Source organism: Aeribacillus sp. FSL W8-0870 (assembly GCF_037963755.1).
Taxonomy (GTDB): Bacteria; Bacillota; Bacilli; order Bacillales; family Aeribacillaceae; genus Aeribacillus; species Aeribacillus composti.
Genome location: NZ_CP150165.1, coordinates 2,272,989 through 2,330,659, shown reverse-complemented (window position 1 = coordinate 2,330,659; position 57,671 = coordinate 2,272,989). Strand labels below are relative to the sequence as shown.

At 41.6% G+C, this 57,671-nt stretch carries 53 protein-coding genes, 7 pseudogenes and 1 CRISPR repeat array (2 of these 61 cut by a window edge); of the genes and pseudogenes, 42 read left to right on the top strand and 18 right to left on the bottom strand.

The genetic code is table 11. The features are described from left to right. Both hflX and NSU02_RS11250 read left to right on the top strand, forming a co-directional pair. Window positions 1-805: the 3' portion of a GTPase HflX gene (gene hflX / locus NSU02_RS11255; RefSeq protein ID WP_063386752.1), read on the top strand. Its footprint begins 401 nt before the window's first position; the window shows 805 of its 1,206 coding nt (coding positions 402-1,206); the start codon falls outside the window, past its left edge; the stop codon is at window positions 803-805. 14 nt (window positions 806-819) lie between these two features. Further along, window positions 820-2,088, top strand: a complete 1,269-nt coding sequence (locus tag NSU02_RS11250; RefSeq protein WP_063386742.1) for a methionine gamma-lyase family protein — start codon at window positions 820-822, stop codon at window positions 2,086-2,088. 7 nt (window positions 2,089-2,095) lie between these two features. Here NSU02_RS11250 and NSU02_RS11245 read toward each other — a convergent pair. Then, window positions 2,096-2,200: pseudogene (locus tag NSU02_RS11245) on the bottom strand (helix-turn-helix domain-containing protein); the annotation flags it as partial. 99 nt (window positions 2,201-2,299) lie between these two features. On the opposite strand from NSU02_RS11245, the gene NSU02_RS11240 reads away from it, so the two are divergent. From NSU02_RS11240 to NSU02_RS11230, 3 genes and pseudogenes are all read left to right on the top strand, one after another. Beyond that, a complete protein-coding gene (locus tag NSU02_RS11240) occupies window positions 2,300-2,707 on the top strand; it encodes a MerR family transcriptional regulator (protein WP_063386743.1) in 408 nt (135 codons plus the stop codon). Between the two features lie 48 nt (window positions 2,708-2,755). Further along, the gene (gene glnA, locus NSU02_RS11235) at window positions 2,756-4,090 is read left to right on the top strand and encodes a type I glutamate--ammonia ligase (RefSeq protein ID WP_063386744.1); all 1,335 of its coding nucleotides are present in this window, start codon (window positions 2,756-2,758) and stop codon (window positions 4,088-4,090) included. Window positions 4,091-4,252: 162 nt separating this feature from the next. Continuing rightward, a pseudogene (locus tag NSU02_RS11230) lies at window positions 4,253-4,614 on the top strand (IS3 family transposase); the annotation flags it as partial. 377 nt (window positions 4,615-4,991) lie between these two features. Beyond that, window positions 4,992-5,220: direct repeats of the CRISPR family, unit length 31 nt; unit sequence GTTTTTATCTTAACTATGAGGAATTGAAACA. Window positions 5,221-5,382: 162 nt separating this feature from the next. Here NSU02_RS11230 and NSU02_RS11225 read toward each other — a convergent pair. Beyond that, complete coding sequence (locus tag NSU02_RS11225; protein ID WP_339192920.1) at window positions 5,383-6,456, bottom strand: IS110 family transposase; 1,074 nt, start codon at window positions 6,454-6,456, stop codon at window positions 5,383-5,385. Between the two features lie 724 nt (window positions 6,457-7,180). Between NSU02_RS11225 and NSU02_RS11220 the strand changes: the two are divergent. From NSU02_RS11220 to NSU02_RS11195, 6 genes and pseudogenes are all read left to right on the top strand, one after another. Beyond that, window positions 7,181-7,318 (top strand): annotated as a pseudogene (locus NSU02_RS11220) (transposase); the annotation flags it as partial. 394 nt (window positions 7,319-7,712) lie between these two features. After that, window positions 7,713-8,432: a hypothetical protein gene (locus NSU02_RS11215; RefSeq protein ID WP_339192919.1), complete on the top strand. Its 720-nt coding sequence runs from the start codon at window positions 7,713-7,715 to the stop codon at window positions 8,430-8,432. A gap of 204 nt (window positions 8,433-8,636) precedes the next feature. Next, on the top strand, window positions 8,637-9,140 hold the full coding sequence (locus NSU02_RS11210; RefSeq protein ID WP_339192918.1) for an N-acetyltransferase family protein: 504 nt from the start codon (window positions 8,637-8,639) through the stop codon (window positions 9,138-9,140). Between the two features lie 104 nt (window positions 9,141-9,244). Next, window positions 9,245-9,868 carry a DJ-1/PfpI family protein gene (locus NSU02_RS11205; RefSeq protein WP_339192917.1) on the top strand — a complete coding sequence of 208 codons (624 nt, stop codon included), beginning with the start codon at window positions 9,245-9,247 and terminating at the stop codon, window positions 9,866-9,868. A 150-nt stretch (window positions 9,869-10,018) separates the two neighbouring features. After that, the gene (locus NSU02_RS11200; protein WP_339192916.1) at window positions 10,019-10,366 is read left to right on the top strand and encodes a short-chain dehydrogenase; all 348 of its coding nucleotides are present in this window, start codon (window positions 10,019-10,021) and stop codon (window positions 10,364-10,366) included. 52 nt (window positions 10,367-10,418) lie between these two features. Continuing rightward, window positions 10,419-10,745: a YnfA family protein gene (locus NSU02_RS11195; RefSeq protein ID WP_339192913.1), complete on the top strand. Its 327-nt coding sequence runs from the start codon at window positions 10,419-10,421 to the stop codon at window positions 10,743-10,745. A gap of 299 nt (window positions 10,746-11,044) precedes the next feature. On the opposite strand, the gene NSU02_RS11190 is transcribed toward NSU02_RS11195, so the two are convergent. Beyond that, window positions 11,045-11,716: a type 1 glutamine amidotransferase domain-containing protein gene (locus NSU02_RS11190; protein ID WP_339192912.1), complete on the bottom strand. Its 672-nt coding sequence runs from the start codon at window positions 11,714-11,716 to the stop codon at window positions 11,045-11,047. Window positions 11,717-11,831: 115 nt separating this feature from the next. Here NSU02_RS11190 and NSU02_RS11185 point away from each other — a divergent pair, with 115 nt between their 5' ends. Further along, window positions 11,832-12,710, top strand: a complete 879-nt coding sequence (locus NSU02_RS11185) for a LysR family transcriptional regulator (protein ID WP_339192910.1) — start codon at window positions 11,832-11,834, stop codon at window positions 12,708-12,710. An 85-nt stretch (window positions 12,711-12,795) separates the two neighbouring features. Beyond that, window positions 12,796-13,143 (top strand): VOC family protein, encoded by a 348-nt coding sequence (locus tag NSU02_RS11180; protein ID WP_339192909.1) that lies wholly within the window; start codon window positions 12,796-12,798, stop codon window positions 13,141-13,143. 72 nt (window positions 13,144-13,215) lie between these two features. Here NSU02_RS11180 and NSU02_RS11175 read toward each other — a convergent pair whose 3' ends face one another. Next, a complete protein-coding gene (locus tag NSU02_RS11175; RefSeq protein WP_339192908.1) occupies window positions 13,216-13,791 on the bottom strand; it encodes a PadR family transcriptional regulator in 576 nt (191 codons plus the stop codon). Between the two features lie 82 nt (window positions 13,792-13,873). Further along, a complete protein-coding gene (locus NSU02_RS11170; protein WP_339192907.1) occupies window positions 13,874-15,091 on the bottom strand; it encodes an NAD(P)/FAD-dependent oxidoreductase in 1,218 nt (405 codons plus the stop codon). A gap of 302 nt (window positions 15,092-15,393) precedes the next feature. Here NSU02_RS11170 and NSU02_RS11165 point away from each other — a divergent pair, with 302 nt between their 5' ends. The 4 genes from NSU02_RS11165 to ltrA all read left to right on the top strand — a co-directional run bounded on the left by NSU02_RS11165 (window position 15,394) and on the right by ltrA (window position 19,776). After that, window positions 15,394-15,951, top strand: a complete 558-nt coding sequence (locus tag NSU02_RS11165) for a cupin domain-containing protein (protein ID WP_339192906.1) — start codon at window positions 15,394-15,396, stop codon at window positions 15,949-15,951. Window positions 15,952-16,096: 145 nt separating this feature from the next. Beyond that, entirely contained in the window at window positions 16,097-16,450 is a 354-nt protein-coding gene (locus tag NSU02_RS11160) for a VOC family protein (protein WP_339192905.1), read from the top strand. 574 nt (window positions 16,451-17,024) lie between these two features. Continuing rightward, window positions 17,025-17,888, top strand: coding sequence for a 23S ribosomal RNA methyltransferase Erm (gene erm / locus NSU02_RS11155; protein WP_339192904.1), 864 nt, complete (start codon window positions 17,025-17,027; stop codon window positions 17,886-17,888). A 628-nt stretch (window positions 17,889-18,516) separates the two neighbouring features. Further along, window positions 18,517-19,776 (top strand): group II intron reverse transcriptase/maturase, encoded by a 1,260-nt coding sequence (gene ltrA, locus NSU02_RS11150; protein ID WP_339195682.1) that lies wholly within the window; start codon window positions 18,517-18,519, stop codon window positions 19,774-19,776. Window positions 19,777-20,691: 915 nt separating this feature from the next. Here the strand turns inward: ltrA and NSU02_RS11145 are convergent. The 8 genes from NSU02_RS11145 to NSU02_RS11110 form a co-directional block, all read right to left on the bottom strand. After that, entirely contained in the window at window positions 20,692-20,880 is a 189-nt protein-coding gene (locus NSU02_RS11145) for a hypothetical protein (RefSeq protein ID WP_263115623.1), read from the bottom strand. Window positions 20,881-21,000: 120 nt separating this feature from the next. Beyond that, on the bottom strand, window positions 21,001-21,696 hold the full coding sequence (locus NSU02_RS11140; RefSeq protein WP_094245972.1) for an ABC transporter ATP-binding protein: 696 nt from the start codon (window positions 21,694-21,696) through the stop codon (window positions 21,001-21,003). A 2-nt stretch (window positions 21,697-21,698) separates the two neighbouring features. After that, window positions 21,699-22,784 (bottom strand): hypothetical protein, encoded by a 1,086-nt coding sequence (locus NSU02_RS11135; RefSeq protein WP_339192903.1) that lies wholly within the window; start codon window positions 22,782-22,784, stop codon window positions 21,699-21,701. Continuing rightward, entirely contained in the window at window positions 22,777-23,793 is a 1,017-nt protein-coding gene (locus NSU02_RS11130) for an FtsX-like permease family protein (RefSeq protein ID WP_339192902.1), read from the bottom strand. Before NSU02_RS11130 ends, NSU02_RS11135 begins: the two co-directional genes overlap by 8 nt. 70 nt (window positions 23,794-23,863) lie before the next feature. Next, window positions 23,864-24,256, bottom strand: a complete 393-nt coding sequence (locus NSU02_RS11125; RefSeq protein WP_094245969.1) for a hypothetical protein — start codon at window positions 24,254-24,256, stop codon at window positions 23,864-23,866. A gap of 808 nt (window positions 24,257-25,064) precedes the next feature. After that, the gene (locus NSU02_RS11120) at window positions 25,065-25,895 is read right to left on the bottom strand and encodes an ABC transporter ATP-binding protein (protein ID WP_339192900.1); all 831 of its coding nucleotides are present in this window, start codon (window positions 25,893-25,895) and stop codon (window positions 25,065-25,067) included. Between the two features lie 4 nt (window positions 25,896-25,899). Beyond that, window positions 25,900-26,706 carry a cobalt ECF transporter T component CbiQ gene (gene cbiQ / locus NSU02_RS11115; RefSeq protein ID WP_339192899.1) on the bottom strand — a complete coding sequence of 269 codons (807 nt, stop codon included), beginning with the start codon at window positions 26,704-26,706 and terminating at the stop codon, window positions 25,900-25,902. A gap of 62 nt (window positions 26,707-26,768) precedes the next feature. Continuing rightward, the gene (locus tag NSU02_RS11110; protein ID WP_339195773.1) at window positions 26,769-27,815 is read right to left on the bottom strand and encodes an energy-coupling factor ABC transporter permease; all 1,047 of its coding nucleotides are present in this window, start codon (window positions 27,813-27,815) and stop codon (window positions 26,769-26,771) included. 1,177 nt (window positions 27,816-28,992) lie between these two features. On the opposite strand from NSU02_RS11110, the gene NSU02_RS11105 reads away from it, so the two are divergent. From NSU02_RS11105 to NSU02_RS11005, 21 genes are all read left to right on the top strand, one after another. Continuing rightward, entirely contained in the window at window positions 28,993-30,024 is a 1,032-nt protein-coding gene (locus NSU02_RS11105) for a TRAP transporter substrate-binding protein (RefSeq protein WP_339195771.1), read from the top strand. 34 nt (window positions 30,025-30,058) lie between these two features. Next, window positions 30,059-30,643, top strand: a complete 585-nt coding sequence (locus NSU02_RS11100; protein WP_339192898.1) for a TRAP transporter small permease — start codon at window positions 30,059-30,061, stop codon at window positions 30,641-30,643. Then, the gene (locus tag NSU02_RS11095; protein WP_339192897.1) at window positions 30,644-31,927 is read left to right on the top strand and encodes a TRAP transporter large permease subunit; all 1,284 of its coding nucleotides are present in this window, start codon (window positions 30,644-30,646) and stop codon (window positions 31,925-31,927) included. It abuts the gene before it with no gap. 189 nt (window positions 31,928-32,116) lie between these two features. Then, window positions 32,117-33,169 carry a TRAP transporter substrate-binding protein gene (locus NSU02_RS11090; protein WP_339192896.1) on the top strand — a complete coding sequence of 351 codons (1,053 nt, stop codon included), beginning with the start codon at window positions 32,117-32,119 and terminating at the stop codon, window positions 33,167-33,169. Between the two features lie 195 nt (window positions 33,170-33,364). Next, window positions 33,365-34,621: a lactate racemase domain-containing protein gene (locus NSU02_RS11085; RefSeq protein WP_339192895.1), complete on the top strand. Its 1,257-nt coding sequence runs from the start codon at window positions 33,365-33,367 to the stop codon at window positions 34,619-34,621. Between the two features lie 34 nt (window positions 34,622-34,655). Next, window positions 34,656-36,857 carry a dihydroxy-acid dehydratase gene (locus NSU02_RS11080; RefSeq protein WP_339195768.1) on the top strand — a complete coding sequence of 734 codons (2,202 nt, stop codon included), beginning with the start codon at window positions 34,656-34,658 and terminating at the stop codon, window positions 36,855-36,857. A 141-nt stretch (window positions 36,858-36,998) separates the two neighbouring features. Then, window positions 36,999-37,757 carry an IclR family transcriptional regulator gene (locus tag NSU02_RS11075; protein WP_111646585.1) on the top strand — a complete coding sequence of 253 codons (759 nt, stop codon included), beginning with the start codon at window positions 36,999-37,001 and terminating at the stop codon, window positions 37,755-37,757. A gap of 81 nt (window positions 37,758-37,838) precedes the next feature. Then, a complete protein-coding gene (locus NSU02_RS11070) occupies window positions 37,839-38,738 on the top strand; it encodes a fumarylacetoacetate hydrolase family protein (protein WP_339192894.1) in 900 nt (299 codons plus the stop codon). An 84-nt stretch (window positions 38,739-38,822) separates the two neighbouring features. After that, complete coding sequence (gucD, locus tag NSU02_RS11065; protein WP_339192893.1) at window positions 38,823-40,289, top strand: alpha-ketoglutaric semialdehyde dehydrogenase GucD; 1,467 nt, start codon at window positions 38,823-38,825, stop codon at window positions 40,287-40,289. Window positions 40,290-40,481: 192 nt separating this feature from the next. Then, window positions 40,482-41,303, top strand: coding sequence for an ATP-dependent sacrificial sulfur transferase LarE (gene larE / locus NSU02_RS11060; RefSeq protein WP_339192892.1), 822 nt, complete (start codon window positions 40,482-40,484; stop codon window positions 41,301-41,303). Window position 41,304: 1 nt separating this feature from the next. Continuing rightward, a complete protein-coding gene (gene larB / locus NSU02_RS11055) occupies window positions 41,305-42,129 on the top strand; it encodes a nickel pincer cofactor biosynthesis protein LarB (protein WP_339192891.1) in 825 nt (274 codons plus the stop codon). Next, window positions 42,110-43,384, top strand: coding sequence for a nickel pincer cofactor biosynthesis protein LarC (larC, locus tag NSU02_RS11050; protein WP_339192890.1), 1,275 nt, complete (start codon window positions 42,110-42,112; stop codon window positions 43,382-43,384). Before larB ends, larC begins: the two co-directional genes overlap by 20 nt. Further along, on the top strand, window positions 43,384-44,013 hold the full coding sequence (locus NSU02_RS11045; protein ID WP_339192889.1) for an urease accessory protein: 630 nt from the start codon (window positions 43,384-43,386) through the stop codon (window positions 44,011-44,013). The genes larC and NSU02_RS11045 overlap by 1 nt, the downstream gene beginning before the upstream one ends. A gap of 24 nt (window positions 44,014-44,037) precedes the next feature. Then, complete coding sequence (locus NSU02_RS11040) at window positions 44,038-44,946, top strand: dihydrodipicolinate synthase family protein (protein WP_339192888.1); 909 nt, start codon at window positions 44,038-44,040, stop codon at window positions 44,944-44,946. Between the two features lie 107 nt (window positions 44,947-45,053). Further along, window positions 45,054-46,007: a U32 family peptidase gene (locus NSU02_RS11035; RefSeq protein ID WP_339192887.1), complete on the top strand. Its 954-nt coding sequence runs from the start codon at window positions 45,054-45,056 to the stop codon at window positions 46,005-46,007. An 18-nt stretch (window positions 46,008-46,025) separates the two neighbouring features. Beyond that, the gene (locus NSU02_RS11030) at window positions 46,026-46,349 is read left to right on the top strand and encodes a UxaA family hydrolase (RefSeq protein ID WP_339192886.1); all 324 of its coding nucleotides are present in this window, start codon (window positions 46,026-46,028) and stop codon (window positions 46,347-46,349) included. After that, window positions 46,321-47,487 (top strand): UxaA family hydrolase, encoded by a 1,167-nt coding sequence (locus tag NSU02_RS11025; RefSeq protein WP_339192885.1) that lies wholly within the window; start codon window positions 46,321-46,323, stop codon window positions 47,485-47,487. The genes NSU02_RS11030 and NSU02_RS11025 overlap by 29 nt, the downstream gene beginning before the upstream one ends. A 285-nt stretch (window positions 47,488-47,772) precedes the next feature. Then, complete coding sequence (locus NSU02_RS11020) at window positions 47,773-48,732, top strand: sugar kinase (RefSeq protein ID WP_339192884.1); 960 nt, start codon at window positions 47,773-47,775, stop codon at window positions 48,730-48,732. 13 nt (window positions 48,733-48,745) lie between these two features. Beyond that, window positions 48,746-49,426, top strand: coding sequence for a bifunctional 4-hydroxy-2-oxoglutarate aldolase/2-dehydro-3-deoxy-phosphogluconate aldolase (locus NSU02_RS11015; protein ID WP_111646573.1), 681 nt, complete (start codon window positions 48,746-48,748; stop codon window positions 49,424-49,426). Further along, entirely contained in the window at window positions 49,407-50,555 is a 1,149-nt protein-coding gene (gene dgoD, locus NSU02_RS11010; protein WP_339192883.1) for a galactonate dehydratase, read from the top strand. The genes NSU02_RS11015 and dgoD overlap by 20 nt, the downstream gene beginning before the upstream one ends. A 186-nt stretch (window positions 50,556-50,741) precedes the next feature. Next, on the top strand, window positions 50,742-51,746 hold the full coding sequence (locus NSU02_RS11005; RefSeq protein WP_111646571.1) for a C-terminal binding protein: 1,005 nt from the start codon (window positions 50,742-50,744) through the stop codon (window positions 51,744-51,746). A gap of 488 nt (window positions 51,747-52,234) precedes the next feature. Here NSU02_RS11005 and NSU02_RS11000 read toward each other — a convergent pair. Then, window positions 52,235-53,600, bottom strand: a pseudogene (locus tag NSU02_RS11000) (ISLre2-like element ISGsp4 family transposase). A 211-nt stretch (window positions 53,601-53,811) separates the two neighbouring features. Here NSU02_RS11000 and NSU02_RS10995 point away from each other — a divergent pair. From NSU02_RS10995 to NSU02_RS10985, 3 pseudogenes are all read left to right on the top strand, one after another. Beyond that, window positions 53,812-54,298: pseudogene (locus tag NSU02_RS10995) on the top strand (IS110 family transposase); the annotation flags it as partial. A gap of 17 nt (window positions 54,299-54,315) precedes the next feature. Beyond that, a pseudogene (locus NSU02_RS10990) lies at window positions 54,316-54,475 on the top strand (PD-(D/E)XK nuclease family transposase); the annotation flags it as partial. A gap of 14 nt (window positions 54,476-54,489) precedes the next feature. After that, window positions 54,490-54,611: pseudogene (locus NSU02_RS10985) on the top strand (nucleotidyltransferase domain-containing protein); the annotation flags it as partial. Window positions 54,612-54,717: 106 nt separating this feature from the next. Here NSU02_RS10985 and NSU02_RS10980 read toward each other — a convergent pair. The 3 genes from NSU02_RS10980 to NSU02_RS10970 are packed head-to-tail and all read right to left on the bottom strand — an operon-like array spanning window position 54,718 to window position 55,728. Next, on the bottom strand, window positions 54,718-55,128 hold the full coding sequence (locus NSU02_RS10980; protein WP_111646591.1) for a DUF86 domain-containing protein: 411 nt from the start codon (window positions 55,126-55,128) through the stop codon (window positions 54,718-54,720). After that, a complete protein-coding gene (locus NSU02_RS10975; RefSeq protein ID WP_111646590.1) occupies window positions 55,118-55,525 on the bottom strand; it encodes a nucleotidyltransferase domain-containing protein in 408 nt (135 codons plus the stop codon). The genes NSU02_RS10980 and NSU02_RS10975 overlap by 11 nt, the downstream gene beginning before the upstream one ends. After that, on the bottom strand, window positions 55,522-55,728 hold the full coding sequence (locus NSU02_RS10970) for a hypothetical protein (RefSeq protein ID WP_339192882.1): 207 nt from the start codon (window positions 55,726-55,728) through the stop codon (window positions 55,522-55,524). The genes NSU02_RS10975 and NSU02_RS10970 overlap by 4 nt, the downstream gene beginning before the upstream one ends. A 251-nt stretch (window positions 55,729-55,979) precedes the next feature. Here NSU02_RS10970 and NSU02_RS10965 point away from each other — a divergent pair, with 251 nt between their 5' ends. Beyond that, on the top strand, window positions 55,980-56,258 hold the full coding sequence (locus NSU02_RS10965) for an MFS transporter (RefSeq protein ID WP_339192881.1): 279 nt from the start codon (window positions 55,980-55,982) through the stop codon (window positions 56,256-56,258). A 216-nt stretch (window positions 56,259-56,474) separates the two neighbouring features. Here the strand turns inward: NSU02_RS10965 and NSU02_RS10960 are convergent, their stop codons facing one another. Further along, on the bottom strand, window positions 56,475-57,671 hold the 3' portion of the coding sequence (locus NSU02_RS10960) for an IS4 family transposase (protein ID WP_339192832.1). 54 nt of this gene lie beyond the right edge of the window; 1,197 of the gene's 1,251 nt are visible here — the last part of the coding sequence; its start codon lies off the right edge, out of view; it ends in the stop codon at window positions 56,475-56,477.

Genomic DNA, 57,671 nt, shown 5'->3' with positions numbered 1-57,671 from the left:
AATCGGGACAAGAGGTCCGGGAGAAACGAAGCTTGAAACGGATCAAAGGCACATCCGAAATCGCATTCACGATATAAAACAACAGCTGTCCCATATTGTTTCCCATCGCGAGCGTTATCGTTCGCAAAGAAAGAGAAATCATCAAACTCAAATCGCTCTTGTTGGCTATACCAACGCAGGAAAGTCAACGCTGTTCAATAAGCTGACAGCTGCTGATTCATTTCAGGAGGATATGGTGTTTGCCACATTGGATCCTATGACAAGGAAAATGTTTCTCCCATCCGGCATGAAGGTGCTCATGACTGATACTGTCGGCTTTATCCAGCAGCTGCCAACAAGCCTTATCGCTGCTTTTCGCTCTACGTTAGAAGAAATAAAGGAAGCAGATTTGCTTTTACATATCGTCGACAGCTCTCATCCTGACTATATTCAGCATGAAAACACTGTGAATGAATTATTAAAAGAATTAGGAACGGACGGATTGCCTGTTTTAACAGTGTACAATAAAAAAGATCAACAACTAGAGCATTTCTTTCCTTCTTTAAAGGAAGACTATATTGTCATTTCTGCTTTTTGCGACGAAGATATAGAACGGTTAAAAACAGCTATTGAAGAAAAATTAAAGAAAAAAATGCATCCTTACGTTGTCTCCGTTCCAACAGGTGATGGGAAACGTCTATCGTTGTTAAAAGCAAATACGCTCGTTTCAACCTTGCAATTTGACGAACAAAATCAGCACTATATCGTTTCTGGTCTAGTGTTTCGCGACCATCCAGTATATGATCAAATTATGAAGAATAAGTAGAAAGGGTTTTACAGATGTTTCAATATTTTACACATGGAAAAAAAATTATGGACATAGCTCAAAAAGTAGAAAAAAAAATAAAACCATTTCACGAAGAAATTGACAAAGTAGTGGAAGTAAATCAGCTTCGTGTGCTCAGAAGCTTTCAAAAGCATCGGGTGAGCGATTCCCACTTTATTCCCTCAACAGGATACGGATATGATGATATCGGCAGGGATACATTGGAAGATGTTTATGCTGATATTTTTGGATGTGAAAAAGGACTTGTCCGGCCGCAAATCATTTCTGGTACACACGCCATTTCAACGGCTCTCTTCGGCGTATTAAGGCCCGGCGATGAACTTATCTATATTACCGGAAAGCCGTATGATACGCTTGAAGAAATTGTCGGTATCCGCGGAAAGGGGACAGGCTCTTTAAAAGAATTTGGCATTTCTTATCAAACAATTGATCTGACTCCTGAAGGACGAGTTGATTTTGACCGAGTAAAAGCGGCAATCAGTGATAAAACAAAAATGATCGGAATTCAGCGTTCTAGAGGATATGATGTCAGACCGTCATTTTCCATTCAGGAAATTAAGGAAATGGTTTCTTTCATCAAATCAATCAATGAAAAAATTGTTGTTTTTGTCGATAATTGCTACGGTGAGTTTACCGAAGATCAGGAGCCGGGACATGCAGGTGCTGATCTTATTGCAGGCTCTCTTATAAAAAATCCTGGAGGAGGGCTTGTGAAAACGGGAGGATACATCGTTGGAAAAGAAGAGCTCGTGGAAGCTTGCGCGTACCGGCTCACTTCGCCAGGTATCGGAAGGGAAGCCGGTGCAATGCTTTACAGTCTTCATGAGATGTTTCAAGGTATTTTTCTCGCTCCGCATGTTGTTGGACAAGCGCTAAAAGGAGCGATTTTTACCGCTGCAATGCTGGAAGAAATCGGGTTGCGAGTCAATCCTAGCTGGAATGAGAAAAGATCAGATCTAGTTCAGTCCGTTCAGTTTGATAATGCAGATATGATGATTGCGTTTTGCCAAGCGATTCAATCTGCATCGCCCATAAACTCGCATGTAACACCGGTTCCAAATGAAATGCCGGGTTATAGCGATCAAGTCATCATGGCGGCCGGGACTTTTGTCCAAGGCTCCAGCATCGAGCTTTCAGCGGATGGACCGATTCGTCCTCCATATGTGGCATATGTGCAGGGAGGCTTGACGTTTGAACATGTCAAAATCGCTATTTTCCATGCCGTCAATGAATTAATAGAAAAACGATTAGTCGAACTATAAAAAAACATTTCATCTGGTTCAGCGTTCTGCTTACGGTTTCTAGGGACGTTCCGATCATATTTGCCAATTCTCGATTCGTTAAATGGACTGTCAAACGATAAAGTTTTCCTTGTATAAAAAACCATGTTAAATTTTATGACATTATATTGACATGATATCTTACATTCATCTATAATGTAGATAAGCAAAAGGAAGGAGGGGCTAAAAGAGCATGAATGATCAAGACCGCCGTTCCATGCCGTTGTTTCCAATCAGCATCGTAAAACAGCTGACGGAACTATCTGCCAGACAAATAAGATATTATGAAGAACATGGTCTTATTTCCCCTGCGAGAACGGAAGGCAATCGCCGGTTATTTTCCTTCAATGATGTCGATAGATTGCTTGAAATTAAATCGTTGATTGAGCAGGGTGTCAATATGGCAGGTATTAAGCAAATATTTGCGTATAAAGAAAACGAACAAGAAAGACAAACTTTCGAAAGATCTTCATTGGCAAAAGAAAAATCAGATTTATCTGATGCCGAACTTCGCAAACTATTAAAGGAAGAACTTCTCCATGCTGGAAGAATGAACCGTGCAACATTAAGACAAGGAGACCTTTCACGGTTCTTTCATTGATAATATCGCTATATAAATTTATTTTTTATATATGAGAGGAGAAATAATATGCCAAAGTACACAAAAGAAGATATTATTCGTTTAGTCCAAGAAGAAAACGTAAAATTTATCCGCCTGCAGTTCACTGACATTTTGGGAACGATTAAAAACGTTGAAATCCCTGTTTCCCAATTAGAAAAAGCGTTGGATAACAAAATGATGTTTGACGGATCATCTATTGAAGGATTTGTCCGCATTGAGGAATCTGATATGTATCTGTATCCTGATTTAGATACGTTTGTCATTTTCCCATGGACAGCGGAAAAAGGGAAAGTTGCCCGCTTAATTTGCGATATTTATAATCCTGATGGAACGCCTTTTGAAGGAGATCCGCGCAACAACTTAAAACGAGTGCTGAAGGAAATGGAAGAGCTCGGATTTACAGCATTTAATTTAGGTGCTGAGCCGGAATTTTTCTTATTCAAACTGGATGAAAAGGGTGAACCAACATTAGAATTGAATGATAATGGCGGATATTTTGACCTTGCGCCGACTGATTTAGGCGAGAACTGCCGCCGCGACATTGTGTTGGAGCTTGAGGAAATGGGATTTGAAATCGAAGCTTCCCACCACGAAGTAGCACCTGGTCAGCATGAAATTGACTTTAAATATGCAGATGCCATCAAAGCTTGTGATGACATTCAAACATTTAAGCTTGTTGTGAAAACCATTGCCCGTAAACACGGCTTGCACGCAACATTCATGCCAAAACCATTGTTCGGCGTCAACGGTTCAGGTATGCACTGCAACCTTTCTTTATTCCGCAATGGTGAAAATGCATTCTACGATCCAAATACAGAAGATGGATTAAGCGAAACAGCTTTACAATTCATTGCAGGTGTCATCAAACATGCAACAAGCTTTACAGCTGTGACAAACCCAACTGTCAACTCTTACAAACGTTTAGTGCCTGGCTACGAAGCTCCTTGCTATGTTGCATGGTCCGGCCGCAACAGAAGCCCGTTAATCCGGATTCCTGCATCTCGCGGCATGAGCACTCGTATTGAAGTGCGCAGCGTTGACCCATCTGCAAACCCATACCTTGCCATGGCTGTACTCTTGAAAGCTGGTCTCGATGGCATTAAAAACAAATTAACTCCGCCAAAACCAGTAGATCGCAACATTTATGTGATGACAAAAGAAGAACGCATCGAAAACGGTATTGTCGACCTTCCAGCAACATTATATGAGGCACTTGAAAACTTAAAACAAAACGAAGTCATTGTCAGTGCTTTAGGATCCCATTTATTCGAACATTTCGTCGAAGCAAAAGAGATCGAATGGGATATGTTCCGCACTCAAGTGCACCCATGGGAGCGCGAACAATACATCACTCAATATTAATCCCGAAACCCCTTGACGCTCAAGCGTTGGAGGGGTTTTATATTTGTGGGTGAAAACAATAAATCTAACTTTCAATAAAAAGCACCCACAAAAATTGAAAAAAATTACTCCATAATTGATGAGGTGTATTCTTCATATTTACGCATCGAATCTTGATCACCCGTGAAAGCAGATTTACGGCAAATTCAATTATTCCACATAGACAGAGGCAATGAATTCAAGAAAAAGACAATTGATGAAGCTCTAGATACTTTTTAGATTAATCGGTCGTTAAGCATGAAGGGTTGTCCCTATGACAACGCAGTAGCTGAAGCAACCTTTAAAATTGTCAAAACAGAATTTGTTAAGGGTAGATATTTCGGAAATTTAGACCAATTGAAACTGAAATGAGATGATTATGTTCATTGGTTTAATATATTAGAATCCATGGAACACTTGGGTATTTAAGCCCGCTGGAGTACAAAGAGAAACACCTCAAACAGAAAAAATCACCAATCATTTTTCAGATCATGTTCTTATTTTAGGTCATAGGAACCGATCGAATAGACCTAAACCAATTTTCCTGAATGAAATGTTAAATATGGTCTCACTCTTCCTTCAATTGGATGAGAAGGGAATGAGCCGGATGTTTACTTTATTAAAACAGATGGGTCAGGTAAAATGGTTGATACAACATGGATTTCATTGTCGGCAGTCAAACTTTGAAATCTGTTTTAAACGGAAATAAAAAAGAGTCGTCGACCCCCAATCGGGCAAAAATCCCCGGGGATCGACGACTCTTTCAAATCTTCATTGAGCCTACGCAAATCAAAGATTTGATAAAAATTCCCCTTTTCGTTAAAATAAAAATAACCAGTCAAGCATTAAAAATGAAATGCTTATTTAACAACGTTTTTTTGGGGTTTTTATCTTAACTATGAGGAATTGAAACAGGAAAACAAAACGATAAATAAAGGAGATTGATAGAGTTTTTATCTTAACTATGAGGAATTGAAACTCCACATCCACATGTGGATACAATACTTCAAATTCGTTTTTATCTTAACTATGAGGAATTGAAACAATTTTTTGTCAGAGGCACAAAAGCTCTTCCAGCTCCGTTTTTATCTTAACTATGAGGAATTGAAACAAATAAGAAAAGTCCTGCGGTAATATGTCAAGGTGAAAAATCATAGAAATTGGAAATTCCCTTGTCCGATGATCCGAAAAAAGGCAATACTGAAGAAACCCAGTATTGGTACATGTAATAAACTGGGTCTAAAGGTTGATATTGGTATACCAGATCGATCCTCTTATCGATCTTCCCCCTTTCTTGGCGTGTAGATTTGACCGTTGCGTAGCAGCGCATCGATCACACGCACGAGTTTTCTAGCGCTGAGGACGAGGGCTCGTTTATGTTGGTGCTTGGACCATGTCAAGCCGGCATATTTTGCCAAGGCGGCCTGGTTGTGAAACCGCTCGATTTGCCCGATTTCGGCCAGGATGCCTGCGGTATAAACCGGTCCGATGCCTGGGATGGTTTGCAGTGTGTTCGGAATGCCTTCAAGATGGCGGGTAATGGCTTTATCGAGCTCTTTGAGCTGCGATTGCAGGCTGCGGATTGATTGAATCGACAGCCCTAACAGCAAGTCGATGGAATCCTCGACACACTTGGACAACCGATACGACGAACGGGCCGCCTTTTGAATCGACTTGGCGATGCATTCCGGATCGGCAAAGCGATTGCGCCCTTTTTGGCGCAGGAAGTCGGCCAACTGCTTGACATCCATTTGGCAGATGTCATCGAGGCTCCACGACTCAAGCAGCAGTTCGAGAATGGCATGTCCGAAGATCGAACTGTCCACCTCTTGGGTAAAGGAACTGCATTTGTAAAACAAGTGCTGGAGAAAATACTGTTTCTCACGGGTTAACTGGTGGACGAGATGATATCGCATGCGTGTCAGTCGCTGAAGCGCGAGAAACTGCTCCTTGAGGACAGCCGTCATCTTCAGACGGCCGAAGCGAAGCCGATCCGCAATGATCCAAGCATCGATGTCATCCGTTTTCTCCAAGTCGACATAGGCTTCTTTAAACTTGCGAATGAGCTTTGGATTGATCGTAAACACCTTGACGTTCCAAGCCTGCAAGGCCTCCTGCTGGTGGAAAAACATAGCTGGATGCCAACTGTAGACCGAGGTGGCTTCCATCCCGATCAGAATTTCGGTTGGCTTTCGCTTGTTAGCCCACAGGAGGATTTGATCCCGAAGGAAGGTGGCGCCCAGAAGATGATTATCCACTTTGAAGCGTGCGCACGTATTTCCTTCATGATCCATAATGCAGGTGGCTAAGTCGCGTGAGCTCACGTCGATCCCGACGTAGAGTTTCATGAGATCACCTCCTATTGTTGTAGGATCGAGGGGTAGGACTCTTCGGGATGCCCCCGGATCGCGCCTGTTGACCAGTCACCCTCGCATATGAGAACTCACGTTGGACCATGGGCTGCCCTGGAAGCTGCTCCTTCCAGCATGGGGAAAACCAACGGGAACAGCCTGCGGGTTAGACGTCCAAACAGGGGCCGAGGAGACAGACTTTACAAGTAGTCAAAGCTACAGGAGTGAGAAGAGTATCCCCGATGATCCTAAGACCATTATCCAGGAACATTGCGAAAAGTCCAACCCCGGTACGCTGAACCCTTTGTGGGAGGGGCGCGCCCCTCCCACAAAGGCAACCACCCAAGATATGCGATTGTCAAGGAGCGTATCGGACTGGAAATTCGATAAAAAAACTTTCTGAAACTTAGTATACGAGGAGGAAATGAAAATGAAAGTAAAAGTTTTTATCTTAACTATGAGGAATTGAAACGATTGGATTGATGATATGCTTGAGCAGGTTGAGACAAGTTTTTATCTTAACTATGAGGAATTGAAACGTTTCCCTCATTCGATGTGAAAATTCTTCATCCGAGTTTTTATCTAAACTATGAGGAATAGTTTTCATCATAAATTATGAAGAAAAGCTTTTAACAAAAAGCACGGCCTTTTGATATGATCCCCTTATAGTAGACAGAAAAAGAAAGCCCATTAATCTGTCTACTATGGAGGGGATTTTTCTATGTGGAAAATACGAAAAACATATGATGCAAAGTTTAAAAAGAAAGCTGTGGATTTATATTTGAAAGAGGGTATGGGATACAAAGCGGTGGCAAAAGAATTGGGAATAAGTCATTCCATGGTACGTCGATGGCTGAAACTTTTACATAACTGAACCGGATTATTCTAATCGATTTACATAAGCATTTGATCATCCTTCAGTATTTTTGGTTGAGGTTGTCTTCCTGGATCATAAATATGGGGTTGCATTTTTTTGTAATCGCATATAGTAAGTAGTAAGTGATAAGTAGTAAGTAGAAAGTAGGGAAATCGTAAATTCATTTTTAAGGAGGTAAGTCCCTATTTAACGATCATGTATATCAACGGCCTCATTTTCACCGTAGCGATTTTGATTCTAAATTACGGTTATGAGGTGCAAAACAGCGTCAGACACACACAATTCTTCATCTTGATGATCGCGCAAATGATTGTGTGTCGTTTGGCGATGTGCTTTTATTTTTACAAACGTCCGGTAAAATTTGTGGGAGGAAGTCATGAGTAACGATAAAGATTGGAAACGAACAAAAAGCGAAAGGAATCAAAAAGATGCCTCTTCGTTTTTCGGCCCGTCGCAATCGGATTCGAGTTCAAAGAAAAATGCAGACGTCCCAAGAGAGTGGTCAGAAGGCTGGAAAACGGTACGAAGCGAATGGGTGTGGAGCACGGAAGCGAAGCAGGGATGGCAGCGAAGAAAGCAAAAGAAGCGGGCGGACAGGTCGTTAATCTGGTTCGGAGGCATGGGCATCGCAATTTTTGTGGTGTCCATTATCGGATTTGGCATATTCAACGCAAGTTCCGGATCGACGATGGTTACCGGTGATGCGGCGATAAAGGCTTTGGCTAATAGGGTATCCACCTCCTTGCCTCTGGGTGCCGTTCTGTTGACCAATGATGAATACTTTGAACCACAGAATTATACACTTGAAATTCAACAGGAAGGGGGAGAAACGGCGATCTGGGTATGGGACTATGCTGCCGAGGACGGCGATTACGTGCAAATTCTCCATAACGGTACCCCTTTGACCGATGCGTTTATGATCAAGCACGATCCCCAAAGGTTCACTATACCTGCAGAAGGCCTCATACAGATACGCGGCGTGAGAGACGGGGGAGGCGGAATCACCTACGCGATCCATTTCGAATTCAACGGAACGACGTATTTCAACGCCGTAGCAGAAGGTGAAGAAAACACGTATACGCTGGTGAAAAAGTAGATTCATGTCCGGTTGCCGCGAATTAGTGACAGAAGTGGACAATGACGATACCAGCCGCGGCATGTTGGGGTGCGTCACGGATCGCTTGTTGAGCGGTTTTCGGGTCGGGCGGAATACTGGACGAGTCCTCTTTTTCTTTTAAGTTGAAGGAAACAAAGACATGTACTATATATGATATAAACAATCTACGCGCAGGTGATTTTCTTGATCGATAATCTTACATTCAGGCATGCCAGTATTGACGATTTGCCCATGATTGTGGAGATCTACAATGCGACCATCCCCAGCAGAATGGTCACGGCTGATACGGAGCCGGTATCTGTCGAGGATCGATTAACGTGGTTTTATGAACATCACCCCGAAAGACGACCATTGTGGGTTGTCGAGCACGAGGGCAGCATTTGCGGCTGGGTCAGTCTGCAATCGTTCTACGGCCGGCCGGCTTATCGTGCAACGGCTGAAGTCAGCATTTACCTTCATGAAGATTTCCGCGGGAAAGGACTGGGAAAACAGATTTTAACGAGGGTCTTCGCGGAATGTCCGAAGTTGGGAATTGACACGCTGCTTGGTTTTATCTTTGCTCACAATGAACCGAGCTTGCGTTTGTTTACCAGTTTGGGGTTTGTGAAGTGGGCGCATTTGCCGGAAGTCGCTACATTGGACGGCGTGAAACGGGATTTGCTGATCTTAGGGAAAAAAATACCGTAACCGAATCACAACACCTCCCACAGCCGAGCAAGAAGTCAGGCCTCATGCCTACGATTGGCTCGGCTTTGCTTCGTTTTGACAAAAGAAAAAAGGTGATATTCAACATGAAACTGGCCATTATTCTGTTTGAAACGATGACCTCGCTGGATTTCATCGGGTTTTACGACGGAGTGACCCGGCTGAAAAGCATGGGGTTTATCGACAATCTCAGCTGGGACATCTGTGCGTACGACGAGCAGGTGAGCGATGACCGGGGAGTGACGTACAAGATCCCTTGCGTTCGTCCCAATCTGGCGGGCTATGATCTTATCTATGTGCCAGGCGGGATGGGCACCCGAACGCTGATCCACGACACGGCGTTTATCGCCTGGTTACAAACAGCGAAAGATGTGCCGTATAAAGTTGCCGTCTGCACCGGTTCCTTGCTTTTGGGAGCCGCGGGTTTCTTGAAGGGAAAAAAGGCGACGACGCATCCGAATGCGCTGGAGCTGCTTGCCGCATACACGGAGCAAGTGGAAACAAAGCGGATTGTCCGAGATGGCAATACCATCACAGGCGGAGGCGTCGCCACCTCCGTAGACTTGGGTTTATACGTCTGTGAACTGCTTGCTGGTAAAGAGGTTGTTGCGAAAATTCAAAAACAAATGGATTACCCGTATTATCGCAGTGAAGTGTGCGAAATTCCAGCGGAGGACGAAAAAGGTATGCGGAACCGATGCGCAACCTGAGTCCGGTTTGCGGGCTTAGGTTTTTTGTGCGCCAAAAACTCTCCGCCCGACGCGGGACTGGGAGTCAATCGATGCTGTATACAAAGTCGACCAGACTCCCGACGATTTTTTGGCATAATGGAAATGAATAGCAAAGGGAGGGGATCGCCAATGCCTTGTACGCATGAATTTGGAATTCTGGACGAATTGGACAAAACAAGAGAATACAACGATTACGAGCCGCACAAGTACCAGTGCATTTCGGTTGACGATGATGTGATCAATGACTTGCATCCGCATCTATTAAAGATGAAGACGTACTTCCATTCATTCACCCGCCCTGCACATGGTTTGGCTTATTGGGGAGTTACGATTATTCCGCCTGAATCATTGCCGTTATTTTATGATGTCGTCACAGCTGCAAAGGATTACCACCAATCATCAGAGCTGCGCGAACTTGCCGCAAAAATTCTGCAGGCAAAAGAACAAAACAAACACATGATTCATTATGGCGTCTAAAGTCAGACGGTGAGCAAGCATCTCGGACGGAACTGAAAAAGGGAGAGACAAAATGGCAAAGGCAATCGCATTGTTTCTAGCAGCGGGTCTGGCGGAAATCGGAGGCGGGTATCTTGTCTGGCTCTGGTTACGGGAAGCCAAGCCGCTGTGGGTCGGCGCGCTGGGAGGGATGATCCTCGTCCTGTACGGGATCATTCCCACACTGCAAAGCTTTCCCAACTTTGGCCGCGTCTACGCCGCTTACGGGGGAGTGTTTATTGTTCTTGCGGGGTTTTGGGGATGGTTAGTAGACAAGAAAACGCCCGATCTCTATGACTGGATCGGGGCATTGGTTTGCTTGGTGGGCGTTTTCATCATGTTGTGGGCACCGCGGATTTGAGAACGAAACGTTCGTATTGTCCTCCAACAATTGCATCCAAGCGATGAATGGGATTATTTCAAGAACAGGATCAACGCGGTAGCGGCTGCGCCAAGGTAAACCCAGAAGGAATGCTCTTTTGTACATGCGACCAATCTTTTCATGGAAAACTCATCCCCTCATACTTTTTTTCTGCACAAAGACAGATACATTTACATGAGAACCAATGCTTTTCTACCATATATGATAAAGAAAATCGTGCAAAAGCGAAAGGGAACTGGCTCCTATTCAGGTGAAAAGACAAGAAGCCGGCGCGGTCTTCAGGAGCCGGCTTCCAGCAGTTCGCTCACTTTTTTCGCCGTTGCCTCTCCCGATTGGGGATTCTGTCCGGTGACCAGCTTGCCGTCCACCTCTACGTGATTGGACCACATTGGAGCGGCTACGAATATTGCGCCGTTCTCTCGCAAGCGATCTTCCAAGAGAAAAGGCATATAAGGGTCTAGCTGGACAGCGCGTTCTTCCTCGTTGGTGAACGACGTCACCTTTTTGCCCTTAACCAGGTATTCGCCGGAGGAGAGTTTCACATGAACCAACCCGGCCGGGCCATGACATACAGCCGCGACGACGCGATCGGACTCGACAAACTCTCGGACTCTGGTCTGGAGCACAGCATCATCGGGAAAATCAAACATGGTTCCATGTCCGCCTGGCAGGAACAACGCATCGAATCCTTCCGCAGAAATCTCGCTGAGCGGGGGCGTCGCCTCCAATTCGCGAATCGCGTCCGGCCATTTTGCCTTACTTTCCTCGTTGAGACTGCGCGGGTCGATCGGGACGTAGCCGCCTTTGATACTGGCGACCGTTATTGCAAACCCTCTTTCCTTAAAAATTTCGTAGGGTTCCGCGAATTCGGACAGCCACAGTCCCGTAGGATGACCTTCCGTGATCTGGGCATGGCTTGTGACGACCATCAAAACACGTTTCTGCGCCATTCGTTCACCCTCCTATGTTCCTTTCAACGACACAACCGGTTGTGCTAATTGCAGTATACTTTTTCCATTGCTATAATTCAAATAATACAAAAGGGGATGGGGTATAAAAAAAATTATGACTAATTTTGAATGGTACAGATCGTTTGTCGCGATATACCGCCACGGTTCCATCTCGAGAGCGGCGCAGGCCCGGTTCATGACCCAGCCTGCGTTGAGCCAACACCTGGCCGCCCTGGAAGCGGAGATCGGCGAGCCGCTTTTCCGCAGGACGCCCAGACAGATGGTGCCGACGGAACGAGGGCACATGCTTTACGGGCAAATCGTGCAAGCCGTCGACCGCCTGGAAAAGATCAGCGGCGATTTCCGTCATCCTTCCACTCCCCCGACGCTGCGGATCGGGGGGCCGGCGGAATGGATCCATGAATACTTGATCGCCAGATTGCCGGAAAGTCCGTATACGCTCTCGTTTACCTTTGGGGAGACAAAGCCGCTGATTCAAGCGCTAAAAAACAATGATATCGACCTGCTGATCGCCACCCAGCACGTTGCCACTTCCGGACTGACTTTTACCAGATTGATGACGGAGACGTTTAAACTCGTGGGGAACCGGCCGATGCCGAGCGACGGGTATGACCGTGATGATATACGGCAGCGGTTGGAGCGGCTGGACTGGATTAGTTACGCTCCGGAACTCCCTATTATTCGCAGATTTTGGTTTGCCGCGTTTGGAGAGCGATGTACGCTAAAGCCAAGATTCATCGTTCCCGATTTGCGTGTGATCAAATCCTTGGTGCTCCAAGGGCACGGGATCAGTGTCTTGCCGGAATACCTCGTAGCGGACGAGTTGAAAAAGGGGGAGTTGTACGAACTGTGGAGATCTCCAGAGCCGGTGGAAAACGATTTGTGGCTGGTCTACCGCTCGTCTGACCGTGTGGATCCGACCTTCACGACCTTCGTGGATTCATGGCTTCGTGCAGCCGTTGTGACGCCCTGAGTTGAAACGATGGGGGAGGATTATTATCGTTTTTGTAGAAAAATTTTTTATAAATCCATTTGTTTTAATTGAGGGAGGAAGTTGGATGAAAACACGGTTAACCCATGTCAGAATCAACGTTTCCGATTTGCAGCGCGCAGTCAAATGGTATGAGGATGTGCTGGGGTTCAAGGTTACGGACACATGGCCTCCCGAGAAACCGAATTACGCGCAGTTTGAATTAGGAGAAGGTGCGATCTTTTCGATCATGGAAGATCCCAACGTACCTTCCCACGGGCGGTTTAATTTTAACGTCGAGGATGTGGAAGGCTTGTGGGAGCGGTTGAAGGATAACGTGGACGTAGTGGAAGAACTGTTCGACACGCCTTGGGGGTCCAAAAAGTTTACCATCCGTGATTTGGATGGCAACGAGCTGGGGTTTGTCAAAGGATAAACGCGCACCAGAGGTTCGCGAAACACCAGAACAGGAGAGGACGTGAGCGGACGGCGAACGACGCGGTCCTGCTCACGTCCTCCAATGTTTGGTCAGGGTTCCGGCGCGGATTTCCTCGATAATCGCTGCTACCCAGTTGTGTTCGGCTTCCAGCATGGCCAGCGTGTATTCCGTTTCGATCAGGAACAGCCGGTCCACGCCAGCTTCCGCAGCGGCGTTTTGGGCAGCGCGCGTTTCGCTGATTTGATTGGCAAGCTGTCTGCGGCGTTCCTCCAGCAGCTGTATCACCTCATCCGGCGCGAGGTGTCCGAGAAAGGCTAGTCCGGCAGCAAACTGCGGGTATTCTTTCGCCGGGGTGCGGATCAGCGAGCGAAGCCAGGTGAAGAACAGCTCTTTTCCCGCTTCCGTAGGCGCATATATCGTCCGTTCCGGATGGCGCCCTTCCCGCTCCGTGGCAATCGGCTCAATCCAACCGCCGCGCAACAGGGACTCCACTACCGCATAGAGGGAGCCGGTATTCAGTTTAATCACATCGGATAGCTTGCGCTGGCGCATCGTCGCCCCGATTTCGTACGGGTGCATCGGCTTTTCGTTCAGCAGGGATAGTACGGCGAGCGCCAGCAGATTCGTCGGTTTTCGTTGAGCCACGTGCGATTCCTCCTCTGTCTTTATCATATACGCGACGGAATCGCCGATCTAGATCGTGTGCGGTGGGAAGCGAACGGTAGCGTCAGTTGGACACCGTCTGCTTCCAATCGATGTGGTAATCGTACAGCCACGCGAACGACTGCTTGCTCGCTTGCCGCAAAAAGAACGGCAGCAGCAAATCGCGGAAAAACACTTGCACAGGATGGGTCGCATGCTTCCGGCTGCCGAGCTGCCGCGAATACCGCACAATCCGCTCCACCCGTTCTTTGCGCAGTTCCCGGTAGCGGTGAAACGCTTCGTCGAGATCGGGGATGTCCCGGACACACTTGGCCAGTACCATCGCATCCTCCAAGGCGAGCGACGCGCCTTGCCCGGCATTGGGGGACGTCGCATGCACGGCGTCTCCCACCAGTACGATACGGTTGACGTGCCAACGGGGGAGCGGCGGCATGTCGTAGATTGGGTAAAACAAAATGTCGCCGGGAGTTTCACGCACAATGTCCGGAACGGGGGACACATCGTCTTTGTACAACGCTTCTATTTTTTCTCGCCACACGTTTTGCGGAATGGACATCAGCTCTCGGCGCGTCGGGAGCCCCGGATAATCGAGGTTGCCGAACCAGTATACCTCGCCAGACCGATGGACGAGGTAGCCGAAAAACGCTTTTTTGCCAAAGATGAGATGCTGTGCGCCGGGAACATGCGGCACCTGATCCTTGTGCAGGTAACCGCCGAAGCTGATCAGACCGGTATACGTCGGCGGGGGTGCATCGGGCAGGATGCATTTCCGTGTTCGCGAATGGATCCCGTCGCAGCCGACGATAAAATCACCGGTCGCTGTGCTGCTGTCTGTAAAATGCGCGGTGACGGCTCCCTCCGTCGCGTTGGTTTCCAGCGACTGCAATCGTTTTCCAAACGTGATGGGAATTCCGTTGCGCTGCGCTGCCTCGCGAAGCACATGGTGCAGCTCCTGTCGTTTGAGCGTGTAGCCTTGTGGCTCGCCCGTTTTCGGTCCCACCGTGCCGAGCAGTTTTCCATTGCTGTTCATCATGCGCAGTGTATACATTTCGATTCCCAACCTGCGCACCTCATCGTCCAGTCCCAGTTCTTGCAAGATGCGCATGCCGTTGCGGGCTACGTTTAAAAACAGTCCGGTTTCCGCTTCGCCCAGTTCGGACGCTTCGTAAATCTCCGCTTCAATCCCCGCCCGTTGCAAGAAGAGCGCAGTAGCGGGTCCGGCAATTCCGCAGCCGATGATCACGGCGCGCTTAGCTTTTCTCAAAACGCTCATTCCTTTCATTCCGTCACGTTCCCCCTTTCCTTGCATCAATGTCTTTCGTTTTTCAGCCAATTTTTGGATTGTCGCATTGCTCCTCTTCATTTTAGAGGGAAAGGCATGATGCAAAAACGGCACGAAGACGGGGAAAGCCATCCGACCTTAGTCTGATTAGAATAGTTTACTTAGACTATTATGAAATCGCATTTTTCCTTGAAACCAAAAGGCAGTGGGTTGTTCTTGGCTTTTCCTTGTCACGCATAGCTGGGCAAACACATACAATGCCTGCAGATTCCAACACTTCAATGGCAGAGGTGAACACGAACATGAACCCGTATTACGTGTATCCGTATTACGGTTTGCAGTGGTACTATCCCACCCCCTGTTACTGGGCTCCGCCTTCGGACTGGGGAGACGAGAACCTGTATGGCGGCGCTTATCCTGGCAATTTGCGGCCTGTCCAATACCCGCAAATCGAACTGAGAGATTACGGCGGGCAACCGTTTGTCGTCAATATTGAGCGAGCCGCCGAGCAAAATCGAAATTATCGAACCGCCTTATGGACCGGAAATCATCTGCAGGTGACGTTGATGAGCATCGAGGTGGGGGGCGATATCGGTCTGGAAGTGCATCCCAATGTCGATCAGTTTATCCGTATTGAAGAAGGACAGGGACTGGTGCAAATGGGGCCGCAGAGAGATCGGCTCACGTTTACACGTAGGGTGTCTGACGATGATGCGATCATGATCCCCGCGGGGACGTGGCATAATGTGCGCAATACCGGTAATGTTCCGTTGAAACTGTACGCCATTTATGCTCCGCCTGAACATCCGTTTGGCACAATCCACCGCACAAAAGCGGAAGCAATGGCCGCTTATCGGTGACAGTTAGCGTGTCCGGGTGCCGGCTAAAGCGCGACATCTTCGCGTACACACCGTAACGCTCTCACTCCGATGGGAAATGAAGGATTTACCACTCCTTTTGTCGAAATATGTATTATGCGGAAGTTTTAAGGAGAGGAGAGCGAAGATGCGTATACTGAAAAAGATGGTCAGAATTTACGTACATGACCTTTCCGCTGCGATTGACTATTATCAAAAATTGACCGGCGAGCCTCTGAACAGGCGCTTTGCCATGCCGGAAGTTGGTTTGGAATTGGCCTCCATTGGCGACATCTTGCTCATCAGCGGCAAAGAAGAGGATTTGGCTCCCTTTCGACAAACGTCCACGACGTTTTTGGTTGACTCGCTGGATGAGTTCAAAACGTTTTTGGAAAACAGCGGCGCGGTTATTTTAAAGGAACCGGCGCAAGTTCCGACCGGGCGGAACATGACGGTGCAACATCCGGACGGAACGATTGTGGAGTACGTTGAACATTCGTGAGGCAAAGCGTTTGCTGCTGCTTCGCTTGTCCTCCGATAACTTGGAACAGACGAGTGAGCCAAATACATTCAAAAAAACCGAGGAATGGTGCTGCGGAGGATGATCGGATTACGATTGTGACAAATCGTGTCATGCATCTGAAGCCGCCGGGTGGCTTGGACTGCTGTTGATTTTGTGTTATTCTGAAGTGGGTGATCCGTGATGCTATAATCACGGCGAATCCATGCATTCCGCAAAGGAGGCTTATGAAACGTGTATTCTGCCAGACTTCGTTACCCAGCTTTGAACGAGTAATTTCATACGTTCAAAGGCTCTGCTTGTGTAGGCGGAGCAAACGGGAGAAGTCTGCCCTTTTTTCATAATTTCTCAAGCGAATCGATATTGATGCAATATGAAAAAAAGCAGCTTGGGCTGCTTTTTTTGTCCTATTTTTCTGCATGGCTTGATACCAGTATACCTGACTGGTTGATCGATTCTTTTCGTGGCATGAGATCTACTCGTGTAAGGCTATATCTTCCTTTGCTCCGATTCACAAGCAGGAGCTTGTGATTTTTTTGGGAAAGGAAGAGATCCCATGCCTCGTAAAATTCAAAAGCAGCATAAGAAAAGATTCACCAGTGGAGAACCGCCCAATTTTTTGGGGCAGCATTTCATGTATGAAAAAAAGGTAATCCGTGAAATTATCGACAAAGCAAACATTGAAGAGCACGAGACGGTTGTAGAATTAGGAGCTGGAAAAGGCGCGTTAACATTCCCTTTGTCCGAACGAGCGGGAAAAGTGCTGGCTGTAGAGTATGACGCCAAATGGGTTGCATTTCTCAGACAAAAAGCGATGCCATATCCCAACCTCACCATTATTCAACAAGACATTTTGCAAATGCGTCTGCCCAAGGGAAAATTTATTGTGGTATCCAGTATTCCGTATTCCATTACAACGCCGATCATGAAAATGCTCCTGAACAAACCTTCAACCGGCTTTCAAAGAGGGGTTCTTGTGATAGAAAAAGGAGCGGCTAAACGCTTTACAGCGAAGTTTGTGAAAGACAGTTATGTTGCGGCTTGGAGGATGTATTTTGACATAAACTTCGTGAAGGAAATTTCCCGATACCACTTCTCTCCCCCGCCGAAAGTGGACTCGGCAATCATCACGATAAAGAGAAAAGCGACCCCGATTATTCCCATAAAAGATTATGTCACGTTTCGGGGACTGGCGGATTATGTGCTGAAGGAACCGCACGCTTCTGTCGATTGGGCGCTACGCGGTGTCTTCACGCCACCGCAAATCGCATATTTAAAAAGAAAGCTTGGGATGAAACAAGACGTTCCCGTTGCGTGTTTATCAGAGTTGCAATGGGGAATCATCTTTGAAACGATGGTACAGCATGTTCCAAGATGCAAATGGCCAAAGGTGAAAAAAGAAAAACGGGACTATCTTTGAGTAACTTCAGCCATAAATCGCGTCCAGAAAAAAGGTTGTGAGCTGCAAGAAAGGTACGTTCTTGCAGCCTTTTTCGTGCGCCCGGCATGTACATGAACTATAGGGTGTAAGTCCCGAACCCCGAAGACAGAAGTAGAGGTTAGCCAAGAGCAAGGGTGTCCGTGGTGACGCGGAATCTGAAGGAAGCTGGAGGCAAAACACCGGTCCGAGGAACACGAACCTCATATAAGGCTAGGTATGATTGAGTGAGTTTGCGAAACAAAACAAAGCTCTTTCTGTCGAAGGTCATATCGAGTAAATGAGGCGGATAGATGGTGTGAAAGTGCATGTACTTACCCGGGGAGGTCTGGCTGGCACGCCAAGTAACCTTGGTAACCTATCTAGTGATAGATAACTGAACAGTCAGAAGTCAGCAGAAGTCATAGTACTCTTTTCGAGCTCGAGACGAAAGAGGAAGGACTGAACAATTAAGGAGAACGAATCGCTAGGCGTTCACCTTCTGTGTGGAAGCAGACAATCCGATAGGACTTACTTGAAGGAGGAAGTGGTGAATCCCACGGGGGACTTCAAGAGGGTGGAGCAGAAGATGGCACAAATAGAAGAATTCGTTCACGTGGAGAGGATATCAATGTTGATGGAAATGATTTTGTCACGGGAAAATCTCCTGGCGGCACTGAAACGAGTCGAACAGAATAAAGGAGGTCACGGAGTAGATGGCATGTCCGTAAAAGACCTACGAAGACACCTCTACGAAAATTGGGACTCCATTCGACAGTCGTTGAGAGAAGGAACCTACAAGCCCTTACCCGTCCGTCGAGTCGAAATCCCGAAACCGAACGGTGGAGTAAGACTTCTAGGGATCCCTACCGTGACGGATCGTTTCATCCAACAAGCGATTGCCCAAGTGTTGACGAAAATCTTTGATCCGACCTTCTCGAACCATAGCTATGGTTTCCGACCAGGTAGAAGGGGACATGATGCGGTTAGGGAAGCAAAGGGTTATATCAAAGAAGGATATCGTTGGGTAGTCGATATAGACCTAGAGAAATTCTTTGACAAGGTGAATCACGACAAACTGATGGGGATCTTGGCGAAAACGATCAAAGATCGAATTCTACTGAAGGTAATTCGCCGGTATCTTCAATCAGGCGTGATGATCAATGGAGTGGTAATGGAAACGGACATGGGAACGCCTCAAGGCGGCCCGCTTAGTCCACTTTTATCAAACATCATGCTTCATGAATTGGATAAAGAGCTTGAGAAACGTGGACATAAGTTTGTTCGGTATGCGGATGACTGTAACATCTATGTGAAAACAAAGAAAGCAGGAATTCGTGTCATGAACTCCATTACGAACTTTATAGAGAAGGAGTTAAAGCTCAAGGTAAATAAAGAGAAATCGGCGGTAGACCGTCCTTGGAAACGGAAGTTTCTCGGTTTCAGCTTCACACTCAATAAGACTCCAAAGGTACGGATGGCGAACGAAAGTGTGAAACGTTTGAAGAACAAGATCCGTGAAATTACATCAAGGTCGAAACCGTATCCAATGGAGAAAAGGATTGAGAAACTGAATAAGTATTTAATGGGATGGTGCGGATATTTTGCCTTGGCAGAAACACCAAGTAAGTTCAAAGAATTTGATGAATGGATTAGACGAAGGCTTCGGATGTGTTTGTGGAAAGAATGGAAAACCCCGAAAACAAGAATTCGGAAACTCAGAGGATTAGAAGTTCCAAGCCATAAAGCATTCGAATGGGGCAATACACGCAAGAAATATTGGCGGATTGCCTGCAGTCCCATTCTACACAAAACCCTCGACAACTCCTATTGGAAGCGTCGAGGGTTAAGAAGTCTATTCGAAAGATATCAAGCACTACGTCATACTTAATTGAACCGCCGTATACCGAACGGTACGTACGGTGGTGTGAGAGGTCGGGGGTTAGTCACCCCCTCCTACTCGATTTGTGCGCCCGGCATGGGTGTAATCTATAGGGTGAAAGTCCCGAGCTGCGAAGGCAGAAGTAGCAGTTAGCTTAACGCAAGGGTGTCCGTGGTGACGCGGAATCTGAAGGAAGCGAGCGGCAAACTTCCGGTCTGAGGAACACGAACTTCATATGAGGCTAGGTATCACTGGGTGAGTTTGCAAGACAAAACAAAGCCCTTTCTGCCGAAGGTGATACAGAGTAAATGAAGCAGATGGATGGAAGGAAAGATTACACTCTTACCCGGGGAGGTCTGGCTGGCACGCCAAGTAACCTTGGTAACCTATCTAGTGATAGATAGCTGAACAGTCAGAAGTCAGCAGAGGTCATAGTATTAGTTGGTCTAGAACAACTAAGAAGGACCGAACAATTAAGAGAGAATAGCCCTTGGCATTCAGTGAGTCATGATGAACACAGAAAACGTAGTACCTCACTTGAGGGAGGAAGCGGTGAATCCCGTGGGAGATCTCTTGGAGGGTGGAGTGACCACTGGCATAAAGAGAACAGCTATTCACGGAAGTTATAAAGACTTGCGTCAATTATCTTAATTGAACCGCCGTATACGGAACCGTACGTACGGTGGTGTGAGAGGACGGGAGTTAATCGCTCCCTCCTACTCGATTTTTATAGTAGAAGTGGAGAATAGGTCGTGACAGCCCCAGAACCTTGAGTTCGTAATGAAAAAACTGGCCTACTTCACTGCCCTTATAAGAATCAGTTTCAGTATGTTGGATCCTTGAGATCGTGTATAAGAAAAGGGAATCGATAAGGTGAAGTGAAGACTTCTACATAAAAATCAGGAGGAATGTATATGCAAAGCGTCATTGCTTTTGATGTCGGTATGGGAATAACCCCTCAATATCATAAATAACCATAACTTGCTTATTGTTGTATTCTTTAAATGTAGGAGTAATGTCTCTTTGCTGTTTTGAAGGTTCTTTATCATGTATTTCTGGAAAAAATGACAATTGCATGGTATCATTCATTATAGTAGTCTTTTGATTACTCATAAAAAATCGCCCTCTTTCTAAAATGTTTGTTTGGTCACTTACCTTTTACTAGAAAGGGTGATTTTTTTGTATTTTTAAGCATGAATTAACAGAAAGAGGCTGCCAAAAAGTGAAAATTAGTCACTTTTTGGACAGCCCCTTACTTGTTATGAGTTGACCGTCATTAATTCGTAGAATTCGATCCCCTAGCTTAGCCACCTTATCATCATGGGTCGCAACAAGCACTGCAGCACCTTTTTCTTTGAAAGAAAGAATATGAGACATTACTGTTTGCGCTGTCTCGCTATCAAGGGCTGCTGTCGGCTCATCGGCGAGTATCACATCAGGATTGTTCACCAGAGCACGAGCAATAGCAACTCGCTGTCGTTCACCTCCAGAAAGTTCTGATGGTTTCTTCTTTAATGCCCAATCCAGACCGACTTTCTCTAATGCCTCTAATACTCTATTTTTTCTCTCCTTACGTCCTGGTAAGGGTCTTGCATATTGCAATGGTATCATGACATTACTTTCAACAGTTTCATTCTCAATTATTGCGTAATCCTGATGGATATATCCAAAATACTCATTTCGTAGACGAGCCCTATTACGATCGCGTTCTGATACTTCTCTTCCTTGAATGAGGATATGGCCCCGCGTTGGCTTACTAATTAATCCTAATATATTTAATAATGTAGATTTACCGCTACCTGACGCCCCCATCAAAATAACACATTCACCAGCATTCAGTCGTAAAGAAACTTTTTCAAGAGCCGTTACTTGTGTGCGATCCCTACCATAAACCTTCGAAATGTTTCGAGCTTCAAGGATTGGTTTCATTTTCAGCCTCCTATCTTTTTTGTGCTGCGCATGGACCATAACCATAATATAAAAAATGTCACTAAGATTCCTAACATAACCCATAACGGTACATTTGGTGATGGTGCACCCGCAAGATGTAAGTAACATAAGAGCAGTGTAAGTATCGTAATCGGTGGGATCAGCACCACCGCTGCCAAAAATCCCCCAATGCGAAGACTAATATGAAAAGGCGTTGCTCCATACATAACCCTGATTTTAAAAGCCCGATGCTCTTGACGAATCGTCAAACGTGCAGAGGACACGAAAGCAATAAAAACTAGTAACAGAAAACTTAACATACCTACAATATATATAGCGGAACGTCCCATTATTTCACGAAATCGTTGAGGTTGATCCACAGCTATGTCATGGGGAATAAGAAACAAGTCACTATTTGCACTCATCTTAACAAACGTACCTACCGCTTTAGCTTCCGGATCAAGCAAGACCGTTCGAGCTATAGCTTCTTCTTGCTCAATAGGACTGAGTAGTGGAAGAAGGTTAGTTGGTGCTCTAATCACGATGCGGTTGTCTAAGGGTAAACCTGCCGCCGAAGGATCAAAAAAAGTAGCTCCTGCAGGAAGTGTGCCGACTACTGGTATGTTTTCTCCTGCTATATTTACAGAGTCCATATTTTCACCAGCAAGTTTTGACCCTTGCATAGCACATGGTACGGATTCGCACAGCTGAAGCTCAGGAAATAAATCTGAAATAACATCACCGAACAGTATTAGTGTAAGATGTCCATCTGCAAATTCAGGATCATCAAGTCCCATGTTATTAATGATTGCAGTATAGCCCTTTTGATCGTTGATTTGGTCTATCACAAATTGTATAGTATCCGTCCCTACTTGACTCGGTTCACCATCGGATGGATAGTAAGGGGTAAAAGTGACAGCGTGCTGTTCCCGTAATTGCTGGCCTCCTTTTAATACAGCAACCTGGGATACAACATCCTCTAAGGCCAGTGCAAAAACAACGCAGGCTGCGGTAATCATCAATGAAATTCCTAACATGGCCTGCCAACGTCGGCAAGCCATAATAACCCCTGCCCACAACTCACGCATCAACATTTACCTCCTTGTTTGTCTTTATAACCACATAAAGTATCAAAGACCATGTCAAGATGACAATAATGAATGAGATAGCAATACTAGCGAATGTTTGTAAATTGAATAATGGGATATCAGTATGGCTAACTTCTGCTATTAGAAGTTTTGACATAATTCCACCTATAGCACTCCCTATTAGAAGACCAGCTATCCCAAATAATAGATTTTCTCGCACGAGGGTAGTGGGCAAGGCTCCATAACGTCTTCGAATGCCAAACTCTCGAGCACGTTCTTGATTGTATAAAAACCAGTCCAAAACAACACATAAAAGACCCATAACTAGAAAAATGACAGTGATTACAACAAATGGATTATTAATGAAATATGTAAATAATGGGATTTCCTTACTTACCTGAGGGACAAACCCCATCTGATAGAACAAGTTTAATATATGTTTTACTTGATCCGGATCCGAAGTATTTATCGTGTAATTTCCAGGAGGTAGTGGATCTAGATTAATCGTACGTGCATATTGATAATCATCTGTTGCAGATGGCGAATCAATCACTCCGGAAATTTCAACTTCCTTTGGTAAAAGAGATGCTGTACCAGAATTCGACCACTGTTTTTCAGTGTATGTACCTCGGAAAAGATAGGCATGAGAAGTTGTTAAGTCCGTACTTTCATCTGAATCTTTTGGAAACCAAGGCAGGGATCCATGTGGGTCGTAAACAATGATTTCAGGTCGACCATCGCCTAACGAAGAATAAACAAGAGATAGTGACTGTTTATCAATATAGTCAATTAACATACTTTGTGCAGAAGATGCTTCAGTTTTTGTAACCTCTTGTGGACCATTAATCATGGTCAAGACAGTTATTTCTCCTGTTAAGCCGAATGTGATTTCTTGGCGGCTTTCAAGCGTCCATTGAAATGCTTGCACCATGAAAGATGTTAGCATGCTGAGAAGGACGCAACTAAGTGCAAGTCTTAAATTTAATAGAAACCATTTATTTGTATTCATGTCAACGCCCTCCTCAATTTACGTGCTTTGATCCAAATTCTAGAAAGTAAAACTTAATTAGGTTATAATTTTAGAAGTAAATAAAGTTATAGTTATAGCGAGTTACATATTTGTCACCCCAAAGTGGTGAGTCCCAAACAGAGTCTTGGCGGGAATGAACTCTTGTATCACTTTTCGAACTTGCTTTTGAAGTGTAAAGACGTCCTGTATCAAGAGAAGGTCCCGCCTGACGAGTAAACCGGTGATATCCCTGTTTCGCGTGTTTGCCATTATCATTATACGAGGCTTTGATTTGGACATAGCCATTCCATTTTGCCCCCATTAGTGTTTCCCATGCTTTAGCATAGTTCTGACCGGCTGCTTGTGTTTGAGTAAAAGAGAGACATAAGGTAATTAAAAGCCCCGCAATGATTAAGACAAATACATTTCGCACATAGCGAGAAACTCCAAGACTACTATTCATTTTTTATCCCCCCTTTCCAAGTTTTTCACAGTAATCTTTTCAACAATTAACAATAAATTCCTCTCTATTTTGACAAAATGAAACAATATTACTAGCATCAATTAAGGTTTAGTATTTTTGCACGAAAATATATAGGTAAAAATGGTGGAGTAAAATTTATGAAGGATTGGATAATCCAAACATGTCTTTGTTTTTACTACAATAGGATCGCATAAAGGGGACATCACACTTTATTTTTTGCTTCGACAAGTATATAAAATTCCATTAAAATAAAAAGAACCATAAAACTTCCAAACGGAAATTTTATGGTTCCTGTCACATTTCGTATGACGTAAAGCATATATTTCCACAACCATAGAGCCACAAGGCATTTTTAACTTAATAGGATTTATCCCTCAGTAAAGTGTATGTTGCATATCAAATAGAATTGTTCAATACACTCATTCTAAAATAAAAAGGTTGTAAGAATAATTATATAGAAATAGAAACTCTTCCTTTTAAAGGTACCGTCAAGAATTTTGTGTAAGGTTCTATAGAGTATCCTCAGATTATGCTTTATTCGATAATAAATTCATTTATCTGTTCCCACTAGGAGACTCGGGGAAACGGATATAAGTTAAGTTCGGAACATCAATGAGCCAGCCGATGTTTTTTGTGAAAGTGATGCCGGAGCGGGGGGCATGGAACATCAAAATAAACGAGAGAATATTTTATGGTTCTCGTCAGATTAGGCAGTGCTTATTTCATAAGGTCAACTGCTTCGAAATAGTTGAATTTATTTGAGCTTCTTCAAAATTCAAAAGCAATCTCATTCTCTGGTCAATCGCAATTCTTTTTTGGCTTCTTTGTCGACTACAATTTTCTCATGGATATATCCGAATTTGCCTTTTGAAGTTCCGCAAACAGGACAATTTTGAAGTGAAAGAGGTAATTCCAAGCCACAGCTATTCAGCAGATCTTCATTGGATAAAATGTCCACTGCGGTTCCATCTGCAGCTATTTCTCCTTTTTTTATCACAATAATCCTTTTACAGGTTTCAAGTACCATGTCCAAATCGTGGCTGGTAATTATTTTTGTATGTTCAAAGCTTTTTAACAAATCAATTACTCTCCGTCTTGATTTTGGATCCAGGCCAGAAGTTGGCTCATCCATGATCAATACATCAGGTTGCATGGATAAAACGGATGCAATTGCGGCAGAGCGCTTTTCTCCTCCTGATAGTTTATAGGGGGCTCGGTCTCTCAAATGAGGTATTCCAACCTTCTCCAGTGCCTGCATCACCCGTCTCTCCACGTCTTCCTCTTCCAGCTTATAATTTCGTGGTCCAAAGGCAACGTCTTCATAAACAGTAGTCATGAACAATTGGTCGTCAGGGTCCTGAAAAACCATTCCCAATCTTTGGCGAATCATCGGTAATGTCTTTTTGGTTACACGCACATCTCCTACCAGCACTTCTCCGCCATCCGGAAAATAAACTCCCATCAACAGCATTAGCAGCGTAGACTTCCCAGCACCATTTGCACCAATGATTCCGACTGATTCACCATGATAAATGGAAAAAGACATATTTTTAATTGCTTCATGTCCATCCGGATACGAAAAATGCAGATTCCTCACTTCAATTTTATGATGACTCATCCTATCAAATCACTCCTGTAAACAATGACCCTATCAATACAGGTATGTTGTAAATTCTTGCAATAATAAAAAATAGACTCCATCCGGCAAAATAGGCAAGGTCTTTAAAGCTTAGTTTTGCAATATCTCCTGTATAATACTCTCCTGTAAAGCCTCTTAAATTCATTGCTTGATATACCCGCTCTGCTCTTTCAAAAGTCCTGAGCAATATTTGTCCGGCAAAAGAGCCCCAAGCGCTCCACTTTAATCCCTTTTGTCCTGGCGCCCTAAGTGAATACGCCCTTATCATCCTGGAAATCTCTTCGATCAGCACCGATATATATCGATATGTTAATAGAAGCTGTAAGACAAAAATCTTAGGGATTTTGACCATCCGCAAAGCTGCGGCAAACCGATCCATCCCTGTGGTTGCAATGAGTAAAATGCTGGCTGTCACTGTTAAACTGCATTTTATTAAAATTGATAAAAAAGTAACCCAACCTTTTGAAATGGCAATTCCACCAAACAGCACTTTAGAATGATCAAACAATGGATTTAATATTCCGATTCCGATAATGAAAGGTTCAATAAGCAATATCATTTTTAAAATTGGCGCAACTGGTAGCTCTGCAAAAGCAAAAATTAGTATAGGATAAAAAATAAAAGGCAAAAGACCAATTATTTCATACCTTTCAAATGATACAACCACAGTCAAATAGACGACTGTGGTTAACAGCTTTATTAGTGGATGAATTCTGTGTATAAAGGTCTCTTTTCGCGCCAGATCATCCAGAAGCCTCATATTAGACAGCGAATTTATCATGTTCGACATTTACATCCATTCCTATTATATATTTTTAATAAACTAAAGGGAGGACCCCACCATAAAAATGATCAAGCGGTCGTTTTTATTTTTCTCCTTTTAATCAACATGATGACCCACCCTGTAAATACGGCTAATGCAAGAGTCAATGCTCCTCCTACTATACCCGAAACGCTTGTCCCAGCATTAACAGCAGGCCACGCATTTTCAGCTTGTCCAGCTGTTTTTTCATTTTCACTTGCTTTAAAATCATAATCAGGCAATAATGCTGTTTTGCTTTGAATTTCAGAGAGTGTTTCATGAATGCCGTCAGGAGCTTCCAATTCTGCCGTACCTGCTGTTTTTTCGATAGACCATTCCAGTCCGTCAGGATTAGCGGATGCAAACCAAGAAAACAAACCGCCAACCACAACTACAGCGATTGAAAGGGCTGTCAATACTTTCTTCATAGATATATTGCCAAAGGCTTCCTCGTTTGCTGCTTTTTCCAAAATGTCAGGTCTAGCCCTCCATACGAAGGTAATGATTGCTGCGGTCACCAGCCCTTCAACTATTCCGATCGCAAGGTGAATCGGCTGCATTAACAATACGAATTTCTCAAAGGGTAATTCGGTTTTTCCTGATAAAAGAGTCTCAAGGACAACGCTAAAAGCACCCAATTGGAGAGCAACCAGTGCTGAAGCCATCGAACCAGCAAAAATCCTATTGGAAGTAATCCCTTTACGTGTAAACCATTTATATATGAATGGATATGCTATAAAGCACGTATAAAAACCAAGGTTAAATACGTTGCAGCCAAAAGCAAGCAATCCGCCGTCACCAAAGAACAATGCCTGTATCAACAAAATCGAAGCCATTGTTAAAAATCCCGCATAAGGACCTAATAATATTGCCAGCAGCATTCCTCCTCCGAGGTGTCCGCTTGAACCAGTGCCTGGTATTGAAAAATTAATCATTTGTGCTGCAAAAACAAATGCTCCCATCACTCCCATTAAAGGAATTTTCTTTTCATCCAGCTCATTCTGGAGTTTTTTGATTGAATAAGCTGCAACTCCAGCAGTAGTTGCCAGCATGGTTCCACCAACAGCTGGTGAAATCAAGGCATCCGCCATGTGCATCATGTTCACCCCTTTGTAACATTATTTTTAGAATTTTTAAAATAATTTGTAAGTCGAGCGTATCACGGTTTGACAAGAATGGTCAAGAGAATGTTAAGTTACACGACTTTCAATGGTCAGAAATGTTCAGCTTTGTTGAACGCGATTTGTTTTTGTCCAGCAATTACAATCTTTTGCTATCCAGCCATTTCTCACTATCCGGTTTCTGGATTTGAAACGGGGGAGGGGATGGATTTTTACTGGTACTCATGTTGTTTTCGGCTCATCGTTAAGGGTCAACTAGTATCGCAGATTTTCTGTGCCGGGTCATAGATGTCGAAAATTACATCTTTATGATCGCTGTTGCGCACAGCCGGTAATTCCGTCAATGTTTTGCGAAGATTTTTTCTTATCGGCGATTAATGAATCTATCCATATAAACGGGCAGTTTTTTTTAAATTGGATTTGTCCGCATTTAACTGGTTCACAAAAATATCAATTTATTTACAACGTTTGGCAGCCAGATATGTTGATTTTTAAAGAAAAAATTTTAACAAAATAATTGTAAAACGATTTCATTTTGTTTTATAATTTTACTAAACCGGTTTATGAAAACGCTTATAAATACTAAATCGATTTAGTAATGAAAGAGGGATCCCTTTGAAGAAAGTTACGATGGCTGACGTCGCAAAGTTGCTTAATTTTTATCTTGCATTTTGCTAAAGTTTTATTTTGCATTGGGAAAGGAAGTTAGAAAATTTATCAAAAATATACTTGATTATTATGAAAATTTATAATATTATAAAAACAAACTCATGATTATATTTATTTTTACTTACAATATAAAACTTAGTTTTATATTATAAAACAAAAGTGTATAAAGTTTATTTTTGAAAGCATTTAACAAGGGTTTATTATTTTCTATTTTTGTAGGGGGAGGACCCAAATTTTTTATAAATCTAATGAGAAAGGAACTATTTGTTATTATTAGAAAATTTGTATATTATAAAACGAAGCTCATAATTATATTTATTTTTGTTTATATTACAAAACTTAGTTTTATAATATAAAACAAAATAGATGAAACTTATTTTTGAATGCTTTTAATAATTAGAGTTGTTATTTTCCATTTTTTGGTTTACGTTAAAACATAAATTTTCTATATATGCAATGAAAAGAGGGGGGTTGTTACAAGGTGATGAAAAAAAGTATCTCATTCATATTGCTGTTTTCTGTTTTACTTTTTGCTTTCTTGTCAGGATGTGGTGCTGAAAAACAGTCTGGACAAGAAAATGAGAAGAGTAGGGAATCTAAAGTAATAAAAGTAGCAAACTATTTTGCAGAGGATCATCCACAAAACGTTGCATTGAGGGAAAAATTTAAAAAAATTGTTGAAGAAAAGTCAGGTGGGACTCTTAAAGTACAGATTTATGCCAATAGTACTCTAGGGGCTGAAAAGGAATTTTATGACGGTGTGCGTAATGGCACTATTGAAATGGGGATTCCCGGCTTGATTATGCAAAATGATATTCCAAAAATGGGAGTACCAGAGTGGCCGTTTTTATTTAAAGATTTCGAACATGTAAAAAAAGTATTAAATGGACCGATTGGAAAGGAAATTGCGGCAGATCTCGAAAAAAAGCATGGTGTTCATCCGTTAGCATGGAGTGCAAATGGATTTAGAATGTTTTCAGCTAACAAAACAATAGACTCTATGGATGACTTTAAGGGGCTACGCATTAGAATGCCGAATATTCCCAACTATATTACAATAGGAAAATTGCTTGGGGCAAATGTTACGCCAATGCCAATATCAGAGGTTTTTACGGCATTGGAACAAAAAGTGGTTGATGGACAGGATAATCCTATTGCTACATTACGTGCTTCGGGATGGTATGAGGTCCAAAGTAATGTACTAGAGTCCAAGCATATGTTTAGTCCCAATATCTATATTATTAACAGTAAATTTTGGCATAGTTTGACCCCGGAGCAACAAAAAATTATTGAAGAAGCTGCAAAAGAATCAGCCAATTACGAATTTGAACTTATGGAAAAGAGTTATGAAGAAGATAAAAAATTTTTAGAACAACATGGAATTAAGTTTACAACACCAAGCCCAGAATTTACTAAACAAATGCAAGAAGCAGTACAACCGTTATATGATGAACTTTTTAAAAAATATGATTGGGCAAAAGACTTATATGAAAGGATAAAAGCAGAAGCTAAGTAAAAAGGATAAAAATGGAAAAAGGATGGTGAATCTATTGAAGAAACTTAGCAAACTAGTAAATGGTATTTTAAATGTATTGATCGTATTGACTCTTGCCATGATGTGTATTTTGGTATTCGGTAATGTTGTCTTACGTTATGTATTTAACTCAGGTATAACTTGGTCCGAAGAAATGTCCCGTTTCCTATTTATTTGGATGATATTTTTAGGAGCAATTGGTGCTTTGAGAGATAACGACCACTTAGGGGTGGATACACTTCTTAAGAAGTTGCCATTGGGTGTCAAGCGAGTTGTCTTTATTTTCAGTAATTTAATCGTTCTTTATGTGCTATGGTTACTTCTTGATGGAAGCTGGAAGATAACTATAAGTAACTTGCATAGTACGGCACCTGCAACGGGCTTGCCATTAGCTTATGTTTACGGAATTGGTATCATCGTGAGTATCGGAATGGGAATAATTGTATTGTTTAATATTTATCGAGCCTTATTTCAAATAAATACGCTAGAAGAGCTTACCCGAATGAAAGAGTCGGAAGATGAAATCATACAAGCAGTTCATGAAGAAATCATGGAATCGCACTACGGTCAAAAACAGGGTGCAGCTGGAGGTGAGAGGTAGATGGCATTTGCTGTTTTTGTTGGTTCGTTAATCGGCGTCATGGCGTTAGGAATGCCTATTGCTTTTGCACTTTTAGTAAGTGGTGTTGCCCTGATGTTTTATCTTGATATTTTCGATACCCAGATTATCGCGCAAAACCTCATTGACGGAGCTGACAATTTTTCAATGCTGGCGATCCCTTTTTTCATCCTTGCGGGAGAATTGATGAATGCCGGTGGGATTTCCAATCGAATTATTAACTTTGCCCTGTCTCTCGTTGGTCATATTCGTGGAGGATTGGGGTATGTAGCGATCATTGCCAGCGTCCTTTTTGCCGGTTTATCCGGTTCAGCAGTAGCAGATACAGCAGCTCTTGGTGCGATTCTCATTCCAATGATGGTTAAAGCCGGATATGACCGAAACCAATCTACCGGTCTCATTGCGGCTGGCGGTATTATTGCGCCGATCATTCCTCCAAGCATACCGATGATTATTTTTGGAGTAACGAGCGGTGTATCGATTACTAAATTATTTATGGCAGGGATCGTCCCGGGTCTTCTCATCGGCTTATGTTTGGTAGTATGTTGGTGGTTTATGGTAAGAAAAGATGAGGTAGAAGTTTTTCCTCGCAAATCTGTAAAAGAAATACTATCAGCTACCCGTCAAGCAATTTGGGCGCTTCTACTACCTGCTTTTATCGTTGGTGGGCTTCGTGGGGGGGTTTTTACTCCTACAGAAGCAGCTGTCGTGGCCGCGTTCTATGCGTTATTTGTCGGTATGTTCATTTATCGTGAATTGAAAATACAAGATTTGTTTAAGGTACTAGTAGCCTCTGCAAAGGCAACAAGTATGGTAATGTTCCTTGTTGCAGCAGCCATGGTATCAGCATGGTTGATCACGGTTGCCAATATCCCGTCAATCGTAACGGATATGCTCGGACCGTTCGTCGAGAATAAGCTGCTGCTTCTGCTGGTGATTAATGCATTAGTTCTATTAGTTGGTACTGCAATGGATTTGACACCTACTATTCTCATTCTTACTCCTGTTTTAATGCCTATTATCGAAAAAGCTGGAATTGATCCGGTGTACTTCGGGGTACTTTTTGTACTCAATAACTGCATTGGATTACTGACTCCTCCAGTTGGCACAGTATTAAATGTAGCTTGTGGGGTAGGAAAAATAGGGATGGAGGACATTATGAAAGGGATATGGCCTTTCTTACTGGCGGAAACCCTTGTTCTTATATTGCTTATTCTGTTTCCGTCTATTGTTACCGTTCCACTTCAATGGTTTACGGGCATGTAATTTTTGTATAAAGCAGATGCATTATTTCCCACCTGTACGCATTGAACTAAAAAGGACGTTTATTTTAAAAACGGCATAACGGCATCTTCAATAAGCATTGCAGAAGTGCTCAACTGGTCATAAAAAGGGAATAGATAATTAATTGTACAAAAGGAAAGAAAAATGAACGAAAAGCTAGGAGGATAAAGCATGAGAAAAACAGCTGCGGTTAGGAAGGTTATCATTGTTTTTCTATCAATAGGATTACTTTTTCTAAGCGCTTGTGGTTCTAATGGTGCTCAAGGAGGAACAAAGTCTAATAATCATGGAATCCAAGAAAGGATTATTAAAGCAGGGATCGGGCTAAATGAAGATCATCCGGAAGGGCAAGGACTTCTCAAATTCAAGGAAATAGTGGAGAAAAAAAGCGGGGGAAAATTGAAAGTTCAAACGTATTTTAGCGCAACTTTAGGCGATGATTTAAAAATGACTGAGGCGCTGCAAAGTGGCACACAAGAAATTACTATCCCATCAACTTCTCCGTTAGTTGGAATGATCAAAGAATTTGGTATATTCGATTTTCCATTCCTTTTTAATACTGCAGAAGAAGCGGATGCGATTCTAGACGGACCTATAGGTAAAAAATTGTTAGAAAAACTTCCTGAACATAGGTTGATTGGTCTTGCTTATTGGGAGAACGGGTTCCGGAATGTAACTAATAGCAAACATTCAATTAATACGATAGACGATTTTAAAGGCTTAAAACTGCGGACAATGCAAAATCAGGTGCACATTGATGCATTTAAAAAACTTGGTGCTAATCCAACGCCAATGGCTTTTTCAGAAGTTTTCACAGCTCTTGAAAGCAAAACAGTTGATGGTCAAGAAAATCCATTAGCGACAATTAAATCTAATAAATATTATGAGGTACAAGACTATTTAAGCCTTACTAAGCATGCTTACACACCATTTGTTTTCTTAGTCAGCAAAAAATTCTGGGATAGCTTATCACCAGAAGAACAGAAGATTCTACAGGATGCAGCTGTGGAAGCTGGCAAGTATCAACGAGAGATTAGTCGTCAAGAAGATAAAAAGGCATTAGAAGAGCTAAAGAAAACCGGTATTAAAATTAATGAAGTGAGTGATGAAGAATGGAAAAAGATGGCAGAAGCCATTAAACCTGTTATCGATAAATATGCCAAAGAATTTGGAGAAGATCTCGTAAATGAAATGTATAGCGAATTGAAAAAAATTAGTAAATAATTACGAAATATGGTTGGTATTTATTTTAAGATGAAATGTAAGGATTTTATAGATAGGGAAGAGAGTATTTCTACAGAAGGCATATTAGTATTTACGTTTCTTCCTTATTTCCTCCAAAGATACGCTGATAGATAATTCTATGGTTTGTTTATGTAATAAAAAATCAATCAGATTAAATTAATAGAGGGAGGAAAAATGGGAATAATTAATGATCTACTCAAAGACGTGCCAATTCCGAAAATGATAAAGATTAGGCAAAATTTTCACGCCCCTGAAATTGCAGATGTTCCTAAAGCAGTCCATGGGAGTATTCAGCAGGCCAATGTTCTCCATAGAATTTCCCCTGGCGATCGAGTGGCAATTGCTGTAGGAAGCCGCGGCGTGGCAGATATACCAATTATTACTCGGGAAGTCGTGAACGCTGTTAAACAGGTAGGTGGAAATCCTTTCATCGTACCTGCAATGGGTAGTCACGGAGGGGCAACTGCTGAAGGTCAGAAAGATGTATTAATACATTTGGGAGTTACTGAAGAATTTGTAGGTGCACCTATTTGTTCTAGTATGGAGGTAGTAGAAGTAGGAAGATTAGATAATGGTCTTCCAGTTTACACAGATAAACTTGCATATGAGGCAGACAAAATAATTGTTATAAATAGGGTTAAACCACATACAGCTTTTCGGGGGCCGGTTGAAAGCGGATTGATGAAAATGATAACAATTGGTCTCGGTAAGCAAAAAGGTGCCGAAGCTGCCCATAAATATAGCTTTAAGTATATGAGTAAACATGTTATTGAAATGGCAAAAATAGTTATTAGTAAGGCGCCAGTTATTTTTGGTGTAGCTGTTTTGGAAAATGCATATGATCGCCCTGCAAAAGTTGTTACGGTCCCAGCGGAGCATTTCGAAACAGTGGAACCTGAACTATTGCTAGAGGCAAAAGCATTGATGCCAAGAATTATGTTTAGCCCGATTGATGTGCTTGTAGTAGATGAAATAGGGAAGGATATTTCGGGAGATGGAATGGATCCAAATATTACAGGCAGGTACGCTACTCCCTATGCAACTGGCGGCCCGGAAGTGACACGTATAGTGGTATTAAGTTTGTCTGAAAAAACACAGGGCAATGCCAATGGTATTGGCCTTGCTGATATCACAACAAATAAAGTTAAGGAACAAATCGTATGGGAAAAAGGATACGCTAATGCTTTAACAAGCACAGTGGTCTCTGTAGTAAAACTACCAATGTTTTTAGAAACAGAAGAATTAGCAGTGAAAGCAGCGATTAAAACATGCAACGTCTTTGACATTAACAGGGTTAGAGTAGTCAGAATAAAAAATACATTAGCGCTTAGGGATATCTGGATTTCGGAGAGTCTTCTACATGAAGCGAGACAAATGACAGAGATAGAGATTTTATCGGAACCTTTTGAAATGGATTTTTCATTGCCATAAACAAAAAATATGTTATTGGGAAAGGGGGAATTGTATGTCAGCGGTGACGTATCCATATATTGAAAACAAAGTCAATCCATATCGTGATAATGTGCAAGGAAAAGCAAATGAACCTATTTGTGTCGCGGGTCTTCTCGATCGTTCAAAACAAATCCTTGGTTCCGAATTCAAAGGAATGCAGCCAGACTGGACGTTGGAAGAAATTTACGATAGATTGCATAACAACGCTCCTAGAATTGCGATTATAGGAGGCTCAGCTGATCATCCTGCTCATATTATGGATTTTCAAACAATTGCTCGAGCTGCCATTCGCATTTGGCAAAACGGAGGAGTTCCGTTTCAATTTTCGACGCCGGTAATGTGCGATGGGACTGCACAAAGCAATCAAGGGATGAGCTATTCCTTGCAAAGTCGAAATGCTGTTGCGCAAATGATTGTGAATCAGCTGGAAGCACATAGCTATCATGGAGCTTTTGTCATTCAAGGATGTGATAAACAACCTCTTGGAGTGGTTAGTGCTTTAGCCCATCTTGACCGTTTGCGTCAGAGAAGAGGAGAAGCGCCCTTCTTTGCTACTTTTGCTCCTGCACATGTTTTAAAAGGGGGAACGATTCCTACAAAGTTATATGCCGAATTAGAAGAAATTGCACGGCATGCTGAATCAATAGGAGAAGAAGATATTGCATACGACTTGCGTGATGCTCTCTCATATATTTTGCAATGTTCATCCAACACTGCCTTTCAAGGCGTACTCGAAAGAGCCAGGGAAAAAGGAATTATTACAAAAGAACAACATGAGGATTATGAAAAACGTTTAGCGGTAGCCACATGCGACAGTCAAGGTGGAGTGTGCGCATTCAATGGGACTGGTAATAGTTCAAGGCATGTCATCGCGGGCTTAGGACTGATTCATCCTGCACTAGAGCTCTTAACTGTTCCTCCTACACAGGAGCAAATAAATGCAGCACTCGATAGCTTAGTATTTTTGATGAACAACCCGATATACGGAGTTACTAATATTATGGCTACGAATATTAAAAATGCTATTAGAATTCACAGTTCTACTGGCGGATCGACAAATATAATGATGCATATTGTCGCTGCAATGATTTATGGAGGGTATAAGTTTAATTTATGGGAGTACGATAAAATTCATCATGAGCATCCCGTTCCTGATTTGTTTGATTATAGTCTGACACAAGGAAGAGATATCTACGCATTAGCTATTCAGTGTTGCAGTGGACAAATAAGAGGAATGGAAACCGTATTTTATGAATTAATGAATAACGGGGTTCCGATGGATATTGATGCACCAACTGTTACGGGAACTACTTGGCGCGAAAGGCTTTCAATAAAGAAAGATCGATTACCAGCAGAAAATATGAAAGATAACCCCATAATCCTTTCTAAACCAAGACGTCCATTTAGTGGTGTAGATGTTTTATCAGGTAATTTCTTTGAAAGTGCAGTAGTAAAAATTAGTGGGATGGCAACAACGCAAATCGATGAGTTCGATCAGAAAGTCGCGTTTGTCCTATATTATGAGAATGAGGATGCTGCGAATGAAGGGCTTTTAGATGTTAATCTGTTAGAAAAACTTAAAATAAATCGCAGTTTTAGTCACAAAAGTTTAGTTGCTGCATTAAAACATAACTCTTCACATTTATATGATTTATTAAAGGATAAGGAATATGATGAATTATTCGATACAATGGTGAAAGAGGGAGTTCTAAAGATAGCTGTTGTCATATCTGGTCAAGGACCAGAAGCATTTGGTATGCCAGAAATGTTTACACCGATGCAACACATTAATGCGAATCGACGTTTAAAACGCATTGCTACTCTTATCAGTGACGGCCGTTATTCAGGTGTAACATATGGTGCGGCTATAGGTCATATGACTCCGGAAGCAATCAATGGTGGAGGTATACTCTATTTGCAAACAGGGGATCTCCTCTATATTGGTCTCCGGGAACGAAAAATTCAGCTTTTGAATGAAAGTGCTTTTCAAAACAATCAACTTGTATTTGAATTTGAATTGATAAAACAGCAAAGAAAAGAAATGGCAAAAAGTAGACTAAAAAATATGCGCGAACGTCAACGACGTATTGCAGCGAGCAATCGTTTAATAGGACATACAGATGCTGCAACTGGTGTAGTCCCTACCTATGTTGCAGAAGAAGCAGTATACGATTATAAAAAAGATGCGATCTTCCCAGTTTATGGCGAGTTATAACTAATAAAATGGTAGGGAATACGATAAATTAAATATTTTTTTTGGGTCTTACGCTTCACTCTCTCTATATTATAATTTAATTATAAAATTAAGAATAAAGAGTATAGTTGCAAATATAAACTGTTAAAGAGGGTGAAGAATATGCCGTTGATTCAATCAGTTGACCGCGCTCTACGAATATTAGATTTATTTGATGAGTATGAAACCGAATTAAAAATTACAGATATTAGTGAAAAAATGCAACTTCATAAAAGCACCGTGCATTCACTATTGAAAACACTTCAGCATCATCATTATATAGAACAGAATCCGGAAAACGGCAAATACAGACTTGGTATGAAATTGTTTGAGAGAGGAAACTTAGTCATTCGTCATCTTGATATTCGGGCCATTTCTAAGAAGTATTTAATTGATATATCGATAAAAACGGGTAACACAGTTCATCTTGTGATACTTGACGGCAAGGAAGGAATTTATATTGACAAAGTAGAAGGAACTTCGGGAACCGTCTTATATTCGAGGATTGGGCGAAGAGTCCCTGTTCATAGCAGTGCGGTAGGAAAAGCATTGATTGCTTTCAAAGACGATAAAGGGCTTAAAGAATTTTTAAAAGGATATGTTTATAAGCGTCATACTGCCAATACTATTACTAGTGAAGAACAATTTCTTGCGGAACTAGAAAAAGTTAGAATAAACGGATACGCGTTAGATAATGAAGAAAATGAACCAGGCATTACATGTGTGGCTGTTCCTATTTGGGATCATTCTGGAAATGTCATAGCAGCCATTAGTATATCGCAACCGACTGCAAAAGTTAACGATTCGGTACTGAAAGATGAAGTACAGATATTAAAAAATGCTGCCGATCTCATTTCTAAAGAAATGGGTTATGTGAAATAAGGAAGTTTCCGTTCATAAATAAAGTTTTGTCTAAATAACAAAACAGAGTTTATTAATATAAAACAAGAAGGAGACGCAATTATGAGAATCATTCGATATTTAAACGATTATTCGAATCCTGTGGTAGCTGCTGTTACAGATGATAACAAAATATATCCGCTTCCAATGAACGATTTTATGGATATTATTTACGAAGCGAAACATGCAGGATTGACCCCTGTAAATTACATTAACGAATTAATTACTGGAAAAGAGAGTTTGCAAAAAGATTTGTCAGAATTAAACTTGCTTGTGCCGATTGTTGCACCTGAAGTTTGGGCATCCGGTGTGACGTATGAAAAAAGCCGTGAAGCAAGAAATTACGAGACTACAGATAAAAAAAACGATGGTGAAACATGTTACGACAAGGTATATAACGCAGAAAGGCCAGAGATATTTTTAAAATCTACTTCTACTCGTACGGTAGGACCTAACGAGCCGGTTTATTTACGTAGTGATTCGAACTGGCAAATTCCCGAACCTGAATTAGGGTTAGTGATCACAAAAGAAGGACAAATTGTTGGATACACGATTGGCAACGATATGAGCTGCAGAGATATTGAAGGAGAAAATCCGCTTTATTTACCGCAAGCAAAAATATGGAAAAATTCGTGTTCTATTGGTCCTGCAATTCGACTTTCTGAAACTGTAGCAAATCCTTACAACTTCCAGATAACGTGCAGAATATATCGAAATGATCAACTTGTAGTAGAAGAGAGCGCTAATACAAGACAACTAAAAAGAAAATATGATGAATTAGTTTCTTTCTTAATTCGTGATAACAAAGTATTTGATGGAACGGTATTGTTAACGGGAACATCGATTGTTCCACCAAACAATTTCACTCTTCAAGATAAAGATCGTATTGAAATTGAAATTCCGGAGATAGGTGTACTATCTAATCCTGTGAAGTCATTAGTACAAAAAACAGTCGTAAATTAAATTTAAACATCTTTCTTTGATAGTTAAAGATCACAAAGTTAGTGAGAATTCTATATTCATAGAAGGAATAGGAGTGAGATTTTTATGGCTTTACAAATGGAAGTCAAAACATACTTCAACTATATTGATGGAGAATGGGTAAGCTCGGAAACGAATGAGGTGGAGGCGAGCATAAATCCAGCTAATAAAAATGAAATTGTTGGGTATATTCAACGTTCATCCATCGAAGATTTAAATAAAGCAGTTGCCGCCGCAAAACGAGCACAAAAATCATGGAGAAAACTCTCGGGTCTAACGAGGGGGGAATATTTATACAAGGCAGCGGATATTCTTGAAAAACGTCTGGAAGAAATTGCTGAAACCATGACGAAGGAAATGGGAAAAACGTTTGTCGAGGCAAAAGCAGAAACGCTCAGGGGAGTTAATATATTACGGTATTATGCTGGAGAAGGTGCTAGAAAAATTGGCGATGTTATTCCGTCAAGTGATAATGGAACTCTAATGTTCACGACTCGTGTTCCCCTTGGGGTAGTCGGTGTCATTTCGCCATGGAATTTCCCTGTAGCTATTCCTATCTGGAAGATGGCACCTGCACTGATTTATGGAAATACCGTTATTTTGAAGCCTGCCAGCGAAGCTGCTGTTACGGCTGCCAAAGTGATTGAGTGCTTCCATGAAGCCGGTTTTCCAAAGGGAGTTGTAAATATGGTATGCGGTCCGGGTTCTGTAATTGGTCAAGGAATTGCGGAGCATCCGGATATTAATGGTGTTACATTTACAGGTTCCAATAATGTGGGTAAACAGGTAGGAAGGGCAGCTTATGAACGAGGGGCGAAATATCAGCTTGAAATGGGAGGAAAAAACCCTGTCATTGTTGCTAAAGATGCGGATATCGATCTTGCGGTTGAAGGAACGATAAGCGGAGGATTACGTTCAACAGGTCAAAAATGTACTGCCACAAGTCGCGTCTTTGTAGAAAGCGAAGTATATGAAATATTTAAAGAAAAATTGCTTGCTAAGGTAAAACAAATAAAAGTAGGAAACGGGATGGAAAGTGAAACATGGATGGGTCCATGTGTGAGTGAGTCACAATTAAACACAGTTCTTTCCTATGTTGAGAAAGGAAAAGCAGAAGGAGCTGATTTAATTTACGGCGGAAAAAGATGTGTAGAAGGTGAATTAGCTAACGGCTTTTATGTAGAACCAACTGTCTTTGAAAATGTAGACATCAATATGACCATTGCACGTGAGGAAATATTCGGACCTGTGCTCGCTTTAATTAAAGTTCATAGCATTCAGGAAGCATTAGAGCTTGCTAATGATACGGAGTATGGATTAAGCGCATCCATTTATACTAAAGACATTAGCAATATTCTCTCGTTTATTAATGAGATCGAAGCTGGGCTAGTAAAAGTTAATGCTGAAACAGCTGGAGTAGAGCTTCAAGCGCCTTTTGGCGGAATGAAACAATCAAGTTCTCATTCTAGAGAACAAGGGCAAGCAGCAATAGAGTTTTTTACATCTATAAAAACAGTATCCATTAAAGCATAAATAATACAGAGGCTGTCTTAAATGCCAAAGGGTCAGACCGGCGCCACACAATAATTATAAGGGACATTGGATCAATGAATGATAGATGATGAAACGAACGTGAGGTCAGATCCTTATGAGACAGCCTCGATTATACAAATCGGTTTAAATGAAGGAAATTACTCCGCCATGCCATGTTAGGAGGAATAGAAAGTGGGAGAAATGCTGCTAGAGAAAAAAAAAGAACGCCTTATTAATCTATTAAAGGATATGGGGAATGTGTTAGTTGCTTTTTCAGGTGGAGTGGATAGTACATTTTTGCTGGCGGTTGCAAAGGAAGCAGTTGGAGAGCAGGTGCTGGCGGTTACAGCTGTTTCTGAAACCTTTCCTACTCGGGAAGTACAGTTGACATCCAAGCTTGCCAAACAAATAGGTGTTAAACATTTGAAAATTCAAATTAATGAGCTAGAAAATGTTGATTTTGTCCAAAATGACTTTAGCCGCTGTTTTCATTGTAAAAATAATTTGTATACACAGTTACAAGAGTTAGTTAAGAAATATGGAGATTTGTACACGGTTGTTGACGGTTCTAATGTGGATGATTTAGGAGAATATCGTCCCGGATTAAAAGCAGCAAGACAACTTGGTGTGCGGAGTCCTCTTCAAGAAGTGGGATTTTATAAAGACGAAATCAGAATATTATCAAAGGAAATGGGACTAGAAACATGGAATAAACCTTCCTTTGCATGCTTATCATCGCGAATTCCTTACGGCACGAAAATAACGAAAGAGAAAATTGACCAACTTGATAAATCCGAAGAATTTCTCTTGGAGCTTGGTTTTTACCAAGTTCGTGTTCGGCATCATGGAGAAATAGCTAGAATCGAGGTTTTGCCGGAAGAAATGCCGCGTATCATTGAATACCATCGGGAAATCCATCGTAGACTAAAAGAACTCGGTTTTTTATATGTGACTCTTGATTTAGGAGGGTATAGATCAGGAAGTATGAATGAAGTTCTGAAAAAGGAATGGTAAAATGAATGATTCACTGAAACAAATCCTTGAGCAGTTAAAAAACGGAAATATTTCTGTAGAAGAAGCATATGAAACATTGCGCACATATGATTGTATTGGGTATGCGACATTGGACATTCATCGTGAAAAAAGGAAGGGCTTTCCCGAAATCATTTTTGGTGAAGGAAAAACTAAAGAACATATACTTGGTATTTTCGAAAGATTAATGAAATTCCATAAAAAAGTACTCGCCACACGCATCAATAAGGAAAAAGCAGATTACCTGATGAGGAATTTACAAAATCGGTATCCTTTAGAATATTTTCATTATCATAACAATGCAAGGACGTTTTATTGGATTGCTAAAGAGTATGTGGAAATAAAAAAACAAGGATATATAGCCGTTGTCAGTGCGGGAACATCGGATTTTGCTGTTGCTGAAGAAGCAGCTGTGACAGCTGAGTTTTTAGGTTGTGAGGTCAAACGAATATATGATGTGGGGGTAGCTGGTATTCACCGTTTATTAGATAAAATATCTGTTATTGAACAGGCACATGTTGCAGTAGTAGTTGCAGGTATGGAAGGAGCACTTGCGAGTGTGGTAGGCGGGCTAGTATCAAAACCAGTTATTGCTGTACCTACAAGTGTGGGATACGGGGCAAATTTCCAAGGTTTATCCGCGTTGCTTACGATGTTAAATTCATGTGCCAGCGGGGTCTCTGTTGTCAATATTGATAATGGTTTTGGTGCGGGATATTATGCTGCTACTATCTTATCTGTCATTGAACAGTCTATTGAAAAGGCGATGAAACGAGAGGAGGGAAGGAATGAAAGTTCTCTATCTTGATTGTTTTTCCGGAATTAGTGGCGATATGATGGTAGGTGCTTTAGTAGACGCAGGAGTATCGATAGAACGAATTGAAACAGAATTAAAAAAACTTCCATTTTCAGGGTATAAATTACAATGGAGCAAGGTCGTAAAAAAGGGGATTTATGCGACGAAGATGGATGTCATCCTAGATGATAACTTCGAACACGAACATGAAGTTCATTCCCATCATCACGATTCGCTAAATAGTTCAACCACACATTCACATAGGCATTATGCTCACATAGTTGAGATGATCAATCAGTCCGAATTGCATCCGGAAGTAAAGAAACGTAGTCAACAAATTTTTCATTCAATTGCTGCGGCAGAGTCAAAAATCCATCATATTCCTGTGGAGAAGGTTCATTTTCACGAGGTTGGCGCCATTGACTCCATTGTTGATATTGTCGCCACGGCTGTTGCGTTAGAAGAACTTAAAATTGATCGAATCATTTCTTCTCCTGTACCAGTGGGGAGCGGATATATCCATTGTGCACATGGTACTTATCCTGTTCCATCTCCTGCAACGTTGGAGATACTTCGAAATGTGCCAATAAAGACCAGCAATTTGCCGTTTGAGTTAACAACCCCAACTGGAGCTGGGATAGTGAAAAGCCAAGTGGCTTCATTTGGACCTATTCCAGCAATGACAATATCGTCAGTTGGGTATGGTGCGGGTACACGCGATTTACCCAATCAGCCGAATGTTTTACGTGTTGTAGTAGGTGAAATGGTTAATCATTTATTAGAATGTGAGCCTTTATTACCTTTGCAACAACAAGAAGTCATTTACATTTTAGAGTGTCATGTCGATGACATGTCGGGTGAAGTACTGGGATATGTAATGGAGGGGCTTTTTCAAATGGGGGCAGTTGATGTGTTTTATACACCAATCTTTATGAAGAAAAACCGCCCTGGGGTTCTTCTTACTGTTTTGGCTTCGGCGAATAGTGTAGAAGAGTGTGAACAATTTATTCTTATGGAAACAACAACACTTGGTGTCAGAAAAAATGTATGCACAAGAAGTATTTTAGGAAGAAAGAGTGTCAGTGTTTCTACACCGTATGGAAATATTCGTCTAAAACAAGCTATACAGAATGGAAAAATAATAAGACAAGTGCCAGAATACGAGGATGTAAAAAAAGCTGCTACTGATTATAAAGTTCCATTTTTAGAGGCATATGTGGCAGCGATGGAAATTGCTCGGGAAAGGTCAAAGGGAGAAGAATCATAATGGAATTCGGTCTACTTTCAGCTTTAATAGTCGGACTTTTTTTAGGAATTAAACACTCTTTAGAGCCTGATCATGTAATAGCTGTATCAACGATTGCGAGTAAAAGTAAGAATTGGTTTCGATCTCTGCTAGCAGGTGTATTTTGGGGGATTGGACATAGTGCTGTTTTATTTATAGTAGGATTATTCATTATTGTACTCAAGCTCCAAGTGCCGCCAAAAGTAGAAGCATATTTTGAAATCATTGTAGGAATTATGCTTGTTTATTTAGGAATTACGTCAATTTTAGGGAATACAAAGAGAAATGGCGATAAAGGAGATTTAAATGATGCGAGTGCTATTTATATGAAATCTTTTGCTATTGGAAGTATACATGGTTTGGCAGGGAGTGCGGCCTTAACTGTTTTAGTCTTATCAACTGTAAACAGTTTGTTGGATGCAACATTATATATTTTGTTTTTTGGGGCTGGGACGATTATTGGTATGTTCTGTTTTACTGCTGCTTTAACTATTTCCCTTGTGTTAAGTGTGAAACGATTTAATGCAAAAAGGACTTTAGAATTTACAGCAGCGATAGTGAGTGTATGTTTTGGAATGTACTATTTATACCATATCGCGACAATATTTTAAATATATTTCGGAAGGATGAAAGCCATGGATTTTAAATTTAAAGGAATCATTCCACCTGTCGTTACGTTGTTCAATAAGGATGGGGAATTTGATTGGGAAGCGAATTATATACTCGCGGATCATTTAATTAAAAAAGGAGTTCATGGATTGCTGTATATGGGGAGTATGGGAGAGTTCTCATCTTTGCCTCTTCAAGAAAGAAAACTTTTTGTAGAGAAAATGGTTCGATATGTAGATGGACGTGTTCCAGTTTTAATTGGTACAGGAACTACCTCATTAAAGGATACCATTTATTTATCACAACACGCTGAAAGTATTGGAGCTGACGGTGTACTAATAGTAAATCCATTTTATTGGAAATTTACGGAACAGCAATTATATGACTATTATATGAACGTAGCTAAAAGTCTCAAAATTCCTTTGGTGATATACAATATTCCTTCACTCACCGGTCAAGATTTATCACCTGACCTTATATTAAGGCTAGCCATGGACCATGAGAATATAGTTGGGATTAAAGATACGACAGAAAGATTAAGTCATATTCGACAATTAATTAGTATTACATACCAAAGAAGCGATTTCGCTGTTTTTGCCGCTTTTGACGATCTCCTTCTTCCTGCACTGCAAATGGGGGCAGCTGGCGCAATTAATGGTACTGCTACATTCTTTCCAGAACTATCTGTCCGATTATTTGAGAATTTTAAAGCCGGCCAATACCAAGAAGCACTAGCTCTAAATGAATTCATTCTCAAGCTTATGTCCATTTATGAGCTTTCACAGCCGTTATTTATTGCAGTTAAGGAGGCAGTGCATCAACTGATTTTAGGCTATCAAACGAGTCATCAGTTACCTATTACAGAATGTGATTCTTTAAAAAAGGATGTTCAGTTATTTCTAAAACAAAATCATTTATTTTCCTACAGCAAATAAACATTCAACATAGTATCATAAATTGGATTATTCACGAAAAACATTATCAATTCTATCACCACACTCCATCAATTTTAAAGTAAATAATAGAAAGGATGCATGTATTTATGGAGGAAACGAGAGAATTTCTTAAATCATTAGGTTACCCAAGCAATGATCTCTATAATCTGCCTACGTCTACCAAGCGGTTCCCTGATGGAGCGCAATACAGGATTGAGATTCCAAGTGTAGAAGGTCCGCGTGCTTTACAAACGGTAATTGAGGAAGCAGAGCGGTTGGGAGTAACTATTCACCGTGTATCGCAAGGAAGTGGCATTATGTTGTTAACGGATGATGAGATTAGGGAAATGTGCCAGATTTGTGCGGCTCGAGGAATGGAATTAAGCCTTTTTGTCGGTCCTAGAGGTACATGGGATATTAGTGCTCAACCATTTACAAGTGCAGGGAAAGTTGTTGGGTTTAGACACGAAGGAGTTGATCAGCTCGTTTATGCGATTGAGGATTTAAAAAGAGGAGCAAGCTTGGGATTACGCGGTGCCTTAGTTGCTGATGAAGGTCTATTGCTTTTAACGAAGGAAATGAAAAAACAAGGAATACTACCAGAAGATTTTGTAATTAAAGTATCCGTGCAAATGATGGCATCCAATCCGGTGTCTATTAAGCTAATGGCGGAATTAGGCGCAGATACGTATAACGTTCCTACTGCTTTAACTTTGCCTAAACTGGCAGCTATTCGTCAAGTAATCGATATTCCTATTGACATATATGTGGAGGTGCCGGACGGCTTTGGCGGCTTTATTAGACATTACGAAATTCCAGAAATTATTCGTATTCTGTCCCCTGTTTATATTAAATTTGGATTACGCAATCATCCTGATGTATATCCATCAGGGAAACATCTAGAATCAGTTAATATTGATTTATGTCGGGAAAGAGTGCGACGGGCAGCATTAGGAATGCGTATTATTGAACAATACTATCCGGAAGCAATCATGTCTGAGCTTGGAGCAGAAGGATTAGGTGTTCCGGTAATCGGTTCGTTGAAAAAAACTTCAGTTTAAAGAAAGGAGAAAGATTATATGGCATCTTTCTACCGTACTATTATGATGAACTCCAAAGATAACGTCGCGACTGCTTTAGACAATATCCCTGCTGGGAGTGTAGTAACAGTAACATGTCAAGGCAAAGAGTATGAGATTGAAATTAAAGAAATCATTGAATTCGGGCATAAATTTGCTGTTATTCCGATTAAAAAAGGTGAAGATATCTCCAAATATGGCGAAGTTATTGGAGTTGCCTCTAAGGATATTGCTATAGGCGAGCATGTTCATATCCATAATGTAGAAGGGAAGAGGGGAAGGGGAGATAAGATAAATGAAAACAGAACAGCTATGGGGGTATAGACGTTCTGACGGCCGAGTGGGAGTTCGCAATCATGTGCTTATATTGCCTACAATTGTTTGTGCTACACAGGCAGCAAAGCAGGTGACAGAACTTGTTCATGGTACGGTATCTTTTATTCATCAGCATGGTTGCGCTCAAGTAGGTGTTGATTATGAGCAAACATTCCGAACATATGTTGGAATGGGGACAAATCCTAATGTATACGGAGTAATTGTGATGGGGCTTGGTTGTGAAACACACCAAGGAAGAAGTATTGCACAGGAAATTGCCAAAAGCGGCAAGCCGGTTGAACTTGTATCTATTCAAGATCATGGGGGAACGATTGGAGCAATTGCAGAGGCAGCGAGAATAGCAACGAAAATGGTACAAGATGCTTCTGCTTTGGTTCGGGAGCCGTTTGATATTAGTGAATTGATTGTAGGAACAGAATGTGGAGGCTCAGATGCCTGTTCCGGTCTTTCTGCAAACCCGGCAGTTGGTTATGTAAGCGATATGATTGTTGACAGAGGAGGTACGGTTATTTTAGCAGAAACAACTGAACTAATTGGTGCCGAACATCTTTTAGCGAATCGTGCTGTTGATGACCGAGTAGCTAAAAAAGTGTATCAAGTCATCGAGGCGATGGAGAAACGGGCCATTATGATGGGAGTGGATATCCGTACAGGGAATCCAAGTCCAGGGAATCGAAAGGGAGGACTCACTACACTAGAAGAAAAATCACTCGGAGCAGCTGCCAAGGCTGGCACTAGACCTTTGCAAGAGTTAATAGATTATGCCCAGCAGCCAACTAAAAAAGGGTTAGTATGGATGGATACTCCTGGGCATGATATTGAACAACTGACAGGAATGGTTGCCGGTGGGGCACAGGTCGTCTTATTTACAAGTGGCCGAGGAACACCGACAGGCTCTCCAATCGCACCAGTCATTAAAATTGCTACCAATACTCCGCTGTTTGAAAAAATGAGGGAAAACATGGACATCAATGCAGGAACAATTATTGAAGGAACAGAGTCTCTCGAATCGGTAGGCGAAAGGGTTTTCCATGAACTTTTATTAACAGCTTCCGGAAAGCTTACGAAAGCAGAAATTTTAAAACAGTATGATTTCGGTATTTGGAGAATTGGTCCAACATTTTAGCAACAAAATTATAAGAATATTATTAATAGTAATACTATTTAAAATTAACTTAAATTTATTAAGGACCTTTCATTCATTAAGTTTTTCTTGGAATGGTTCGAACTGCTGTTTTTATTTTTCGGCTGTTAAAGCAAGATTTTGAGTTGTTTTTGAAAGTCAAAAGAGCCAAACATTCATACCTCGGAACATCAAATTACACTACCTTTGCTTCTATGTATTTCAGAAATTATTTAGTAAAACTTTTTGAATTAACAGTAAATAGGATGTAATAAGGGGAGGCTTAACGTGAAAGAACTTGATGTTGTAACATTCGGGGAAACAATGGTCTTATTTACCTCTGAACTTATGCTCCCGATTGAGTATAATGATCGATTTTATAAACAAATAGGAGGGGCAGAATCTAATGTAGCTATTGGATTGCGAAGACTAGGACACTCGGTCGGCTGGTTTAGCAAATTAGGTAATGATCCTTTTGGAAGATATATTCATAAATTTATTAGAGGTGAAGGGGTAGACACCTCTAGATGTATTTATACTGATGAGGCTCCTACAGGTATTTTTTTTAAGGAAAAATACTCAGCTACAAATTTAAAAGTATATTATTATCGCAAGAACTCTGCTGCTAGTTTATTAACTCCTGATGACCTTGATGAAGATTATATTGCTAGCGCAAAGATCCTTCATCTAACGGGAATTACCCCTGCACTTAGTCCAACTTGCAGGGAGACAGTTTTTAAAGCTATCGAAATTGCTAAGAAGAATGAAGTAAAAATTGTTTTTGACCCGAATATCCGATTAAAGCTTTGGGATAAGGAAAAAGCGAAATCGGTTTTATTAGAAATTGCAAAAGAAGCCGATATTATTTTACCAGGATTGGATGAAGGGGAGATGTTATCGGGGCGAAAAACACCTGAGGAAATTGCGGATTTTTTTGGAAAAGAAAAAACTGTCATCATCAAAATAGGTGAAAAGGGTGCATATTATCAATCGAAAAATGAAAGTGGTTATGTGGAAGGATTCCCTGTCTCTCAAATAGTAGATCCGGTTGGAGCTGGTGATGGATTTGCAGCGGGGGTAATAAGTGGAATTTTAAGGAATGAATCTATTTATTCGGCGGTGAAACGTGGAAATGCAGTCGGGGCTATGGCTGTTGGGATGAGTGGAGATGTTGAAGGACTGCCTAGAAGCGAGGAATTGGAAGAATTTATAAAAGGTGTTATTAGCTTACAAGATGTAAAACGATAAGGGGGAGGATGTTGTGGAAAAGATTACAAATTTAAATCGCTTAAAGAAATCTAAGTTGGTGGCAGTCATTAGAAAACCAAAGCAAGAACAAATTTTCCATATTGCAGAAGCATTGATAGCAGGAGGGGTAGAGGCGCTAGAAATTACAGTAGATACTCCCGGCAGTTTTGAAATAATCGCTTGCCTTAAAGAAAAGTTTGGAACACGAGCAATAGTTGGTGCTGGAACAGTACTTGATGCAGAAACGGCTAAAAGGGCGATTGAGGCAGGTTCAGATTTTATCTTTTCACCTATATTTAATGAGGAAGCGATTTGTTTAGCTAATCGATATGGTAAAATTTCCATTCCCGGTGTCATGACACCAACAGAAATTGTAAGAGCATATCAAGCTGGTGCCGATCTTTTAAAGGTATTTCCAGCTAGTATTTTGGGACCGAAATACTTTAAGGAACTAAGAGGGCCTTTAGGACATATTCCTATGATGCCGACTGGTGGAGTATCTTTAGGAAATGTGGCAGAGTTTATACGAAATGGTGCCGTAGCGGTAGGAGTAGGAAGTACATTGCTTAATAAACAAGCAATTGAGGAGGGACGCTTTGATCTTTTGAAAGAAACGGCACAAAAGTTTATCGAGGAAATTCGAAAAGCTGTTGTTTTGGAGGAAAAAGTGCAAAATGAAGATTACAAAATTTGAAACTTTTATCGTTCCACCTAGATGGTTATTCCTGAAAATTAGTACTGATGAAGGAATTGTCGGTTGGGGTGAGCCGATTATAGAGGGAAAGGCAAATACGGTAAAAACAGCGGTAGAAGAATTAAGCGAATATTTGATAGGAAAAGATCCTTTGAAGATTGAAGATCACTGGACCGTTCTTTATCGAGGTGGATTTTATCGCGGAGGTCCGATTTTAATGAGTGCTATATCGGGAATTGATCAAGCGCTTTGGGATATAAAAGGAAAATATTTTAATGCCCCCGTTCATCAATTGCTAGGTGGCCCGGTTCGTAATTCGATTCGTGTCTACCGTTGGATTGGAGGAGACCGTCCTAGCGATGTTGCTGAAGCAGCAAAAAATGCGAAAAATGCAGGTTTTACAGCTGTAAAAATGAATGCTACCGAAGAGCTTCAGTTTATTGATTCTCATAAAAAGATTGATGAAACGATTGAAAGGGTTGCAACCATCAGACAAGTTGTTGGTGATGATTTCGATATAGGTATTGATTTCCATGGGCGTGTCCATAAACCAATGGCAAAGATTTTAGCCAAAGAACTGGAACCATACCACCCTATGTTTATCGAGGAACCTGTATTACCTGAGAATAATGAAGCATTACGTGAAGTTGCTATGCATTCTAACATTCCTATTGCAACAGGGGAAAGAATGTTTTCCCGCTGGAACTTTAAAACGATTTTATCTGAGGGATATGTAGATATTATTCAGCCTGATCTTTCTCATGCAGGTGGAATTACTGAAGTGCGAAAAATAGCTGTGATGGCTGAAGCCTATGATGTTGCACTAGCTCCTCATTGTCCGTTAGGTCCGATATCCTTGGCCGCTTCTTTGCAAATCGATGCAGTATCCTATAATGCTTTTATTCAAGAACAAAGCCTTGGCATTCATTATAATCAAGGAAATGATCTCTTAGATTATTTAGTCGATTCTTCTGTGTTTGAATACAAAAATGGATATGTCAAAATTCCACAGGGACCGGGGCTAGGTATAGAAATTAACGAAGAGTATGTAGGAAAAATGTCAGAAATAGGACACGATTGGAAAAATCCTGTTTGGCGCCATAGAGATGGTTCCGTTGCTGAATGGTAAATATAAATTTTAGCCTTTTAGGTAGAGGAGTATTTTAAAAGAAGGAAACATTGTAAAATTTCGACTTATTATGCATTGATTATGCTTAAATCTGAATATGAAATAGTATATATTACTTGTCTGATTTATTTGGTGTAATAAATAAGCAAAATGATTGAAAAATACATAGATTTAGGAGGAGAAAAAATGAAAAAATTTAAAGTGGTAGTTACTGATTATGAATTTCAAACGCTAGCTCCTGAAAAAGAAGTACTTTCTTTATTAGATGTAGAGTTCGTAGCTGCACAGTGTCATACGGAGGAAGAGGTAATTGCTGTGTGCAAAGATGCCGATGCAATTATTAATCAATACGCTCCTATCTCAACAAAAGTAATTGAAAGCTTAGAAAATTGCAAGGTTATCTCACGATATGGGGTAGGAGTTAATACCATCGATGTTGATGCGGCTACTCAAAAAGGTATTGTTGTCGGAAACGTAACAGATTATTCAGTCGATGAAGTATCTGACCATGCTTTTGCATTATTGCTTGCATTAGCACGGAAGGTGGTGAAGTTAAATAGTGAAGTAAAAAATGGAGTTTGGAATTTTAATCTCGGAAAGCCGATTTTTAGATTACGTGGCAGAATACTAGGACTGGTAGGGCTAGGAAGAATTCCACAGGCATTAGCTAAAAAAGCACAATCTTTTGGTTTAAGCATCATTGCTTATGATCCATATATTCCGCAGGAAGTAGCGAATCAATTAAATATTAAATTAGTAGAACTAAACGATTTATTTAAAGAATCTGACTACATTTCTGTTCATGCGCCACTGACCAAAGATACTAGAGGTCTGATAAGCGATGAACAATTTAATTTGGCGAAAAAAGATCTTTTTATTATAAATACAGCTCGCGGTCCAGTTATTGATGAGTCTGCTTTAATCCGTGCTTTGCAGGCTGGCAAGATTGCTGGTGCAGGTCTAGATGTTACAGAATATGAGCCGATTCAACCGGATAATCCACTTCTTAAAATGGAGAATGTTATTATAACGCCACATGTTGCTTGGTACTCTGAACAATCTGAAATTGAATTAAAACGAAAAACTGCCCAAAATGTTGCAGATGTGTTATCGGGATATTATCCTAAATATTTAGTGAACCCTAGCGTGAAAGAGAAAGTACAATTGAAAGAAAAGGAACTGTACGTATAAATAAAACTCATAGTATGCGTCTTGACAGTGAAGAAGCAAAGAGATTCCTATCCTATATCCTATATATTGTAAAAGAAATTCATCTAAACACAAATGGTGATGGTATTTTTAGTACTATCGCCATTCTGTTCATCCAATGCCATGTCCATTTAAAAATAAAAAGACTAAGACCAACTAATCTTAGTCATGCTTTATATAATAAGACAAATAGATTTCAGTCGCCCTTAGGGACGAGTTACTTTCTATTCTATATTAAATTAGTCGTTCCGTGGAACGAGTAATTTAATGTAATTAAAGAATATTACATAGTAATATGAATTGTCAAGGGTGAGAATTATTGGGAGTCAGTCAAGACTTTGTGGGAATTTTTTTGGTTCGCTGAAAATAGATGTAAGTCATAGGTTAGCGAACCATTTTTTTGAATTTCATCCGTAAGCGCTTTCGGACTCTCATCCCTTGCCATGACAGACCGATATGTATACCTTTTTTTACCATCCCTTGAGTTCAGACAGGGCATGATAGATCGGAGTCCCGGACGATTGCTGTAAATATGGCTTGTTTCCGCGTTACCTCCGGAAGAAGACGGCGGACGCGTTGTTTCGCCTTGTTCACGATCGTCTGTTTGGTAGATGCCGTTTCCTCCGCCGGATGCGACGATTCTTCTCCTAAACGACGTCCGAAAAGACGAATCCCATCCATCCGGGCAATCATTGCCTTGAAAAACGCCCTGAGTCCCTTGTCTGTCCAACTGCGGCGGTATTTCACCCGATACGCCAGCTGGCTCATCACGCTTTCAGCCCTCCCCATCGGATACATGCCCGTTGTGTCCACTCCTTGCTCCTTCAGCCATTCCCGGTAATCACGGATACATCCCGGCATCGATTCGATCCGGTGGATCAAGGCAGCCAGCTGTTGTTCTTTCGCTTCGTCCCCCAGCGTGCCGAGGGCGCTGTTCAGTTCCACAAGCAGCTTCTCTTCATCCTGCTTCGCCAGCTTTTGCCGAATCGCCTGCCACCGTGGATGGCCCGAGAGGCATTGGCGCAACTCACGTGCCACGTGGAATCGATCCAATTGGAAGCAGACCCGTCCCTTGAAATACTCCCGGCACGCGGTAATCCATGGAGCGCCGTCCCCGTTGATGACAAGAAGATCCCGACACGGATCATAGGCATATTCGTTCATCAAAAATTCCTCGAAGCCTTCCCACACCTCCCCCTTGCCCTCATGGACGTAATGGCGCTGATTCACGAATTCGATCCGTGAGCCGTTGCGCTTCCACCCTTCGTGAACGGTCAGGATTTTGTCTTCCTTGGCCCGTTTTCCCTTCCCTTGGCGAGAGACAAACAGTCCATCGGCCTCCACAAACAGCACCCGTCCATATCGCTGGTCAACCGGGCAGTGCAGCGGAACTTCAGCCTCGAGCACCAACTGGCGGATCGCCTCATGGCTCATCACCGGATACCCGACCATCTGGGCAAGCGTACAAGCCGCTTTGCGATAGGAAGAGCACTCCACAGCCAATCCCACCGCCGTTTCTTCTAGACAAGGGCTGATTGACTGCGATCCATCAAACGCTAAAAAGGAATCAAGCAAAAACGTGTAACGGTTTTGTTCTCGGTCTAAATAGTAGTTTCGCTCAAAGGTAACTTCGCCAAACAAGGTTTGAATCGTGGTGCGTCGTTTGTCTTTCAAGTGGTACCGGCGCTTGTCCCGGGTTTCCGCCAATTGTCGGTCGATGTCCTCCAACAAAGCCGTAAACAGCTCGGTGAAGGCGTTTTGCAAGGCTCGAAACAAATCAAGTTCGATCTCTTTCCATGTCAACGAATTTGTGGTAAGATGTTGTTGAATATTCATGGGACTCTCTCCTCCTGTTTGATGGTGTGCCAATAATCATCTTACCAGGGAGAGAGTCCTTTTTTCATGTTTCCTGCTTGGGATCCTACCGCGCTTTGCTTGGTGGCCCCGATGAGGGGATTGCGAACCTACGTTCCCAACCCCCTCATCGGGAATTCTAAGAATTTCTCCCACAAACATTTTACTCACACATCAAACGCTCGTCGTTGGCATGGATATCGTGAAAAAGAAGCATTATGCCTGCTTTGTGGATGAGCGAGGGAGGGTGCTGAAAAAATCGTTTCCCGTTCCGCAATCCAGAGAAGGGTTGGAATGGTTGTACCAGTGTATCGTGAAAGCGATGGAGGAATTTGAAAAAACGGAAGTGATCGTTGGCATCGAGCCAACGGGACATTATTGGCTCAATCTCGCTTACTTTCTTGACGAGAAGGGCATCCCTCTCGTCATGACAAACCCGATGCACGTGAAGCGCTCCAAAGAACTGAACGACAATCTTCCAACCAAGCATGATGCGAAAGACGCGCTCGTCATTGCCCGGTTAGTGAAAGACGGCCGATTCAGCTATCCGCGCATTCTGAAAGGGATGGAGGCAACTGCGCGCAGGGGCGACGTTTCTATCAAAACTCGTGGAAGAACAGGGAGCAGTTCGAAATCAGATGATTCGCTGGCTCGATCGGTATTTTCCGGAATTGTTTCCCCGAAAGGATGGTCTCCAATGACAGAAGAATACCTCGATTTGAAAATGGATTTTATGTTCAAGCAGCTGTTCGGCCACCCAAACCAAAAGCGAATTTACGATCGCATTTTTGAACGGGATTTTAAATCGCACGGGCCGCGATCGGATTGTCGATGTGCAATATGAAAACACCGAGCTTCCAAAAGAGACGGTATTGATTTGTACATTAATTATAAGGGAAACAAAAAGGGAAAATCATGAATAAGATTGACAACATTGTCGGCATTTATTCGTGTGATGTGCTGTCTTTCGATTCGCTGAATGAGGAAATCTAACGGCAAATTGAGCGCGATGGAATAATGATTTATGAGAAGTCTCTATCTTGAATTATGTCTTTGCTTAAATAACATGCTCGGACGGTGCGCATCTGCACCGCCCGCTTTACTGCTCATAAAAAAGAATCGCTTTCGTGAACTCGGTAAAGTCGGTTAGATGGTGATCAAGTATTTTTTGCAAAATGGTCAAATTAATTTCCTGGTAGTCGTGAACGGCGATGTTTCTAAATCCGACCATCGCTTTCATTTTTTGTGAAAGAAAAGGAGTGATGATGCCGTGCTGTTCTAAAAGAGAAAAAGCATCTCGACTGTTTTGGGGGAGGCCTAGCTTTTTCTGTGCGACCATGTGCATCGCCAAGTCGATGCTTGCTTCACATGCTCGTTGGAGATTTAAGATAATGGAGTCTTGCTTCGTGTAGTTTTCTAAATTTTTCGGGTTGTTCTCATATTCTTCGTGAATGCGCTTTATGCACCGCTCGATCACGCTAATTTTATTTAAAATGACATCATTTTTCATAAACCGACCCGCTTTCATTAATGTTTCGCAAGATTTCCGTGCGTTCTTCATTCAATTTTGCATACATCTTCAAGGCTCTCCATTCATATTCGGCTTTTTTCTGTTCATTTGTACAATAGATGACTTTGCCGTTACTGACCACTTGCGCCTGAAACACGGTGCTTGCTTGTTTTAGGTCCACAAGATCGACGTCCCGGTGCAGCCTGGATGCCAATTCTTGCGCAACCATAAATCGTTCATAATGATCCAATTGTTTTTGGTCGCTGAGAAAAGCGATATCAATGTCGCTGTCTTGATGAACATGTCCTGCAACCGTTGATCCAAACAAATAAATCAAATATGGGGACACCGTTTCGGTCAACACTTCAATAATGATTGGCTCGATCTGTTCAGTCAACACTGCCCCTCCTTTTCTTCGCCGCAATCCGGGCCATTTTCTTTCATTATATTACTTTTTATTTCCTGCCTCAAACTTTGCGTAAAACTACAGTTTAACGAAAAATACTCCTCAAGTTTCTGGCTTAAAAGTGAAAGCCCCTTAGCCAGTGTTTCATCATCTTCCCTCGTTTTACAATCCCCCTCAAGTTTGGGAACAATCATTCATATCCTCCTTCTCTTGTTTTCTTGTATAATAAGAGAAAATCCAGTTTGTACTCTAGATTGAGTATCAATCTCGCTAACTTATTGCCGGAATTGTGTGAACATCACAGAATATGGTGATGAGACAAAATTGTAAAATTTTTGTTAAATATCCTAAAAATAGGTTGAGTTATATTCTTTTTTGAGAAATAATTTTCCTAGATTATAAAGTTCTCGCCAACAAACTCCTCAGTATCTTACTATGTCTATTTATGTCAGGAATGTTTGCAATCGCTTTAATTATTACTAATCAACATTTTCCTGAACACACAAAAAGGGTAACTAGCATATTATTAGCTTCTAATGCACTTGGCGCTTCATTAATACCCATTATTATTGGTTGGTGTATGGATTATTATCCAGCGCGGATTTCCTTCTGGGCTTTTGCTACTATAATGCTTATGATGTCGATTCTTGTCATTATAAATCTAAGAAACGATAGAATTTCAAGAGAAAGTGAAAATATTCAAAGCAATTCGAATATCCAATAATAAAAAAATACATGACAAAGCCTAAACCTATCCCAGCCCCAAATATTTCATATAACTATCAGTAGCGTTGCATAAAAAAATTTAATGTTTGTCAAGCTCAATAAAAATTCCAGTTATTTCATGTAACTGAATATTCAGACATACAATCTTTCTAAGCAAGCTTAAAAGGACAATGACGTCTTAATCGGCAGTCCATTTCCACAATTTGGTAATATATTACAGAAACATTGGATCATAAACTAAATCGTCTAGGTGTTCCACCTCCCCTTCTTCAAATTGGTACACGATGGTTTCAAAATCTTTTTCCCAATGGTATTTTTTCCGACCGTTGGACGTTCGAATTGGCTTTTTAAAAAGGGAGCGAACAAAACAGTCAAAACCTTTAAAAAGCAGATTCTGTAAAGTTCGCTTGATCTCTAATAAAGGACCATCGTGATTCACTTTTAATTGGAGCATGGCCTGTAAGCAATAGGTGATTAGGGCGATCCAAATTTGATTGTAAACGGCATTTTGACTTTTTCCATAAAATCTTTTTATCTTAAGGTGCTGTTTCATCCATTTAAAGAAGGTCTCTATCTTCCAGCGATATCGGTATAAATCTGCAATCTCTTCCGCAGAAAGATCAAAGCAATTGGTTATGATGATCACGGGATTCCCTTCGCTGTCGACCGTTTCGATCAATCGGAGAGGATGAGTCATTTTGGTATGATTACGGTCATTTCCTAAAATGACAATCTGATCCCTATAAATCAAACGTTCTGGATTGGGAATCCGTTCCGATAAAACTTCAATCTCTGCGTTCTTTTTAAGCCGGGTAATGAATCGCACCCCTTCTCGGCATAAGCGGTCGAACTGTTTGTAATCGACATACCCTCGATCAAACAAGTAAATCGCATTTGGATCGATTTCAATGAGTTCGTCCATCTGTGTGCGATCGGCATGTTTCGCGGGTAAGATAATCCCTTGATCCGGAACAGTGATATCCTTCGTTACAACAACCTTTAAATGGAGTCGAACACCAGCCTTTGTCTTACGAAAAGTTGCCCATGGATATTGGCTCAAACTCATGCTCATCGTGGTAGAATCAATGACCAGAAGACGACCAATGTTTCGGATGATCGGGGCATTTTTCATTTGCCCTTGGATCTTTAAGACCAGATATTTAAATACTTTTTCAAACAGTTGAGGGGATAATTGGCCTAATTTGCGAGAAAGTTGCGAAGTACTAATTGCATCAAATTCCAGATATGTCTGCAACTCTTCCTTGTCTTTCAAATGTTTGGCCAATTTTGTTAAGCTTTCCAATTCGTTTAACTGAGCGATGATACAAAGTTGTAAAAACTTATACGCCGTTAATTTTTTAATGTATTTGTCAACGTCAATCACATTAATTAGTTTTGAAAAAGTTATTGG

What these genes read in the sequence shown, in the direction of transcription:
- NSU02_RS10970 (WP_339192882.1), bottom strand. Translation starts at nt 55,728, where the DNA reads ATGATTGTTCCCAAACTTGAGGGGGATTGTAAAACGAGGGAAGATGAT.
- NSU02_RS11030 (WP_339192886.1), top strand. Translation starts at nt 46,026, where the DNA reads ATGGCATCTTTCTACCGTACTATTATGATGAACTCCAAAGATAACGTC.
- NSU02_RS11035 (WP_339192887.1), top strand. Translation starts at nt 45,054, where the DNA reads ATGGAGGAAACGAGAGAATTTCTTAAATCATTAGGTTACCCAAGCAAT.
- NSU02_RS11240 (WP_063386743.1), top strand. Translation starts at nt 2,300, where the DNA reads ATGAATGATCAAGACCGCCGTTCCATGCCGTTGTTTCCAATCAGCATC.
- NSU02_RS11085 (WP_339192895.1), top strand. Translation starts at nt 33,365, where the DNA reads ATGGGAATAATTAATGATCTACTCAAAGACGTGCCAATTCCGAAAATG.
- glnA (WP_063386744.1), top strand. Translation starts at nt 2,756, where the DNA reads ATGCCAAAGTACACAAAAGAAGATATTATTCGTTTAGTCCAAGAAGAA.
- NSU02_RS11125 (WP_094245969.1), bottom strand. Translation starts at nt 24,256, where the DNA reads ATGAATAGTAGTCTTGGAGTTTCTCGCTATGTGCGAAATGTATTTGTC.
- NSU02_RS11005 (WP_111646571.1), top strand. Translation starts at nt 50,742, where the DNA reads ATGAAAAAATTTAAAGTGGTAGTTACTGATTATGAATTTCAAACGCTA.
- NSU02_RS11215 (WP_339192919.1), top strand. Translation starts at nt 7,713, where the DNA reads ATGAGTAACGATAAAGATTGGAAACGAACAAAAAGCGAAAGGAATCAA.
- larC (WP_339192890.1), top strand. Translation starts at nt 42,110, where the DNA reads ATGAAAGTTCTCTATCTTGATTGTTTTTCCGGAATTAGTGGCGATATG.
- NSU02_RS10980 (WP_111646591.1), bottom strand. Translation starts at nt 55,128, where the DNA reads ATGAAAAATGATGTCATTTTAAATAAAATTAGCGTGATCGAGCGGTGC.
- NSU02_RS11185 (WP_339192910.1), top strand. Translation starts at nt 11,832, where the DNA reads ATGACTAATTTTGAATGGTACAGATCGTTTGTCGCGATATACCGCCAC.
- NSU02_RS11170 (WP_339192907.1), bottom strand. Translation starts at nt 15,091, where the DNA reads ATGAAAGGAATGAGCGTTTTGAGAAAAGCTAAGCGCGCCGTGATCATC.
- NSU02_RS11110 (WP_339195773.1), bottom strand. Translation starts at nt 27,815, where the DNA reads ATGCACATGGCGGATGCCTTGATTTCACCAGCTGTTGGTGGAACCATG.
- NSU02_RS10965 (WP_339192881.1), top strand. Translation starts at nt 55,980, where the DNA reads ATGTCAGGAATGTTTGCAATCGCTTTAATTATTACTAATCAACATTTT.
- NSU02_RS11160 (WP_339192905.1), top strand. Translation starts at nt 16,097, where the DNA reads ATGCGTATACTGAAAAAGATGGTCAGAATTTACGTACATGACCTTTCC.
- ltrA (WP_339195682.1), top strand. Translation starts at nt 18,517, where the DNA reads ATGTTGATGGAAATGATTTTGTCACGGGAAAATCTCCTGGCGGCACTG.
- NSU02_RS11040 (WP_339192888.1), top strand. Translation starts at nt 44,038, where the DNA reads ATGGATTTTAAATTTAAAGGAATCATTCCACCTGTCGTTACGTTGTTC.
- NSU02_RS11080 (WP_339195768.1), top strand. Translation starts at nt 34,656, where the DNA reads ATGTCAGCGGTGACGTATCCATATATTGAAAACAAAGTCAATCCATAT.
- dgoD (WP_339192883.1), top strand. Translation starts at nt 49,407, where the DNA reads ATGAAGATTACAAAATTTGAAACTTTTATCGTTCCACCTAGATGGTTA.
- larB (WP_339192891.1), top strand. Translation starts at nt 41,305, where the DNA reads ATGAATGATTCACTGAAACAAATCCTTGAGCAGTTAAAAAACGGAAAT.
- NSU02_RS11135 (WP_339192903.1), bottom strand. Translation starts at nt 22,784, where the DNA reads ATGCGTGAGTTGTGGGCAGGGGTTATTATGGCTTGCCGACGTTGGCAG.
- NSU02_RS11095 (WP_339192897.1), top strand. Translation starts at nt 30,644, where the DNA reads ATGGCATTTGCTGTTTTTGTTGGTTCGTTAATCGGCGTCATGGCGTTA.
- cbiQ (WP_339192899.1), bottom strand. Translation starts at nt 26,706, where the DNA reads ATGTCGAACATGATAAATTCGCTGTCTAATATGAGGCTTCTGGATGAT.
- NSU02_RS11200 (WP_339192916.1), top strand. Translation starts at nt 10,019, where the DNA reads ATGCCTTGTACGCATGAATTTGGAATTCTGGACGAATTGGACAAAACA.
- NSU02_RS11250 (WP_063386742.1), top strand. Translation starts at nt 820, where the DNA reads ATGTTTCAATATTTTACACATGGAAAAAAAATTATGGACATAGCTCAA.
- NSU02_RS11180 (WP_339192909.1), top strand. Translation starts at nt 12,796, where the DNA reads ATGAAAACACGGTTAACCCATGTCAGAATCAACGTTTCCGATTTGCAG.
- NSU02_RS11105 (WP_339195771.1), top strand. Translation starts at nt 28,993, where the DNA reads ATGAAAAAAAGTATCTCATTCATATTGCTGTTTTCTGTTTTACTTTTT.
- NSU02_RS11075 (WP_111646585.1), top strand. Translation starts at nt 36,999, where the DNA reads ATGCCGTTGATTCAATCAGTTGACCGCGCTCTACGAATATTAGATTTA.
- erm (WP_339192904.1), top strand. Translation starts at nt 17,025, where the DNA reads ATGCCTCGTAAAATTCAAAAGCAGCATAAGAAAAGATTCACCAGTGGA.
- NSU02_RS11070 (WP_339192894.1), top strand. Translation starts at nt 37,839, where the DNA reads ATGAGAATCATTCGATATTTAAACGATTATTCGAATCCTGTGGTAGCT.
- NSU02_RS11140 (WP_094245972.1), bottom strand. Translation starts at nt 21,696, where the DNA reads ATGAAACCAATCCTTGAAGCTCGAAACATTTCGAAGGTTTATGGTAGG.
- NSU02_RS11205 (WP_339192917.1), top strand. Translation starts at nt 9,245, where the DNA reads ATGAAACTGGCCATTATTCTGTTTGAAACGATGACCTCGCTGGATTTC.
- NSU02_RS11145 (WP_263115623.1), bottom strand. Translation starts at nt 20,880, where the DNA reads ATGAGTAATCAAAAGACTACTATAATGAATGATACCATGCAATTGTCA.
- gucD (WP_339192893.1), top strand. Translation starts at nt 38,823, where the DNA reads ATGGCTTTACAAATGGAAGTCAAAACATACTTCAACTATATTGATGGA.
- NSU02_RS11120 (WP_339192900.1), bottom strand. Translation starts at nt 25,895, where the DNA reads ATGAGTCATCATAAAATTGAAGTGAGGAATCTGCATTTTTCGTATCCG.
- NSU02_RS11165 (WP_339192906.1), top strand. Translation starts at nt 15,394, where the DNA reads ATGAACCCGTATTACGTGTATCCGTATTACGGTTTGCAGTGGTACTAT.
- NSU02_RS11130 (WP_339192902.1), bottom strand. Translation starts at nt 23,793, where the DNA reads ATGAATACAAATAAATGGTTTCTATTAAATTTAAGACTTGCACTTAGT.
- NSU02_RS11195 (WP_339192913.1), top strand. Translation starts at nt 10,419, where the DNA reads ATGGCAAAGGCAATCGCATTGTTTCTAGCAGCGGGTCTGGCGGAAATC.
- NSU02_RS11225 (WP_339192920.1), bottom strand. Translation starts at nt 6,456, where the DNA reads ATGAAACTCTACGTCGGGATCGACGTGAGCTCACGCGACTTAGCCACC.
- NSU02_RS11190 (WP_339192912.1), bottom strand. Translation starts at nt 11,716, where the DNA reads ATGGCGCAGAAACGTGTTTTGATGGTCGTCACAAGCCATGCCCAGATC.
- NSU02_RS11025 (WP_339192885.1), top strand. Translation starts at nt 46,321, where the DNA reads ATGAAAACAGAACAGCTATGGGGGTATAGACGTTCTGACGGCCGAGTG.
- NSU02_RS11090 (WP_339192896.1), top strand. Translation starts at nt 32,117, where the DNA reads ATGAGAAAAACAGCTGCGGTTAGGAAGGTTATCATTGTTTTTCTATCA.
- NSU02_RS11045 (WP_339192889.1), top strand. Translation starts at nt 43,384, where the DNA reads ATGGAATTCGGTCTACTTTCAGCTTTAATAGTCGGACTTTTTTTAGGA.